The sequence below is a fragment of the Priestia sp. 40 genome (assembly GCF_049368575.1).
Lineage (GTDB): Bacteria > Bacillota > Bacilli > Bacillales > Bacillaceae_H > Priestia > Priestia zanthoxyli.
The window spans coordinates 1,093,066-1,150,736 of record NZ_JBMPZA010000005.1; the positions used below are offsets into that span (position 1 = coordinate 1,093,066).

General features: G+C 39.3%; 58 protein-coding genes and 1 pseudogene (2 of these 59 only partly in view). 6 read left to right on the top strand and 53 right to left on the bottom strand.

Annotated features, from left to right (window positions below):
* From ACO1DI_RS06735 to mce, 9 genes are all read right to left on the bottom strand, one after another.
* Positions 1-1,382 carry the 5' portion of a PucR family transcriptional regulator gene (locus tag ACO1DI_RS06735; RefSeq protein WP_014458275.1) on the bottom strand. Its footprint begins 250 nt before the window's first position, so only the first 1,382 of its 1,632 coding nucleotides appear in the window; its start codon is at positions 1,380-1,382; the stop codon falls past the left edge of the window.
* 139 nt (positions 1,383-1,521) lie between these two features.
* The gene (locus ACO1DI_RS06740) at positions 1,522-1,713 is read right to left on the bottom strand and encodes a hypothetical protein (RefSeq protein WP_013059103.1); all 192 of its coding nucleotides are present in this window, start codon (positions 1,711-1,713) and stop codon (positions 1,522-1,524) included.
* 395 nt (positions 1,714-2,108) lie between these two features.
* A complete protein-coding gene (locus tag ACO1DI_RS06745) occupies positions 2,109-2,321 on the bottom strand; it encodes a hypothetical protein (protein WP_014458274.1) in 213 nt (70 codons plus the stop codon).
* Positions 2,322-2,354: 33 nt separating this feature from the next.
* Positions 2,355-3,773, bottom strand: coding sequence for a dihydropyrimidinase (hydA, locus tag ACO1DI_RS06750; RefSeq protein WP_042991896.1), 1,419 nt, complete (start codon positions 3,771-3,773; stop codon positions 2,355-2,357).
* A gap of 18 nt (positions 3,774-3,791) precedes the next feature.
* Positions 3,792-5,072, bottom strand: coding sequence for an NAD-dependent dihydropyrimidine dehydrogenase subunit PreA (gene preA, locus ACO1DI_RS06755; RefSeq protein ID WP_423145177.1), 1,281 nt, complete (start codon positions 5,070-5,072; stop codon positions 3,792-3,794).
* A gap of 21 nt (positions 5,073-5,093) precedes the next feature.
* The gene (locus ACO1DI_RS06760; protein ID WP_014458273.1) at positions 5,094-6,455 is read right to left on the bottom strand and encodes an NAD(P)-dependent oxidoreductase; all 1,362 of its coding nucleotides are present in this window, start codon (positions 6,453-6,455) and stop codon (positions 5,094-5,096) included.
* Positions 6,456-6,680: 225 nt separating this feature from the next.
* Entirely contained in the window at positions 6,681-7,799 is a 1,119-nt protein-coding gene (locus tag ACO1DI_RS06765) for a tripeptidase T (protein ID WP_013084962.1), read from the bottom strand.
* Positions 7,800-7,824: 25 nt separating this feature from the next.
* A complete protein-coding gene (locus ACO1DI_RS06770; RefSeq protein ID WP_014458271.1) occupies positions 7,825-9,375 on the bottom strand; it encodes an acyl-CoA carboxylase subunit beta in 1,551 nt (516 codons plus the stop codon).
* Positions 9,368-9,793, bottom strand: coding sequence for a methylmalonyl-CoA epimerase (mce, locus tag ACO1DI_RS06775; RefSeq protein WP_209367833.1), 426 nt, complete (start codon positions 9,791-9,793; stop codon positions 9,368-9,370). Before mce ends, ACO1DI_RS06770 begins: the two co-directional genes overlap by 8 nt.
* A gap of 148 nt (positions 9,794-9,941) precedes the next feature.
* Between mce and prli42 the strand changes: the two genes are divergently transcribed.
* Positions 9,942-10,037: a stressosome-associated protein Prli42 gene (gene prli42, locus ACO1DI_RS06780; protein ID WP_149917156.1), complete on the top strand. Its 96-nt coding sequence runs from the start codon at positions 9,942-9,944 to the stop codon at positions 10,035-10,037.
* A gap of 74 nt (positions 10,038-10,111) precedes the next feature.
* Here the strand turns inward: prli42 and ACO1DI_RS06785 are convergent, their stop codons facing one another.
* From ACO1DI_RS06785 to ACO1DI_RS06865, 17 genes are all read right to left on the bottom strand, one after another.
* Positions 10,112-10,636 (bottom strand): L,D-transpeptidase, encoded by a 525-nt coding sequence (locus tag ACO1DI_RS06785; protein ID WP_014458269.1) that lies wholly within the window; start codon positions 10,634-10,636, stop codon positions 10,112-10,114.
* 98 nt (positions 10,637-10,734) lie between these two features.
* Positions 10,735-11,685, bottom strand: a complete 951-nt coding sequence (locus tag ACO1DI_RS06790) for an aromatic acid exporter family protein (RefSeq protein WP_013059112.1) — start codon at positions 11,683-11,685, stop codon at positions 10,735-10,737.
* A 159-nt stretch (positions 11,686-11,844) separates the two neighbouring features.
* Positions 11,845-12,567, bottom strand: coding sequence for an amino acid ABC transporter ATP-binding protein (locus ACO1DI_RS06795; RefSeq protein ID WP_042991894.1), 723 nt, complete (start codon positions 12,565-12,567; stop codon positions 11,845-11,847).
* On the bottom strand, positions 12,560-13,219 hold the full coding sequence (locus tag ACO1DI_RS06800; RefSeq protein WP_013059114.1) for an amino acid ABC transporter permease: 660 nt from the start codon (positions 13,217-13,219) through the stop codon (positions 12,560-12,562). Before ACO1DI_RS06800 ends, ACO1DI_RS06795 begins: the two co-directional genes overlap by 8 nt.
* Before the next feature lie 31 nt (positions 13,220-13,250).
* Positions 13,251-14,054, bottom strand: coding sequence for a transporter substrate-binding domain-containing protein (locus ACO1DI_RS06805; protein WP_371906159.1), 804 nt, complete (start codon positions 14,052-14,054; stop codon positions 13,251-13,253).
* A 282-nt stretch (positions 14,055-14,336) separates the two neighbouring features.
* Positions 14,337-14,774: a BrxA/BrxB family bacilliredoxin gene (locus ACO1DI_RS06810; RefSeq protein WP_013084970.1), complete on the bottom strand. Its 438-nt coding sequence runs from the start codon at positions 14,772-14,774 to the stop codon at positions 14,337-14,339.
* Between the two features lie 192 nt (positions 14,775-14,966).
* On the bottom strand, positions 14,967-15,962 hold the full coding sequence (gene meaB, locus ACO1DI_RS06815; RefSeq protein WP_042991893.1) for a methylmalonyl Co-A mutase-associated GTPase MeaB: 996 nt from the start codon (positions 15,960-15,962) through the stop codon (positions 14,967-14,969).
* 16 nt (positions 15,963-15,978) lie between these two features.
* Positions 15,979-18,129 carry a methylmalonyl-CoA mutase gene (scpA, locus tag ACO1DI_RS06820; protein WP_423145178.1) on the bottom strand — a complete coding sequence of 717 codons (2,151 nt, stop codon included), beginning with the start codon at positions 18,127-18,129 and terminating at the stop codon, positions 15,979-15,981.
* Positions 18,122-20,158, bottom strand: a complete 2,037-nt coding sequence (locus ACO1DI_RS06825; RefSeq protein ID WP_014458264.1) for a methylmalonyl-CoA mutase family protein — start codon at positions 20,156-20,158, stop codon at positions 18,122-18,124. Before ACO1DI_RS06825 ends, scpA begins: the two co-directional genes overlap by 8 nt.
* Before the next feature lie 157 nt (positions 20,159-20,315).
* A complete protein-coding gene (locus ACO1DI_RS06830) occupies positions 20,316-21,587 on the bottom strand; it encodes a dihydrolipoamide acetyltransferase family protein (RefSeq protein WP_226701627.1) in 1,272 nt (423 codons plus the stop codon).
* A 15-nt stretch (positions 21,588-21,602) separates the two neighbouring features.
* Positions 21,603-22,586 carry an alpha-ketoacid dehydrogenase subunit beta gene (locus ACO1DI_RS06835; RefSeq protein WP_013084975.1) on the bottom strand — a complete coding sequence of 328 codons (984 nt, stop codon included), beginning with the start codon at positions 22,584-22,586 and terminating at the stop codon, positions 21,603-21,605.
* A gap of 12 nt (positions 22,587-22,598) precedes the next feature.
* Positions 22,599-23,591 (bottom strand): thiamine pyrophosphate-dependent dehydrogenase E1 component subunit alpha, encoded by a 993-nt coding sequence (locus tag ACO1DI_RS06840; protein ID WP_014458261.1) that lies wholly within the window; start codon positions 23,589-23,591, stop codon positions 22,599-22,601.
* 20 nt (positions 23,592-23,611) lie between these two features.
* Positions 23,612-25,033 (bottom strand): dihydrolipoyl dehydrogenase, encoded by a 1,422-nt coding sequence (gene lpdA, locus ACO1DI_RS06845; RefSeq protein ID WP_423145179.1) that lies wholly within the window; start codon positions 25,031-25,033, stop codon positions 23,612-23,614.
* Positions 25,034-25,061: 28 nt separating this feature from the next.
* A complete protein-coding gene (gene buk / locus ACO1DI_RS06850; RefSeq protein ID WP_014458259.1) occupies positions 25,062-26,141 on the bottom strand; it encodes a butyrate kinase in 1,080 nt (359 codons plus the stop codon).
* 96 nt (positions 26,142-26,237) lie between these two features.
* Positions 26,238-27,341 (bottom strand): branched-chain amino acid dehydrogenase, encoded by a 1,104-nt coding sequence (gene bcd / locus ACO1DI_RS06855; RefSeq protein WP_013059125.1) that lies wholly within the window; start codon positions 27,339-27,341, stop codon positions 26,238-26,240.
* Between the two features lie 12 nt (positions 27,342-27,353).
* Positions 27,354-28,337, bottom strand: a complete 984-nt coding sequence (gene yqiS / locus ACO1DI_RS06860) for a phosphate butyryltransferase (protein WP_226555545.1) — start codon at positions 28,335-28,337, stop codon at positions 27,354-27,356.
* A 166-nt stretch (positions 28,338-28,503) separates the two neighbouring features.
* Positions 28,504-30,573 (bottom strand): sigma-54 interaction domain-containing protein, encoded by a 2,070-nt coding sequence (locus ACO1DI_RS06865; protein ID WP_014458257.1) that lies wholly within the window; start codon positions 30,571-30,573, stop codon positions 28,504-28,506.
* 176 nt (positions 30,574-30,749) lie between these two features.
* Here ACO1DI_RS06865 and ACO1DI_RS06870 point away from each other — a divergent pair, with 176 nt between their 5' ends.
* Positions 30,750-31,001 carry a DUF2627 domain-containing protein gene (locus ACO1DI_RS06870; RefSeq protein ID WP_013059128.1) on the top strand — a complete coding sequence of 84 codons (252 nt, stop codon included), beginning with the start codon at positions 30,750-30,752 and terminating at the stop codon, positions 30,999-31,001.
* A 12-nt stretch (positions 31,002-31,013) separates the two neighbouring features.
* Here the strand turns inward: ACO1DI_RS06870 and ACO1DI_RS06875 are convergent, their stop codons facing one another.
* Positions 31,014-31,742 carry a glycerophosphodiester phosphodiesterase gene (locus ACO1DI_RS06875; RefSeq protein WP_014458256.1) on the bottom strand — a complete coding sequence of 243 codons (729 nt, stop codon included), beginning with the start codon at positions 31,740-31,742 and terminating at the stop codon, positions 31,014-31,016.
* 124 nt (positions 31,743-31,866) lie between these two features.
* Between ACO1DI_RS06875 and ACO1DI_RS06880 the strand changes: the two genes are divergently transcribed.
* Together ACO1DI_RS06880 and ACO1DI_RS06885 are read left to right on the top strand one after the other, a co-directional pair.
* A complete protein-coding gene (locus tag ACO1DI_RS06880; protein WP_080564743.1) occupies positions 31,867-32,019 on the top strand; it encodes a YycC family protein in 153 nt (50 codons plus the stop codon).
* A gap of 313 nt (positions 32,020-32,332) precedes the next feature.
* On the top strand, positions 32,333-33,664 hold the full coding sequence (locus tag ACO1DI_RS06885; protein WP_014458254.1) for a peptide MFS transporter: 1,332 nt from the start codon (positions 32,333-32,335) through the stop codon (positions 33,662-33,664).
* A gap of 391 nt (positions 33,665-34,055) precedes the next feature.
* Here the strand turns inward: ACO1DI_RS06885 and spo0A are convergent, their stop codons facing one another.
* The 26 genes and pseudogenes from spo0A to ACO1DI_RS07015 all read right to left on the bottom strand — a co-directional run bounded on the left by spo0A (position 34,056) and on the right by ACO1DI_RS07015 (position 56,230).
* Positions 34,056-34,844: a sporulation transcription factor Spo0A gene (gene spo0A / locus ACO1DI_RS06890; RefSeq protein ID WP_013084985.1), complete on the bottom strand. Its 789-nt coding sequence runs from the start codon at positions 34,842-34,844 to the stop codon at positions 34,056-34,058.
* Between the two features lie 227 nt (positions 34,845-35,071).
* A complete protein-coding gene (gene spoIVB / locus ACO1DI_RS06895; RefSeq protein ID WP_028411587.1) occupies positions 35,072-36,352 on the bottom strand; it encodes a SpoIVB peptidase in 1,281 nt (426 codons plus the stop codon).
* A gap of 183 nt (positions 36,353-36,535) precedes the next feature.
* Positions 36,536-38,263, bottom strand: a complete 1,728-nt coding sequence (gene recN / locus ACO1DI_RS06900) for a DNA repair protein RecN (RefSeq protein WP_014458250.1) — start codon at positions 38,261-38,263, stop codon at positions 36,536-36,538.
* A 16-nt stretch (positions 38,264-38,279) separates the two neighbouring features.
* Entirely contained in the window at positions 38,280-38,729 is a 450-nt protein-coding gene (ahrC, locus tag ACO1DI_RS06905) for a transcriptional regulator AhrC/ArgR (protein ID WP_013059136.1), read from the bottom strand.
* Positions 38,730-38,890: 161 nt separating this feature from the next.
* Entirely contained in the window at positions 38,891-39,718 is an 828-nt protein-coding gene (locus tag ACO1DI_RS06910) for a TlyA family RNA methyltransferase (protein ID WP_014458249.1), read from the bottom strand.
* Positions 39,715-41,616 (bottom strand): 1-deoxy-D-xylulose-5-phosphate synthase, encoded by a 1,902-nt coding sequence (gene dxs / locus ACO1DI_RS06915; RefSeq protein ID WP_014458248.1) that lies wholly within the window; start codon positions 41,614-41,616, stop codon positions 39,715-39,717. The genes ACO1DI_RS06910 and dxs overlap by 4 nt, the downstream gene beginning before the upstream one ends.
* A 320-nt stretch (positions 41,617-41,936) precedes the next feature.
* Positions 41,937-42,833: a polyprenyl synthetase family protein gene (locus ACO1DI_RS06920; protein WP_014458247.1), complete on the bottom strand. Its 897-nt coding sequence runs from the start codon at positions 42,831-42,833 to the stop codon at positions 41,937-41,939.
* Entirely contained in the window at positions 42,833-43,066 is a 234-nt protein-coding gene (locus ACO1DI_RS06925) for an exodeoxyribonuclease VII small subunit (protein WP_013059140.1), read from the bottom strand. Before ACO1DI_RS06925 ends, ACO1DI_RS06920 begins: the two co-directional genes overlap by 1 nt.
* 3 nt (positions 43,067-43,069) lie before the next feature.
* On the bottom strand, positions 43,070-44,410 hold the full coding sequence (gene xseA, locus ACO1DI_RS06930; protein WP_014458246.1) for an exodeoxyribonuclease VII large subunit: 1,341 nt from the start codon (positions 44,408-44,410) through the stop codon (positions 43,070-43,072).
* 84 nt (positions 44,411-44,494) lie between these two features.
* The gene (nusB, locus tag ACO1DI_RS06935; RefSeq protein ID WP_013059142.1) at positions 44,495-44,887 is read right to left on the bottom strand and encodes a transcription antitermination factor NusB; all 393 of its coding nucleotides are present in this window, start codon (positions 44,885-44,887) and stop codon (positions 44,495-44,497) included.
* A gap of 221 nt (positions 44,888-45,108) precedes the next feature.
* Positions 45,109-45,510, bottom strand: a complete 402-nt coding sequence (locus ACO1DI_RS06940) for an Asp23/Gls24 family envelope stress response protein (RefSeq protein WP_013059143.1) — start codon at positions 45,508-45,510, stop codon at positions 45,109-45,111.
* A gap of 29 nt (positions 45,511-45,539) precedes the next feature.
* Entirely contained in the window at positions 45,540-46,892 is a 1,353-nt protein-coding gene (gene accC / locus ACO1DI_RS06945) for an acetyl-CoA carboxylase biotin carboxylase subunit (protein ID WP_013084993.1), read from the bottom strand.
* A gap of 12 nt (positions 46,893-46,904) precedes the next feature.
* On the bottom strand, positions 46,905-47,411 hold the full coding sequence (gene accB, locus ACO1DI_RS06950; RefSeq protein WP_013059145.1) for an acetyl-CoA carboxylase biotin carboxyl carrier protein: 507 nt from the start codon (positions 47,409-47,411) through the stop codon (positions 46,905-46,907).
* A 352-nt stretch (positions 47,412-47,763) separates the two neighbouring features.
* Positions 47,764-48,414, bottom strand: a complete 651-nt coding sequence (locus ACO1DI_RS06955; protein ID WP_226554902.1) for a SpoIIIAH-like family protein — start codon at positions 48,412-48,414, stop codon at positions 47,764-47,766.
* Between the two features lie 7 nt (positions 48,415-48,421).
* Positions 48,422-49,084: a stage III sporulation protein AG gene (gene spoIIIAG, locus ACO1DI_RS06960; protein WP_013084996.1), complete on the bottom strand. Its 663-nt coding sequence runs from the start codon at positions 49,082-49,084 to the stop codon at positions 48,422-48,424.
* Positions 49,081-49,758: pseudogene (spoIIIAF, locus tag ACO1DI_RS06965) on the bottom strand (stage III sporulation protein AF). Before spoIIIAF ends, spoIIIAG begins: the two are co-directional and overlap by 4 nt.
* Entirely contained in the window at positions 49,707-50,891 is a 1,185-nt protein-coding gene (spoIIIAE, locus tag ACO1DI_RS06970) for a stage III sporulation protein AE (RefSeq protein ID WP_013059149.1), read from the bottom strand. Before spoIIIAE ends, spoIIIAF begins: the two are co-directional and overlap by 52 nt.
* A 24-nt stretch (positions 50,892-50,915) precedes the next feature.
* Positions 50,916-51,299, bottom strand: coding sequence for a stage III sporulation protein AD (gene spoIIIAD, locus ACO1DI_RS06975; protein WP_013059150.1), 384 nt, complete (start codon positions 51,297-51,299; stop codon positions 50,916-50,918).
* Positions 51,300-51,319: 20 nt separating this feature from the next.
* Positions 51,320-51,526, bottom strand: a complete 207-nt coding sequence (spoIIIAC, locus tag ACO1DI_RS06980) for a stage III sporulation protein AC (protein ID WP_013059151.1) — start codon at positions 51,524-51,526, stop codon at positions 51,320-51,322.
* Between the two features lie 19 nt (positions 51,527-51,545).
* Complete coding sequence (gene spoIIIAB / locus ACO1DI_RS06985; protein WP_013059152.1) at positions 51,546-52,058, bottom strand: stage III sporulation protein SpoIIIAB; 513 nt, start codon at positions 52,056-52,058, stop codon at positions 51,546-51,548.
* 6 nt (positions 52,059-52,064) lie between these two features.
* The gene (gene spoIIIAA / locus ACO1DI_RS06990) at positions 52,065-53,012 is read right to left on the bottom strand and encodes a stage III sporulation protein AA (protein ID WP_014458242.1); all 948 of its coding nucleotides are present in this window, start codon (positions 53,010-53,012) and stop codon (positions 52,065-52,067) included.
* Between the two features lie 65 nt (positions 53,013-53,077).
* Positions 53,078-53,359, bottom strand: coding sequence for a YqhV family protein (locus ACO1DI_RS06995; protein ID WP_028411599.1), 282 nt, complete (start codon positions 53,357-53,359; stop codon positions 53,078-53,080).
* Positions 53,360-53,497: 138 nt separating this feature from the next.
* Complete coding sequence (gene efp / locus ACO1DI_RS07000; protein WP_013059155.1) at positions 53,498-54,055, bottom strand: elongation factor P; 558 nt, start codon at positions 54,053-54,055, stop codon at positions 53,498-53,500.
* Positions 54,056-54,074: 19 nt separating this feature from the next.
* On the bottom strand, positions 54,075-55,133 hold the full coding sequence (locus ACO1DI_RS07005) for a M24 family metallopeptidase (RefSeq protein WP_042991891.1): 1,059 nt from the start codon (positions 55,131-55,133) through the stop codon (positions 54,075-54,077).
* Position 55,134: 1 nt separating this feature from the next.
* Entirely contained in the window at positions 55,135-55,572 is a 438-nt protein-coding gene (gene aroQ / locus ACO1DI_RS07010) for a type II 3-dehydroquinate dehydratase (protein WP_013059157.1), read from the bottom strand.
* A 121-nt stretch (positions 55,573-55,693) separates the two neighbouring features.
* The gene (locus ACO1DI_RS07015) at positions 55,694-56,230 is read right to left on the bottom strand and encodes a YqhR family membrane protein (RefSeq protein ID WP_115654913.1); all 537 of its coding nucleotides are present in this window, start codon (positions 56,228-56,230) and stop codon (positions 55,694-55,696) included.
* A gap of 298 nt (positions 56,231-56,528) precedes the next feature.
* Between ACO1DI_RS07015 and ACO1DI_RS07020 the strand changes: the two genes are divergently transcribed.
* The gene (locus ACO1DI_RS07020) at positions 56,529-57,485 is read left to right on the top strand and encodes a DUF1385 domain-containing protein (protein WP_014458240.1); all 957 of its coding nucleotides are present in this window, start codon (positions 56,529-56,531) and stop codon (positions 57,483-57,485) included.
* A 48-nt stretch (positions 57,486-57,533) separates the two neighbouring features.
* On the top strand, positions 57,534-57,671 hold the 5' portion of the coding sequence (locus ACO1DI_RS07025) for an SA1362 family protein (protein WP_013059160.1). It continues 261 nt past the right edge of the window; only the first 138 of its 399 coding nucleotides appear in the window; its start codon is at positions 57,534-57,536; its stop codon lies off the right edge, out of view.

The window sequence follows — 57,671 nt, forward strand, 5'->3', positions numbered from 1 at the left end:
TCATATGTAATAACGGGCTGCAGATATTCAAACACCACTTCCTGTAAGTCTTCATGCTGATGTAAAAGCGAAATAATTCGGTACATATGCAAATCATCATAAAAATGAATAATTGTTTGTTTTTGCAGCATTTCTTGAATCGAAATCGTTTCTTTAGCCGTTTCATAGCTTTTATGCATGCAGTCAAGCTGTTCACAGTATTGGCCAATTCCGATAAAGCTAATGGCGTTCCTCTTTGAATTTTCATCCGATTCATATTGATTCATCCAGCGATGAAGGCTGTTTTCTAATCTCTCTCTCCACGTGCTAACCATTCGTTTGTTCAAAAGAATAAATAATACTTCACGATTTCGCTCGGAGACTAATAAGTGAAAGCCTTCTTGTTCAAAAATGCTTCGCAAGATAAGCTTAAAATACGTTCGATCAAACTTCTCCCGCCTTTGCCACTTACAGCAAACAACGACACCTCCGCGAATAGGCGAATCTGAACACACTTCGTGCATAGAGTCTTTTATTTGTTCAAGAGTTAACTCTCCGTTCATCCATTTTGTCATCCATTCGGTTTCATCTACTCTTTTTTTCTCTTCGACATACAGATCCTTCAAAAAATGCTGAGCAAGTGCAGTCGCCGTTCGGTCAACGGTGAGCACTTCAAGTTCTGTTAAGGCTTCATTTATAGAAGCAACATATAGCTGAGCATAATCTTGTCCTAATAAATGAATAGGCTGCTCAGTAAAATGCGGACTTTCATTTTCCCTACTTATATAATGAAGTAGAAGCTGCTGTTTGAGCAAGTCCATCTCCGGAGCAAAGTTAAGTAATTCATTTGAAACTTTAAGGCCGACAAGAAGCCCCGTAGATTCATATAAACACTGTAAGATGATGGCCGGGTCATTAACTGTTAACAGCAGCTGATTTAGCCTATGAGAATACTGTTCTAAATCGGAAATCATTTGATAGTGCTGATTAATTAAGAGCGAGTGAACATCTTGTGTAATTTCAACGAACGGAACTTCCTCGTGAAATAAAATAATCGGGAAATCACATTCGTTCGCTTTATCAATGACAATTTGCGGAATCTTAGAAGTATAAGTGCCAAGTTCAATACACAGTCCTGATGCCTTACAAGAAATTAATTGCTGAAGAAATGATAAACAAGATTGAGGATCTTCTCCCCAGCCTACCCCTGTTGATAAAATGAGCTCGTTTCCTTTTAGCAGCTCATTAATGCGCGTCACTTCCATCACGTGCACCCACTTCACAGAATTAGTAAGCCCTTTCTCTCCAGCTATTACTTCACAGTTTACAAAATGTTTCCTTGTTAAAATCTCTGTTACTGTTAAATATGATTTCAAGTCAACACCGCCCCTAGCGAATTTCACATCATGTCTCCTGGATCATTAACGCGTATTTCGCATATGTGTAGAACAAAAGCTATATCTTCTTACATTATATTAAATATTTAGAAGAAATAAAATATTTAATGAAAGAAACGAAAAAAGCTGTAACGATAATGGATCGTTACAGCTTCTGAGCTGTTTGCTGTAATTTATTAAAAAAACCGTGGCGTTTAACCGCTTGTTCTTTAATTCGGTGAATTTCTTTTTTATAAAAACGCAAATCTTGTAGTGACACTGCATTTAACATTTCCATTTTTAATTTATCAATAATTTTTGTTTCTTCTTGTGTCATACACTGCGTAGCTTGATCCATCCGTGTCACACCCTTTTCGTATTTAATAGATTTCTTTTGAAAACGTTCTACTATAATATTTACTACAATTTACTAGATAACTAAACCTTTTCTCTTTCGATGTAAACGAAATGTAACAACTGTAATACAGTGAATGGATAATATCTAGTTATTTTGCTTCACATCCAAAACGAAAAAAACACAAAAACGGATCACTTTTGTCAGCCAATATAGTAAAAAACTTATAGGTCTTAGTAAACAAAGAAAGAGATTGAGACATAACTAAATTACTTCAGTCAACATCTAGAAGCATCTACATACATGAAACCTACGTTCACCCTACCAATAAAAAAATCCGAACGATTCATCGTTCGGATCTTCCTTCAGCTAAAATAATTTTGTCCCAGCCTCTGTTTTTATACTTGTTGAATCAGTACGGATGAAAAATATTTTCTAGCATCCGCCGTCAATATATGAAGCGTTTCTTGTTCGATTTGGTTATTTTCGGTGCGTTCAAACGTCACAAACGCCCCGCTTAGATTCTCTGTTACGGCCGTTATTTTGAATCCTTTTTGCAGCAAAAAATCAATCTTTTCTCGCTCTGCCATATATTCATGGTAACTTGACATTTCCCTGCCCCCGATCTATTTCTTCATCTGTTTTTATAACATTAATTTTTCAGCTTCGTTAGCCGTGTTTAACTCATTAAACTTTGCTCTTTTTGTAAATTGCCCGTAGCCTTTTTGACCGACAAACTGCTTATCTTTTACGACAAATTCCCCGCGGCAAAGCACTGAAACCGGCTCACCTGTGACTTTCATTCCCTCGAATGCGCTATAATCGACTGCCATATGATGCGTGTTTGCTGAAATCGTACGTTCAACAGAAGGGTCAAATATAAGCAGATCCGCGTCTGCGCCCACCGCTATTGTTCCTTTTTTCGGGTACAGTCCGAACAGCTTAGCAATTTTTGTTGATGTTATATCAACAAACTGATTTATATTAATTCGGTTCTTCACTACTCCTTCTGAAAATAAAATACTCATGCGATCTTCAATAATAGGGCCTCCGTTTGGAATCTTCGTAAAATCTCCTTTTCCCAGATCTTTTTGACCGTTAAAATCAAACGAACACTGATCTGATCCAATCGTTTGCAAGTCGCCATTACGCAAAGCATTCCACAAAACATCTTGGTTCCATTTTTCACGTAAAGGCGGCGACCATACGTATTTTGCTCCTTCAAAATTCGGTTTCTCTAAATAGGTTTGGTCAAGCGTCAAATACTGCGGACACGTTTCACCCCAGATATTTACGCCTTTTTCCCTTGCTTCAGCAATCTTTTTAACCGCTTCAGCGCACGACACGTGAACAACATAGAGCTGTGAGTCAGCCAACTCCGTTAGCACCGCGGCTCTTCCCGTAGCTTCTCCTTCTATTTCTGGAGGGCGAGTCAGTGCATGATAGATAGGATCGGTTTGTCCTTGTTCTAGTGCTTTTGCCGTTAAATACTCAATAACATCTCCATTTTCAGCATGTACCATCACAAGCGCACCTAGTTTTTTAGCTTGCACTAGCGTTTGATAAAGGGTAGCATCGTCTGCTTGAAAAACATTTTTATAGGCCATGAACACTTTAAATGAAGTAATTCCTTCTTTTTCAATAATCGTAGGAAGCTCATTTAATACATCTTCCGTGATTTCGCCAATCATTAGATGAAAGCTATAATCGATAGCCGCTTTTCCTTTTGATTTTTCGTGCCATGTGCCGATCGCTTTTTGCAGCGGTTCGCCTTTATTGGTTAAGCAAAAATCAATAACAGTTGTCGTACCTCCAAAAGCTGCTGCTCTTGTACCTGTTTCAAAGTCATCTTTTGTAACGGTGCCTCCAAACGGCATATCTAAATGAGTATGAGGATCGATGCCTCCTGGAAATACATAGTTGCCTTTTGCATCAATCACTTCACAGCCCTGCTCTTCAAATCCCGAGCCAATTGCCGAAATAACTCCATTTTCAATTAAAATATCGGCTTTATACGTATCTGTTGCTGTGACTACCACACCATTTTTAACGATTTTCTTCATTTCTTCATCCCCTTTTCTTTATACATCTAATCGCTGTGCAGCCGTCGCTTGTAAAGCAGCTTGGCGTTCATTCCACGTCATTGGAGGCTGTTCATTCGGTAATTCAACCATGGATATAGCTCCGTCCACTGGACATACAATCGAACATAAATTACAGCCTACACAATCTTCTTCTCTTACTTTTAAATAAGATTTCCCTGAAGGGTCTTTCAGCATATCAATACATTGGTGAGAAGTATCTTCACAAGAAATATGACACTTATTGCAGTTAATACACGTATCCGGGTCAATGCGAGCCACTACTTTATAATTGAGATCTAAGTTGCCCCAGTCGGAATATTTTGAAACGGATTTCCCTACAATATCACTTACTTTTTCGATTCCTCTTTCATCCAAATAATAATTGAGACCTTGAATCATATCCTCTACGATGCGGAACCCGTGATGCATAGCAGCTGTACATACTTGCACACCTGTCGCACCCATGAGCATAAATTCGACGGCTTCCTGCCAGTTCGAAACGCCTCCCATACCTGATATTGGAACGTTAATAAACGGACTTCTTGCACATTCAGCAACCATGTTTAATGCAATCGGCTTAACAGCCGGGCCGCAATAACCTCCGTGAGCGCCTTTTCCTGCTACGTGTGGAATCGTATTCCATGAATGAATGTCTACTCCTGCTAAACTATTAATAGTGTTAATCATACTCACAGCGTCAGCACCGCCTCGAACCGCTGCTTCTGCTGTAACGGTGATATCTGTGATATTTGGGGTTAATTTAACAATGACCGGTGTTTGAGCAACTTCTTTAGCCCAATACGTTTGTTTTTCAACCAAATCAGGGACTTGCCCAGAGGCAGCACCCATCCCTCGTTCTGCCATTCCATGCGGACAGCCAAAGTTCAGCTCTAGTCCATCCACTCCTACGTCTTCTACTTTTTTGACAATCTCATGCCATTTTTCTTGCTGAGGCTCTACCATAAGGGAGGCAATAATTGCGTGGTTAGGAAACTTCTTTTTCGTTTCATAGATTTCCTTCAAATTAACTTCAAGCGGACGATCGGTGATTAACTCAATATTATTAAAGCCGGCTACGCGCTGACCGTTGAAGCCAACGGCAGCAAATCGAGAGGAAACATTTAAAATCGGATCACCAAGCGTTTTCCAAACTGCGCCTCCCCATCCTGCTTCAAATGCACGCTGCACTTGATAACCTGAATTGGTTGGCGGTGCGGATGCCAGCCAAAACGGATTTGGTGATTGAATACCTGCTAAATTTGTTGTTAAATCTGCCATAGATTTCTCCTCCTCCTGATTTTAAGCTGTTTCCATTGTTTCTTTTGTTAACTGCATATGAATATTTAACGCCGTTTGTTTTCCTTGCTGAGCAGCGGTCACAACCATTGCTTCTCCTTGCCCTTTACCAAAAATAACGTCTCCACAAGCAAATACTTTTGGATTTGATGTTTGGAACGTCTCTTGATTGATTAAGACAACTCCGTCTTCATGATGCAGCTGGAATTGTTGAATCAAAGACAGGTACCGTTCTTGACCAATTGCTTTAACAACAGCATCGACTGGAATCGTAAATGTTGAACCTTCAACAGGAACAGGCTTTCTGCGGCCGTCTGCATCTGGATCTGTTAACGTCATTTTTACGCATTCAATCCCGCTCACCTTACCATTTTCATCTCCAATAATTCGTATAGGCGCCGTTAACCAGCGGAATTCAACACCATCTTGTTTCGCAAATTCAAATTCAAAATCATAGGCCGTCATTTCTTCTCGTGTACGACGGTATAAAATTTGAACATTTTCAGCTCCCAAGCGCACGGAACACGTAGCACCATCAATCGCAGTATTTCCCGCTCCAATGACGGCTACACGCTTACCCACAAATTCTGTTGATAGCGCTTCTGACTTCGTTTTTTTCACAAAATCAATCGCATCATACACACCGTCTAGCTCTTCACCTTCAACATGTAGAGAAGGCACCTTGCTCATACCAATAGCTAATACAACCGCGTCATATGACTGCAGCAATTCGCTTGGAAGAACATCTTCTCCAATTCTTACGTTTGTTTTAATTTTTACATCCAAGCTTTTTACTTGTTCAACTTCCCAAAATGAAATCGCTTGAGGAAGACGAAACGACACGATTCCATATGTATTTAACCCTCCTGCTTGTTTTTCCGCTTCAAAAATGGTTACATCATACCCAAATCGCGCCAGTTCTCTTGCTGCAGAGAGACCCGCCGGACCTCCACCAACAATTGCTACCTTTTTGCCGTTTGCTCTTCCTTTCTCAAACAGCACCTGTTCATTTTGAATAGCCCAATCCGTTGCGTAGCGCTGCAAATCTCCAATCATAATTGGTTTGGTTGAGTGGTTAAGCACACACGCTCCTTCACATAGTTCATCGGTTGGACAAACTCTCGAACAGCTTGCTCCTACGGGATTAGAAGACATAATCGTTTCGGCAGACCCCTTTAAATTGCCCGATGCAATTTTTTTAATAAACGTCGGGATGTCAATTCCTGTAGGGCATGCCTGAATACAGGGTGCATCATAACAGTACAAACATCGATTAGATTCTTCGACTGCTTCTCTATTTGACAACCCTTTTTCTACTTCATTAAAGTTTTGAATGATGGACTGCAAACTTTCCTGTGATCTCATTGCATCAACCTCCCAAGAATATCTGTTGATAAAACCAAAATTGAAAGCGCTTACATATTTTTTATATACGTTATTTTCAACTTCTACTTTGGTAAAATGTATTACTAACTTTATTGTACAAAACGACCGTCTTTTCTTCATTATACATTATGTTAAAAAATTCAGACTATTTACTATTCACTATGTAAAAAGCCTTGCTTTTATATAAAAGCAAGGCTGCAACTATTATTTTGCTACTTCTTTAATAATCGACACTACTAGTTCAGATGTCTTCACCAGTTCTTCTACCGGAATTTTTTCATTGGTTGTATGAATGTCTTCATAACCAACTGCTAAATTTACTGTTGGGATATCAAAGCCTGCGATTACATTTGCATCGCTTCCGCCTCCGCTTTGAAGCAGGCGTGAAGGACGATCGATATTAGCCACAGCTTTTTTAGCAACTTCGACAACATGATCTCCATCGCCAAATTTAAAGCCTGGATACATCACTTTAATATCAACTTCTGCACGTCCGCCCATCTCTTGTGCAGCTGTTTCAAACGCTTCTTTCATTTTCGCTACTTGTGCTTCCATTTTTTCTGGAATTAATGAACGAGCTTCTGCTAAAATATCGACGCGGTCACACACGATATTGGTTTGCGTTCCACCTTCAAAACGTCCAATATTCGCTGTAGTCTCTTCATCAATACGTCCAAGCGGCATTTTAGAAATGGCTCTCGAAGCAATCGTAATAGCAGAAACGCCTCGTTCAGGAGCTACACCTGCATGAGCTGTTTTTCCATAAATTGTTGCATTTACTTTTGCTTGCGTCGGCGCAGCAACAATAATGTCTCCCACTTTGCCATCGCTATCTAAAGCATAGCCGAATTTTGCCGTTACGAGACTAGAATCAAGAGCTTTAGCGCCCACTAAGCCAGATTCTTCTCCTACTGTAATAATAAATTCAATTTTGCCGTGCGCGATATTTTCTTCTTTTAATACGGTAATGGCTTCTAGCATTGCTGCTAAGCCTGCTTTATCATCCGCTCCAAGAATTGTCGTGCCGTCACTTTTAATATAGCCATCTTCAATAGACGGTTTAATACCGTTTCCAGGTACGACTGTATCCATATGAGAAGTAAAGTAGATTGTGTCTACTCCTTCTTTTGTAGCTGGCAGTGTGCAGATTAAGTTGTTGGCTCCGTGTCCGGTTTTTTCTTTGGCATCATCTTCTACTACTTCGACGCCTAATGCAGTAAATTTTTCTTTTAGTACAACAGCAATTTTTTCTTCATGCTTTGTTTCTGAGTCTACTTGTACTAATTCAATAAATAAATCAACGATTCGTTGTTCATTAATCATAATATGTAATCCCTCCAAAAATAACCTACAATGGTATGTTACCATGTTTTTTTGCTGGACGCTCTTCCTTTTTATTGTGCAACATTTCAAGCGCTTGTATTAATTTTATTCGTGTTTCCCGAGGATCAATAACATCATCCACCATTCCAGCGCTTGCTGCTACGTAAGGATTAGCAAATTTCTCGCGATACTGTTCAATTTTTTCATGTCTTGTTTCATCTGGGTTTTCACTGCCTCGAATGTCGTTTGCAAAGATAATATTTGCAGCACCTTGAGGACCCATAACAGCGATTTCTGCATTCGGCCACGAATACACAAGGTCCGCTCCAATCGATTTACTATTTAAAGCTACGTATGCACCTCCGTACGCCTTTCGCAAAATCACTGTGATTTTCGGAACGGTAGCTTCGGAGTATGCATATAAAATTTTAGCACCATGACGTATAATTCCGCCATGTTCCTGCTTGATACCTGGGAAAAAACCTGTAACATCTTCAAATGTAATAAGTGGGATATTAAATGAATCGCAAAATCGAATAAACCTTGCTGCTTTATCTGAGGAGTTAATATCTAAACTGCCTGCCATTACTTTAGGCTGGTTACACACAAGTCCGACAACTTTTCCATCTATGCGAGCAAAACCAATGACAATATTTCTTGCAAAGTCTTTTTGCACTTCAAAAAATGAGCGCTCGTCCACTACTTGCTGAATAACTTGACGCACATCGTAAGGGCGCACGGCATCAAACGGGACAACGTCTAATAAATCCGGACGATAATCATCAGACTCTGCTTTTGAGGCTAAAGGAGGCTGCTCTTGACTAGACTGAGGAAGATAGCTTAAGAGCGTTCGTACTTGTTCTAGCACCTCTTGTTCTGTTGCACCTCTAAAATGGGCATTACCGCTAATTTCGTTATGAACAGCTGCTCCTCCAAGATTTTCAGAGGAAATGCTTTCTCCCGTTACCGTTTCAATTACTTTTGGTCCTGTAATGAACATTTGACTTGTTTCTTCTACCATAAAAACAAAGTCCGTAATCGCCGGTGAGTACACGGCTCCGCCTGCACAAGGACCCATAATAACAGATATTTGAGGCATGACACCCGAATAAATGGCATTTCGATAAAAAATATGACCGTATCCATCAAGAGACATGACGCCCTCTTGAATACGAGCCCCGCCTGAATCATTTAAGCCAATAAACGGCACGCCTGTTTTAGCCGCTAAGTCCATTACGTGCGCAATTTTTTTAGCATGCATTTCACCTAACGCGCCTCCGAATACTGTAAAATCTTGCGAAAACAAGTAGACTGAGCGACCGTTTATCTTGCCGTAACCTGTTACTACCCCGTCTCCTGGTCCTACTTGATTATTCATACTGAAATCCGCACACCGATGTTCAATAAACGGATTTAATTCCACAAATGTATGTTCGTCCAAAAGAATTTCAATTCGTTCGCGCGCCGTTAGCTTTCCTTTATGGTGCTGTTTTTCAATTTTTTCGTCTCCACCGCCTAACTCGATCTTCCGACGCTTATCGTACAATTCATTTAATTTATCATAAATGTCAACCATGTTTCTTCTCCTCCTCTAGTGTTTTTTCACAGAGCTCATAAAGAACACCGTTTGCTGATTTTGGATGCAAAAAAGCAATGGATGCTTCCCCTGCGCCTTTTCGCGGAACATCGTCAATCATTTGTACACCCTTTTCCTTTAACTCGTTAATCCGTTCTTCAATCGTGCGCACACCTAAAGCAACATGATGAAGGCCTTCACCTCTCTTTTTGATAAACGCGCCGACCGCACTGTCTTCAAAGAGTGGCTCTAATAATTCAACTTTTACGTTGCCGCACTGAATAAAAGCAACTTTTACTCCTTGTTCTTCTACTTCTTCTACTTTTAATAGAGACAGTCCTAATACCTTTTCATAAAATGGGAGGCTGCCTTCAATTGATTTTACAGCTATTCCTATGTGGTCAATTCCTTTTATCACTTTCTCACCTCTTAAAAAAGCGTTTTCATTTACACATATTCTTGAAAACAAAAGAAATCTCCTGCTCGCGTATCTACAGAAAGTTGCTTGTCTAAGCAGCGGAAGACATGTAAAATAAGAAAAAAACGTGTAGGAGGACTTTGGTTGTATGTCTAATAAGAAAATCCAAAAAACCATTGTGTTTTTAATGCTTCTTGTCATGTTAATATCCACGCTTTTAGCGGGACTTGCCATGTGGTTTTAATCGGGACTGATGACGAAAAACATAGCTGCACTGCTGTTTCTGTGTGCAATGCAAACATATAAAAAGACTGGTGACTAGTCACCAGTCTTTTGCTGTATATTCACAATCCCTTTTTGGGCGGCTAACTCTTCAAAAGATTGATCTGTAGATACAATCCATACTTTTGTACCTAACGGGACTTGATCATATAGATGGCTTACTTCACGATTTTCTACGCGAATACAGCCATTCGATACATATTTACCGATGGAATCCGGCTGATTTGTACCATGAATGCCATAAATACGTCCGTCAGTCTCTCTTGCATCAAATCCAATCCACCTTACACCTAGAGGATTTTGAGGAGCGCCTCCTTCAATGTTACTTCTCCGATAATAAGGATTAACAGCTTTTACTGTTACCGTGAACTCTCCTTCGGGCGTCAGATTAACTGTTTTCCCCGTTGCTACTTTAATAATTTGTTTAATTTCTTTATTTTGAATATAAGCAAGCTCATTGCTTTGTTTATTAATAATAATATAAGGATCATTTGGCAACGGATTTTCTCCTAATGGCCAAACCGGAGATAGTAGTAAAAGGATAAAAGCAAACACATGCACGTAATCCACCACCTTACGTTAGTCCTAAGTAAAAGACAAGAGAGATATCTCTTGTCTTATTTAGTGTTCGTAAGCAAGATAAACAACATGCATGCTATTTAACTTATTTTTAAGGTTTGTTTAATAACCAAATATTGTTCAATTTCTTTGACTACGTGCAGTAAATCGGCACGCGCTTCAAACTCTTCCCGCGTTTTAGGAAGCGGCATCTCTGCAAACGCTTCTCGTAGATGCTGAAGTTTGGCTAAAAATAATTTTGCTGTATTACCAGGGTGGATGGATAGACTTAATTCTTCAATGAAATCGGCAATCATGTAGCGCTGTTCTACTACCAGATCAATAGCGGTAATGAGAGGAAGCGTGCGTTCAATAATTTCAAGCTGTTTTTCACGAATTTTAAAATAGCGGTAATAATAATTTTCCCCACGAACAAAATGATTTTCTACATCACGAAACGCAAGGCTTTTTGCTTTTTCTAAAATTTTTACCGTATCTGCAATTTCCTTACCGTCCCAACTGCTGTCATTGGTTCTGAGATACAGGGCGATTTCCTTTAACATCGACCGGAAATTTTCTTCAATTTCTTGCTGATACGTGCGAAGCTCTTGATCTAAACTTGGCATATATAAATTCACAAGCAGGGCAACACCTATCCCAATTACAATTAAGCCAAGTTCATTAAAGACGATTCCCCATGTCATATTGCCTTTGGAGTAAATATGAAGCAAAATAACGGAGCTTGTAACAATGCCTGCATTAACTTTGAATATAACCGTAACCGGGATAAACAAAAGCAGCATCAGTCCTATAACAAGTGGATGATAAGCAATCCCTTCAAAGAATATAAACGAAAACAGAATGGATAAAGAACAAGCAATAAAACGATCGCTTGCACTTCGCAACGATTTTTTCTTTGAATTTTGAATGCACAAAATGGTGATAATTCCAGCTGATACAAAAAACTCGAGGTGAAAGAACTGAGCTATAATAATAGCCAGTGATGTACCGACGGCTGTTTTAATTGTCCGGTACCCAATTTTAAATTTCATTTTCTAGACTCCTACATGTTGGTTTCTTTTTAGTGTGATAAAATACTCTATTCTTTATTAACACGAATAGAAAAATAACACAACCTTAAATCTTGTTGTACCGTATAAATTTCAATAAAAAAAGTGCAGAAAAGATCGTACTCTTCCTGCACTTTTTTATTATAAAATCTTTTCTAAGAAATCTTTAGCACGCTTGCTTTTAGGCGCTGAAAAAAATTCAGCCGGAGGCGCATCTTCAACAAGCACACCGCCGTCTAAAAACAGCACGCGATCTGCTACTTCTCGTGCAAATCCCATTTCATGCGTTACAATGACCATCGTCATTCCTGTTTCTGTTAGCGACTTCATTACATCTAGTACTTCTTTTACCATCTCTGGATCCAATGCTGATGTTGGTTCGTCAAACAGCATCACTTTCGGCTCCATTGCCAATGCTCTTGCAATAGCTACACGCTGCTTTTGACCGCCCGATAAGCGACTTGGAAACTCGTTGGCTTTTTGAGCAAGTCCAACTTTTTGGAGTAATTCTTTGCCTTTAGCAACAGCCGTTTCTCTTGACACGCCTTTTACCGTCATCGGAGCATACGTCAAATTTTCAAGCACGGTCATATGTGGAAACAAATGAAAATGCTGAAATACCATTCCTACATTTTCACGCACACGCATAATGTTTGTTTTTTTATCTGTAATCACTTGACCATTAATGGAAACTAATCCGCTCGTCGGTTCTTCAAGCAGGTTCATACAGCGTAAAAAAGTAGATTTACCAGAACCAGAAGGGCCAATAACAGCCACGACTTCCTTTTCGTTAATCGTAGTTGAAATACCTTTTAAAACTTCATTTTTACCAAATGATTTGTGTAAATTTTCAACGTTAATCACCTTTTCTCATTCTCCTCTCGACTGCTTTACCAAGGAGCGTTAAGCCCATTACCATTACATAATAAATCAACCCTGCAAAAATTAACGGTTCAAGGTAGGCGAATTTTTCTCCACCTACAATGTAAGCACGGCGCATAATATCAAGTGCTCCAATAACTGTAACGATAGCTGATTCTTTTGTTAATGTAATGAACTCATTCATTAAAGCAGGTAAAATATTTTTAAGTGCCTGTGGCAAAATAATTTGTCCCATCATGCGGCGATAAGGAATTCCTAACGCTAATGCCGCTTCACGCTGTCCTTTATCAACAGCTAAAATACCAGCGCGAATAATTTCAGATATATATGCTGCGGAGTTTAGTCCAAACGCAGCCACAGCCGCTGGAAACGGGGCAATATCAAACCCGAGCAGCTGAGGTAATCCAAAGTATATTAATAATAATTGCAGTACAAGCGGTGTTCCGCGAAACACGGACGTATATGCATCCGCAAACCATTGAAGAGGTTTATTGCGGCTGATTTTACATAAAGATAAAATAACTCCCAGCACAAACCCTAAGATTGCTGAAGCTAGGACTATCTGTATCGTTACCCCTATACCTTTTAAAATATAAGGCATAGAAGGCACGATTTGTGAAAAATCCAAATTCATGCCTAGTTCCATTCCTCTCTAACTATCATTCTTATTTTTGATCGTCAAACCACTTAACGATTAATTTATCTAATTCACCGTTTTCTTTCATTTTCTTTAATTCACGGTTAAAGTCATCCGTTAACTTACTGTCTTTAGGAAATGCGATTGCTGATCCTTTACTTGAATCGGGACGTCCTGTATCAGACATTTGCAAGCTTTTGTCTTTGTTCACATATCCTTTAGCTACTGTATCTTCAATAATCGCCGCATCAATACGATTTGATTTCATTTCTTGAATTAGTTCTGGAATACGGTCACGCGTTGTTACATTTACTCCGTCAACTTCTTTTGCAATTTCTTTTGCTTCGTCTGCTTGAATAGAAGAAGTTTGTACACCGACTGTTTTTCCTTTTAGTTCTTCCGCATTTTTAATTGGCGCATCTTTCTTCGATACAATCATGTTTTTTGCTTCATAGTATACGTCTGAGAAGTCCACGTTCTTTTTACGCTTTTCAGTTGGCGTCATACCAGCTAAAACTAAATCGACTTTATTAGATTGTAAAGCTGGAATTAATCCGCCAAATTCCATATCCTTCACCTGTACGTCATAGCCTAACTTTTTGCCGATTGCTTTTGCTAAATCTACGTCAAATCCAATTGCTTCACTATCACCTTTTGCCGTATCAATATATTCAAATGGTGGGTAATCTGCTGATGTTCCCATTACTAGTACTTTTTTATCTTTGTCGTCGCTGCCTGCTCCGCCATTAGACGTTCCTTCTCCTGCTCCGCATGCAGCTAAAACGCCTGCTGTTAAGAGACCAATTGCCGTTACCGATAACCACTTCTTCAATTTCATCTTCGTTCCCCCTAGTTTATTCCTTACATTATTTTTTAAAAATTGATAATATTATGAAATAAGTTTTTTACTATTGCAAGTAAATGTCGAAATTTAAATATATATTCATATAAATGTATTTTAACACAACATTATAAATATGCAATATCTTTTTTAAATATAAGTTTCACTATTTGAAAATACCTTTTCTCAACATTTTCCACTCGTTAGAAAGCCTGCATACAGATAGGTAAAAAAAGGTATAAAAAAAAGAAGCCGTTCAAAACGGCTTCTCTCTTACACTTCTTCACAATGCTGTTCGAATGCTTCTTGCAGCTTCATCACAACTGACATTGGCTCGTGGCCTTCAATTTCGTGACGCTCTACCATTGTGATAATTTTTCCGTCTTTTAATAAAGCGAAAGATGGAGATGAAGGTGGATAACCTTCAAAGTATTCGCGTGCACGCGCAGTTGCTTCTTTATCTTGCCCAGCAAATACTGTAACCAAGTTTGTTGGACGTTTATCATAATGTACAGCGTGCGCTGCAGCAGGTCTTGCAATACCTCCTGCACAACCGCAAACTGAATTCACCATTACAAGCGTTGTACCAGGCTGTTTAAACGTTTCATCTACCGCTTCAGCCGTCGTTAATTCTGTATAACCAGCAGCTGTAATTTCTTTACGGGCTTGACGAACAACGTCGTTCATAAACAAGTTAAAATCGATATTCATTTTCATACCTCCCTTTTGCTATCTATTCTTTATCATAGCAAACGAAAACTAAAAAGGCGATTGCTTTGACTCATTTTTTCTTGGTAATCAAGATTAAATAAGAAAAGAAATGGTGATACTATTTTTACAGCTAGAAAACCTTACTCTTAACTCCCTAGTGTAGAAGGATCCGCATAAAATGCAGGATCCTTTTTACATTTCTTTCATCGCCTGCTGATAGATTTTAATCAAGTGTTCGAGAGCTTCAGCCATTGTGGCATCTCCGGTCATCATTTGTTTTTCAACATCCCCTAATGTTTGCTTAACTAAAGGATGTTCATAAAATGATTCTTGTAAATATTCATTAACACTTGCCTGTAACCATGCCTTCATTTGCTTTTGTCTTACTGCATAAAACAGATCATTTTTATTCATCCATTCCTTATAGTCACAAATTATCTTCCATAAATGTTGAAACGACGCTTCTTCATAAGCAGAAGTTGTGATGACCTGTGGTTTCCATCCTCCGGAATGACCGTGAAGAAAACCAATGACACTTTTGTATTCTTTTGCAGTCACTTCTGCTTTTAACCGGTTATCCCCGTCTGCTTTATTTACACAAATCAAATTAACCCATTCAAGCAGTCCTTTTTTAATTCCTTGCAAATCATCTCCTGCTCCGGTTAAAGCAAGCATAACAAAGAAGTCTACCATCTCTTTTACAATCATTTCGCCTTGGCCAACACCCATCGTTTCGACGAATATGATGTTATATCCAGCCGCTTCACAAAGAAAAATGGCTTCTCTCGTTTTAAGATGAACACCTCCAAGCGTTCCTTGAGAAGGTGAAGGACGGACAAAAGCGTTCTCTTGTTTGGCAAGCAGCTCCATTCTTGTTTTATCTCCTAAAATACTTCCTCCAGACAAGGTACTACTTGGATCGACGGCCAAAACTGCAACGGAATGGCCATTTTTGCATAGGTACGATCCAAATTTGTCAATCAGCGTACTTTTTCCTGCTCCGGGTACGCCTGTAAAACCAATGCGTACTGAATGCCCCGTATGAGGATAGATTTCTTTAATCAGCTGTTGTGCTATTACTTTATGCTTCGGCGCTTTACTTTCAATTAAAGTAATGGCTTGAGCTAACGCTGTTCTTTTCCCTTCAAGCAGCCCTTGTTTATAATCTTGTACCGTTTTTAATTTCACCAATTGTCTTCACCAACTATTCTTCTAACCGTTTCTTTATTTCATGTAAGACGGAAACGGCTGCTTTTGGGATTACTGTTCCAGGTCCAAAGATAGCAGAAGCACCGTGCTCTAAAAGAAATGAGTAGTCTTGTTTAGGAATAACGCCTCCGACAATAACAACGATATCGTCGCGCTCTAATTTCTTTAACTCATCAACAAGCTGCGGCAGTAACGTTTTATGCCCGGCTGCCAAAGAGCTTATGCCAATCACATGTACGTCGTTTTCTACAGCTTGCCTTGCTGTCTCTTCAGGCGTTTGAAATAAAGGACCAATATCCACATCAAATCCAAGGTCAGCAAAGGCTGTTGAAATCACTTTCGATCCTCTGTCATGACCGTCTTGCCCCATTTTCGCGACTAAAATTCTTGGGCGTCTTCCTTCTTCCTCTAAAAATTCAGCCGTGAGCTTTCGAACTTCTTCGATTTGATCTCGATGCGCAAACTCCGCACTGTATACCCCGCTGACTGACTTAGAAGTAGCCTGATGTCTTCCAGCCACTTTCTCAATAGCTTCTGAAATTTCACCTAGTGTAGCTCTTGCTCTGGCAGCTTCAACCGCAAAAGCAAGGAGATTCCCTTCACCTGTTTTGGCACAAGTGGTCAGCCAATTAAGCGCTTCGATTACCGCTTGTTCGTTACGTTCACTGCGTATTTTCTTTAACTTTTCCAGCTGTTTCATTCGAACTGCTGTGTTATCAATATCAAGAATATCAAGCGGTTCTTCTTGCTCTGGCTGGAACTGGTTAACCCCTACAATAATTTCTGCCTCTGAGTCTATTCTTGCTTGTCTACGGGCAGCAGCTTCTTCTATCTTCATTTTAGGTACGCCTGCTTCTATTGCTTTTGTCATTCCGCCTAGCTTCTCTATTTCTTCAAGGTGCTTCCACGCTTTTATCATTAATTCATTCGTTAATGATTCCACATAATAAGAGCCTCCCCAAGGATCAATAACGGAACAAATCTCCGTTTCGTTTTGCAAATAAAGCTGCGTATTTCGAGCAATTCTAGCTGAAAAATCAGTCGGAAGAGCAATCGCTTCATCCAGTGCGTTTGTATGAAGCGACTGCGTATGACCTGATACTGCAGCTAGAGCTTCGACGCATGTTCTAATAACATTATTAAATGGATCCTGCTCTGTTAAGCTCCATCCGGACGTTTGAGAATGCGTTCTAAGAGCGAGTGATTTAGGATTATCCGGCTCAAACTGCTTCATTAGTTTTGCCCACAGCAGCCTCCCCGCTCTCATTTTCGCTACTTCCATAAAGTAGTTCATTCCAATTGCCCAGAAAAAGGATAGTCTCGGAGCAAATGCGTCAATTGTAATTCCCGCTTTCAAGCCGGTTCGTACATATTCAAGTCCGTCTGCAAGCGTATAAGCAAGCTCTAAGTCTGCTGGAGCGCCTGCTTCTTGCATATGATAGCCTGATATACTGATACTGTTAAATTTCGGCATGTACTCCGCTGTATATTTAAAAATATCCGCAATGATTCGCATTGACATTTCAGGAGGATAAATATACGTATTGCGCACCATATATTCTTTTAAAATATCGTTTTGAATCGTTCCAGCCAGCTTTTCTTTTTTTACGCCTTGTTCTTCAGCTGTTACGATGTAGAAAGCTAAAATAGGAAGCACCGCCCCGTTCATCGTCATCGACACGGACATTTGATCAAGCGGAATCCCTTCAAACAGCTGCTTCATATCAATCATTGAATCAATTGCCACGCCTGCTTTCCCTACATCTCCAACAACTCTTGGATGATCAGAGTCATAGCCGCGGTGGGTAGCGAGGTCAAAAGCAACAGACAGCCCTTTCTGTCCAGCAGCTAGGTTTCGGCGGTAAAAGGCATTGCTTTCCTCCGCCGTTGAGTATCCTGCATACTGTCTAATAGTCCAAGGCCGATTCACATACATCGTTGCATACGGTCCTCTCACAAACGGTGGGACACCAGGTGCAAAGTGAATAAAGTCGAGGTCATCTCTGTCTTTTTTTGTATATAATGATTTTAATTCAATTTGTTCATTTGTTTGAAAAGAAGTGAAGGAGCTTTGAATCACGTCATCTTCCCTTTGCTGCTTTGAAAACGATAATGGAATATTAAAAAAAGAAGGCTTTTTATACATGAACTTCTACCTCCAAAGCACATAATAACTTCTTAACGCATTGAATAACATTTGTCTTAGGATGTATGACGCTCATTACACCTTTTTGCTGCCACTGCGTTTTGCGTGATACATGTTCTTCTCCTACTACGTACACATAAACGGAATCTTCCTCAAAATAAGTCATCGCTTTTGTTAAGAGCTTTTCCACGAGTTCATCACTTCCACAGAGCACATATGCTTCGTGCTTTTGTTCATTCATCCAATCTGCTATCTCGACATAGGAATCTATGTTTTTAATTGTTTCACACGTAAAGCCTCCGCTTTCAAATAAAGACCGGGCGATCTCAGCTTTTTTACGGCTGCTAGGATCGGTGAGCTCCATAATGCCAATGCTCATCCCCTTTGTATAAACCCGTATTTTTTCAAACTTCTCTGCTGCTCTCCACTTAGTGAGCGGCACAATGCTGTCAGGCTGTGTCTGCTTCGCCATTTGTTTTAGCATCCACCCTGCTGTTACCCCTTTAGATGCTAGCTTTGTATAGTCCTCTAGCGAAAGATTTGAAAGAAATTCCGAAGCGTTCTGATCACTGTATTTATCCGTTTTTATTTCTTCTTTTTTAAACGGTGTGCTTTTTATCTCTTGAGATACATCCTGTTGCTTAGGAGCATAATGTGTGACTCCAATCAAGCGCTCAATTCGACACTCTATATCTTCTTGTCTTTTTACTTTCATTTGTTCAACTTCATCTTGAATTCGCCCTTGTTTTAAAGCTTCTTCCATTCCTCCGTAGTCTTCAATGTTGCCAAATAACTCCCAAGCTTTTGTCATTAATTCATGTGTGTAAGCTTCAACGTACCAAGAGCCTCCAGCAGGATCCATTACTTTTGATATATGTGTTTCGTGCTGCAAAATTAAGTGAGTGTTACGGGCAAGGCGATGAGCAAACTGAGAAGATGAGGATGTGACGGAATCATACGGTTCAATATGCAGACTATCCGCTCCTCCTACAATAGAAGCAAATGCTTGAACCGTGCTCCTTAATGCATTTGTATACATGTCTTCTTTAGACTGTGTAAGACGTGACGTTTCCGTATGGATAAACGGCACTGAAACGGCCGTGTCATCAAAAGCACGAACCACATTTGCCCAAAGCATGCGAAAAGCACGAAGTTTTGATATTTCCATAAATAAATGTGAGCTAACTGAAAAAGAAAAGGTCATGTGAGGTAAAACTTGATGTAAGGACAAACCGCGTTTCATGCATTCATCAATATACTGCACTCCTGTAGCAAGCATGTAAGCTAGTTCTTGCACAGCGTTTGCACCGCTGTTATGGTAAGGAATGCTCGATACAATGATCGTTTTAAGCTCTGGAACATTGCTGTGAGCCAAACGCGTTGCGTAAGCTAAATGATCGTATAAATCTCGAGTAGAAAGTGGAACTCTTCCATATTCAGCAAGGGTGCCGAGCGGATCCATTCCAACCGTACCTGTTAGCTGTCTAATCTCAAAGTTATGATCAACACAGTATGCTTTTAGAAACGAAAGAAGTGGAACGGATGTACATCCCGTATTTAAAAATAAAGGCACAGCTTCAAGAGCTACATGCTGAAACAACTGAGCAACATCCTCTAAAGTAGAAATTGTAGCGCCTGAGGCTACTTCAGCTTCAGTTGCTTCATCAACGTCTTTTCCTTGCCTCATTGCTTCACTGCACGTAAAAGCGGCCGTATTTTGTCCATTTCTCAAACTGTGTAAAAGAAGTTTATTGCTTTCTTTAATAGAAGGTAAGTCGATTTTTTGGGTGATTTCCCATTCCCCTAGTATGTATGATTCTTTACCGGCTCCTCTTAAACAATCTATTCCCGCCGGACTCTGCTGCAAGTAGTCTAAATGTGCCGTATCACTTTCAAAATAAAGCGGTTTCAAAAAGATGTTTTCTAACGTTTCTTTTGAGCGGAGCGCGGTGTTTTTGCTAACTTCCTGTGCCCAATCTTCTTTAGGTGTACGTGTAAATTCATGAAATGATAATGTATTTGTTTTCATTTCCATGCCCCTTTACAGTTAATAGCTGCCTGCTAGACCTAGATGATTACACTTTGAAGTTTGATGATTCTTCTTTTATTTTAATACATCTTTTACAAATTGTTCAATCATTGCTTCAAAATAAAAAAGCAAATGGAGAAAGCTCCATTTGCTTTTTTTAATAGACGGACGTATTCTCTTTAGACGTTGATTCTAAAATCTCTTTAACTCTTGCCAAGAATCTGCCGCACACCAAGCCGTCTAACACGCGGTGATCAAGTGATAAACATAAGTTAACCATATCTCGAACAGCAATCATGTTATCAATAATAACCGGACGTTTTAGAATAGATTCTACTTGTAAAATAGCCGCTTGCGGGTAATTAATAATCCCCATTGATTGCACGGAACCAAATGAGCCTGTATTGTTAACAGTAAACGTTCCGCCCTGCATGTCTTCAGACTTCAATGAACCCGTACGAACTTTTTGCGCGAGTTCTGTAATTTCACGCGCAATGCCTTTGATTGTCTTTTCATCGGCTTGTTTAATAACCGGCACAAATAAAGCATCGTCTGTTGCAACAGCAATGGATACATTAATATCTTTTTTCTGGACAATACGGTCTCCTGCCCACATTGAATTCATTTGAGGGAATTCTTTTAAAGCCTGAGCCACTGCTTTTACGAAGAACGCAAAATACGTTAAGTTAAAACCTTCTTTTTGTTTAAACTCCGCCTTTAATGAATCACGATAAGAAACTAAGTTCGTTACATCAACTTCAACCATTGTCCATGCATGCGGAATTTCATGCTTGCTGCGAAGCATATTTGCCGCAATAGCTTTACGCACACCTGTAACAGGAATTTCTTGATCTCCTGCTGCAGATACAACAGGCGCAGGCTGCTGCGCTTTTGAAACAGCTTTTGGAGCAGATTCTGCTACAGGTGCCTCTGTTTGAACTGTTGGTGCAGGCGTTTCTTTCGCTTCAGCAGCTCCACCTTTTTCGATAACTGCTAAAATATCTTTTCTTGTAATGCGGCCGCCCGCACCTGTTCCTGCCACGGTATCTAAATTAATATTATGCTCTTGTGACAGACGCATAACAGCTGGAGAGTATCGGCTTTTATTGGATTGACTGTCCGCTGTTTTTGGCGCTGATTCTTCTACAGTCTTATCAGACGTTTTTTGTTCTTTTTGAGGTACAGTTCCTTCTACTTCAATTAAACAAATCACTTCTCCTACAGGCAAAGTATCATCTTCACCTGCAATTAACTCTTTAATTGTTCCGCTAAAAGAAGAAGGCACTTCAGCATTTACTTTATCCGTCATGACTTCAGCTAATGGGTCGTACTTATTTACGTGATCTCCCACAGAAACGAGCCATTTGCTAATTGTACCCTCTGTTACACTTTCACCGAGCTGCGGCATCGTAATTTTTTCAATAGCCAATTGATACAACTCCTTTTAAAATTGAGCTAATTCTCTCATTGCTTTTTCTACTTTATCTGGATTTACCATAAAATATTTTTCCATTGTTGGTGCATACGGCATAGCTGGAACATCAGGGCCAGCAAGGCGCTGAATTGGCGCATCTAAATCGAATAAGCAGTGTTCAGCAATAATAGCTGCTACTTCGCTCATAATGCTGCCTTCTTTGTTGTCTTCCGTTAAAAGCAGGACCTTACCTGTTTTAGATGCTGCTTCAATAATAGCTTCTTTATCAAGCGGATAGACCGTTCTTAAGTCTAAGATGTGTGCTGAAATACCGTCTGCTTCCAGTTTTTCAGCAGCTTGAAGAGCAAAGTGTACACAAAGACCATATGTAATAACCGTGATGTCGTCTCCTTCTCTCTTTACATCTGCTTTGCCAATCGGAAGTACATAATCATCTTCAGGGACTTCTCCTTTAATCAAACGGTACGCACGCTTATGCTCAAAGAAAAGAACTGGATCATCATCACGAATAGCTGCTTTTAATAATCCTTTTACATCATAAGGCGTAGAAGGCATCACAATCTTTAACCCTGGCGTATTGGCAAATAGTGCTTCAACAGATTGAGAATGATAAAGAGCACCGTGAACTCCGCCGCCGTAAGGAGCTCGAATTGTAATTGGACAACTCCAATCATTATTAGAACGATAGCGAATTTTCGCTGCTTCTGACACAATTTGATTGACTGCAGGCATAATAAAATCAGCAAACTGCATTTCAGCAATCGGACGCATGCCGTACATTGCCGCTCCGATTCCTACGCCTGCAATAGCAGACTCTGCAAGAGGTGTGTCAATAACTCTTTCTTCTCCGAACTGTTCGTACAGTCCGTTGGTTGCTTTAAATACGCCGCCTTTTTTCCCTACGTCTTCTCCTAATACAAACACGCGGGAATCTCTTTCCATTTCTTCACGAATGGCCATTGTTACTGCATCAATATATGAAATAACCGGCATATGTTCTCCTCCTTACTCACCGTACACGTATTTTAAAGCCGATTCCGCTTCTGCATAAGGAGCGTTTTCAGCATAATCTGTTGCATCATTAACGATGTTCATAATATCATCAAGCATTTGTTTTTCTCGTTCATCGGTTAACACGTTAACCTCTTTTAAATAAGCCGCAAAGTACGCAAGCGGATCACTCTTTTTAGCTTCAGACAATTCTTCTGCGCCGCGATATGCACGATCATCGTCATCACTTGAATGGGCAGTCAAACGCTCTGAAACAGTTTCAATAAGAGTAGGCCCTTCTCCTCTGGATGCACGATCTCTTGCTTCTTTTACCACTCGGTATACTTCAAGGACGTCGTTTCCATCAATTGTGTAGCCTGGCATACCATATCCAATCGCACGATCAGATACTTTTGCGCATCCTAGCTGCTTTTCAACCGGAACAGAAATCGCATACTTGTTATTTTCACACATAAAGATAACAGGAAGCTTATGAACACCTGCAAAGTTCGCGCCTTCATGGAAATCTCCTTGGTTAGAAGATCCTTCTCCAAACGTGACAAACGTGACTAAGTCTTTTTTCTCCAACCGTCCTGCTAAAGCGATTCCTACTGCATGAGGCACCTGTGTTGTAACTGGAGAAGATCCTGTTACAATTCGCTTTTCTTTATGGCCAAAGTGACCTGGCATTTGACGACCTCCTGAGTTTGGATCTTCTGCTTTAGCAAACCCAGAAAGCATTAAATCGCGCGCGGTCATTCCAAATGCCAGCACAACACCCAGATCGCGGTAATAAGGTAATATGTAATCATTCTCTCTGTTTAAGGCAAAAGCTGCGCCAACTTGAGCGGCTTCTTGACCTTGACATGAAATAACAAAAGGCACCTTCCCTGCACGGTTTAATAGCCACATACGCTCATCAATTTTTCGTGCAAGCAGCATAGTGCGGTACATTTCAAGTACTTGTTCATCAGTTAATCCTAATGATTCATGACGGTTTTTTGTCATGTTTAAACCTCCTTTAATCATCAAAAATGAATCGCTTTTCCATCTACAGCTAATGAAGCTTCTCCCATCGCTTCTGAAAGGCTAGGATGAGGATGAATGGTATGAGCAATTTCCCATGGTGTAGCATCCAATACCTTTGCAAGACCCGCTTCAGAAATCATATCCGTCACGTGAGGTCCAATCATATGCACACCAAGAACATCATTTGTGTCGGCATCGGCAATAATTTTAACAAATCCCTCTGCCTCTCCATATACAAGAGCTTTTCCAACAGCCTTAAACGGAAACTTTCCAACCTTCAGCTGAAATCCTTGCTGTTTTGCTTCTTGTTCTGTTAATCCTACACTTGCTGCCTCCGGGCTGCTGTATACGCATTTAGAGATTGTTGTGTAATCAATCTTCAAAGGCTTTTCACCATGTAAATGCTCAACAGCTACAATTCCTTCGTGAGAAGCTACATGTGCAAGCTGCAGTCCACCAATCACATCTCCAATTGCGTAGATATGAGATTCTTTCGTTTGATAAAAATCATTCGTGGCAATCACACCGTTTTCTACTACAATATCGGTATTCTCGAGACCAATTCCTTCGACATTCGCTTGACGCCCTACAGATACAAGCAGCTTTTCTGCTTTATATTCTTGCATATCGTCTCCTACTTGAGCCGAAATTTTCACCTGACCACCAATAGACAGTGTATCAGCCATTACTTTAGCAGAAGTAACAATGGTCACTCCTTTTGCTTTTAAAAGCTTCGTCATTTCACGGGAGATATCCTGATCTTCTGTTGGTAAAATTTGATCGCTGTATTCAATAACCGTTACATCAACATCAAAATCTGTGAGCATTGACGCCCATTCAATTCCAATGACTCCGCCTCCCACAATAATAATAGAAGCAGGAAGTGTTTCCATCTTTAATGCTTCATCTGAAGTGATTACTTTCTCTCCGTCAATCGTTAAACCAGGTAATGTTCTAGGACGAGACCCTGTTGCAACAATTACATTTTTTGGAATTAACATTTCGTTTTCTTCACCGCTTTTTAATTCGACGGAGATGGTTCCTGGCATAGGAGAAAAAATAGAAGGTCCTAAAATACGGCCGATTCCTTCATATACGTCAATTTTACCTTTTTTCATTAGCTGCTTGACACCATTATGTAACTGTGAAACAATTTCTGACTTTCGTTCTTGGACACGTGCATAGTTCAATAGTACATTGGACGTTTCTACGCCAAATTCACTGCTTTTCTTAGCCGTTTGATAGACTTCTGCACTTCTTAGTAAAGCTTTGCTTGGGATACACCCTGCGTGCAGGCATGTGCCGCCTAACTTATTTTTTTCCACAACCGCTACCGATAGACCTAACTGAGAGGCACGAATAGCTGCTACGTACCCTCCGGTTCCACCACCGAGAATGACCAAATCATATTCTTTTGCCACACTGCTTCACACCTTTCTGCAAACGCTATTAAGCGCCTTTATATTCCTTCACTTCTTCTTCACCTGTAAGCACTCGGAGAGCCCCTTCAGCTAGCGCTTGAAGCTCATTTTCTCCAGGATAAACAATGACATCTGCAATCCACTTTACATGATTAATAATCAGCTCAACAAAGGCTTTTGAATAAGCAATGCCTCCCGTTAAAATAATGGCATCTACTTTTCCATGCAATACCGTACCGGCAGCTCCAATTTCCTTCGAAATTTGATAAGCCATTGCTTCGTAGATAAGCTTCGCTTTTTCGTTTCCATTTTTCACTAGCGCTTCGACTTTCTGCACGTCAGATGTGCCCAAATAACCGACAAGCCCGCCTTTTCCTACAAGCATTTTCATAATCTCCTCGCGGTAATACTGACCTGAAAAGCAAAGACGAACTAATTCACCAACCGGTACACCGCCAGCGCGCTCTGGACTAAAAGGACCGTCGCCGTGCAGGCCATTGTTCACATCAATTACTTTTCCGCATTTGTGAACTCCAACTGTAATGCCTCCACCCATATGGGTAACAATAACGTTCATTTGTTCATATGTGCTATTCATTTCTTTAGCTACTTTTCGAGCAACCGATTTTTGATTCAGCGCGTGAAAGATGCTTTTCCTTTCCATAAAAGGCGTTCCTGAGATACGAGCGATGTCACTTAGCTCATCTACCACCACTGGGTCAACAATGTACGCTGGAATATTTAGTCCAGACGCAATCTCAAACGCTAAAATTCCGCCTAAATTTGAAGCATGATGGCCGGCATAACCGTCTTTTAAATCTTTGAGCATGGCTTGATTTACTTCGTATGTGCCGCCTTCAATCGGGCGTAAAAGCCCTCCTCTTCCACATACTGCACTTAATTTAGATAAATTAATCCCTTCTTCATCAAGTGCCTCTAAAATCGAGTTTTTACGGAACTCATACTGTGCATATATCGTCTCAAACTGATTCATTTGCTGTGAATCGTAGCGGATTGTTCGATCAAAAATTGGTTTATCGTTGTGAAACACGCCAATTTTTGTGGACGTTGAACCCGGATTTATTATCAGCATTCGATATTCGTGCATATCCAACACATGTCCTCCTACCTTATCATTCTCATAAACGAAGGCTAGGTCGAAAGGATTTCATTTATTCCTTTTGCCTAGCCTTCAGCTCAAACATTAGCGCGTATGACGTCTACTTAAAATATGCTGTCCATTTTGTAAAAATTGACTGCGTGAACGACGCAGCTTTTCAATTCTTTCTTCAGCTAAGCGATCTGCTGCTAGATAGGTTGGAATACCATCTCTCTTCGAGATTTCAACTACCTTTTCAATATTATCATAAATACCTTCAACTTTTTTCAGCGCACGCTCACGGTTATATCCAACTAGCTCATCAGCTACGTTAATAACGCCTCCTGCGTTAATAACATAGTCCGGTGCATATACAATGCCTAATTCATGAATTAAATCACCATGACGCGTTTCTTTCAATTGATTATTAGCTGCCCCTGCAATAACTTTTGCTTTTATTTGAGGGATCGTTTCATCGTTAATCGTTGCTCCGAGTGCACAAGGAGCATAGATATCACATTCTACACCATAAATATCATTCGGGTCTACTGCTTGCGCACCAAATTCTTCTACCGCACGCTGAACAGCTTCTTTATTAATATCCGTTACAATAAGTTTCGCTCCTTCTTCGTGAAGGTGGCGGCATAAATTGTATGCTACGTTTCCTACACCTTGGACAGCTACTACTTTTCCTTCAAGCATATCTGTTCCAAACGCTTCTTTTGCTGCTGCTTTAATTCCTCGGTATACACCGTAAGCTGTGACTGGTGATGGATTGCCTGATGAACCAAAAGCAGGAGATACACCCGTTACATAATCCGTTTCCTCATATACAATATCCATATCCTCTACCGTTGTGCCCACATCTTCTGCTGTAATATATCGACCATTTAACCCTTGAATAAAGCGGCCAAATGCACGGAACATCGCTTCATTTTTGTCTTTGCGAGGATCTCCGATAATAACCGTTTTCCCTCCTCCTAAATTCAAGCCTGCTGCTGCATTTTTATAAGTCATTCCGCGTGATAGACGAAGAGCATCTTCAATTGCAGCCTCTTCTGATTCATATGTCCACATTCTCGTACCGCCTAGAGCTGGTCCAATTGTTGTATCGTGAATCGCAATAATGGCTTTTAAGCCTGAATCTTTATCTTGGCAAAATAATAACTGCTCATAATCGTATGTTTCCATATAGTCAAAAATTTTCATTGTTAGTGCCTCCTAAGAATTCTGTTGAGCGACGCTAATAGCAAGCGCCAGTGAGTATAATTTGCTTTCTGCTGAATCTGCTCTTGATGTTAAGACGACCGGAGCTTTAGCCCCCGCTAGAACAGCTCCAACTTTTGCTTTAGCAAAATAAATAAGGGATTTATATAGGACGTTCCCTGTTTCAATTGCAGGAACGAGTAATATATCTGCTTGACCGGCAACTTCACTTTGAATGCCTTTTTGCTTGGCTGCTTCTATGTTAATGGCATTGTCGAGTGCTAAAGGTCCATCAATAACGCAGCCTTTAATTTGTCCTCTGCGGTTCATCTGGGTAAGAAGTGCAGCCTCTACTGTTGCAGGCATCAAAGGGTTCACAACTTCAACCGCCGCAATAGGAGCTACCTTTGGTACCTCTATCCCAATCGAGTGAGCAACGTTCACCGCATTTTGAATGATTTGAACTTTCTCTTCCAGAGATGGCGTAATATTCATAGCTGCATCTGTTACAAGAATCGGACTGTCATAGTGAGGAACGTCGAACACAGCTACATGTGATAAAACATTTCCCGTACGCAAACCATGTTCTTTATTTAACACAGCTTTTAAAATAAGCGATGTGGATAAATTCCCTTTCATTACGATATGAGCTTGACCTTGCTGAACTGAACGCACAGCCAATTGAGCTGCTTCTAAAACAGACTCCGTATGTACGACCGTCACAGCCTTATGATTGAGTAAGGATGGGCGGTACTGCCTGAATAATTCATTAATTGTCGTTTCGTTGCCAAACAAAATAAATTCAGAAACTTCCCTTGACACAGCTTCATACACTGCCTCAATTGTTTCTAAGTCTTCAGCTGCAGCAACAGCAACAGTCAAAGAAGACTGCTTAGCAACCCGAGATAAGATGGTAGCAAGAGTCATGGAATGTTCGACCTCTCCTTTTTCATTCTTTCTTTTGTCCTTTTTTAAAGAGCATACTGCGCATTTATACAGTCACCTAAAATACATGCAAGATTTGTGCCATCCCCTGCATATATTACATAATATAGCTGCTTATATCCGTTCTTACGCACAAAAAATTTTTTTTATTGATTCTAACGACAAACAGAAAAAAAGAATACCTCTCTATTTATATGCAATAAATTGCACACCATGCACTTTATTGCATGCTGTTATTTGCAAGATTGTATTTTTCCAACTTATAATACAGAGAACGCAGGGAAATATTGAGCTGTTTTGCTGTTTTCGTTCGGTTATACTCGTTTGCAAGCAGCACTTTTTGAATAAGTTCCGCTTCATAATTTTCCATCATGTGCGCTAAAGTCTTCCCTTCGAACACTACCTCTTCATTCACCTGATTTTTTTCTTTTTTGCCCTTGCCTTCAAGTGAAGGAAGATGAACAGAATCAATCATTGTTTCCGTATAGTGCATATAAATAATGGCTCGGCCTAATATGTTTTCAAGCTCTCTGACGTTTCCTGGCCAGTCGTATGATCTTAATGATTGTAAAGCCCCCTCTGTTACCCCTTCAACGTTCCGGCCGTAATCTTGATTAATTTTTGTAATTAAGTGTGTAACAAGCGCTCCAATATCCTCTTTTCTCTTCCGAAGAGGAGGTATGTGAATCGGAATTTTGTTTAGCCGATAATACAAGTCCTGTCTGATGCTTCCATCAGCCATTCCTTTTTCTAAATTCACATTCGTAGCTGCAATAACGCGAACATTCACCGGAATAGGAGTCGTTCCTCCAACGCGAATAAGCTCTTTTTCTTGAAGCACCCGAAGCAGCTTAGCCTGCATATGAGCTGAAAGCTCCCCAATTTCATCTAAAAAGATGCTACCGTTATTGGCTTCTTCAAAAACGCCTCGTTTTCCGCCTCGTTTTGCCCCGGAAAAAGCTCCTTCTTCATACCCAAAAAGTTCGCTTTCAAGCAAAGACTCAGAAAGCGCAGCACAGTTAATCCGGACGAATTTATTAAACTTTCGGCTGCTCGCATTATGAATCGCATGTGCAAACAACTCTTTACCCGTACCAGATTCACCTCTAAGCAAAACAGTGGCTGGTGTTTTAGCAGCAAGTCTAGCCTGCTCAATTGCTAACTGAAACTCTTCAGATTGACCAATGATATCAGCAAATGAATATTTAGCTTCAAGCGTTCGGATAATTTGACGCGCTCTTTTGAGTTCATTTGTAAGCTCTTGAATTTCAGACATATCATGGATAACGCCAACGCTGCCTTTTAATTTTCCATCAACAATAACGGGTGCAACATTCACAACTACGTCTCTTTTACTCGGACCGAGCCTCATTCTTACACCTCGAACAGGACGCCTTGTTTGCAGCACCTTCATGTGCATACTGTCTCCTTCAGAGATATCGGCAGTCGCGGGCTGACCAATAATATCCGTCTTTTTTAAACCCGTAATTCTCGTATAAGCAGGATTAATTAAAATCCCTCTTCCTTCTTCATCGACAACCGAAATAGCTTCTTCAGAAGATTGAATAATAGCTTGAAGCATCGTTTGTACTTCTTTTAAGTTCGTAACTTCTTCTGCCAATCCGACAACGTCCGTAATATCTTTAAAAATCGAAAAAGCCCCAAACAGCTCTCCATTCTCGTCGAGTATTGGTATTCTAGTCGTAATTACCTTGTGTCCGCTATCTAACACAAATTCACTATTTTGATCAATCGTTTTTGTATGAAGAACATCGACAAGTTTACTATTTGGAATGACTTCATGAAGATGCTTACCAATTACATCTCTGTATGAAAAGTTCGTCAAACGCTCGGCACTTTGATTAAATAGCGTAATATATCCATTCCTATCAATCACGACCATCGCATCATGAGCCGCGTTAAAAATAAGATCATATTTATACGATTCTTGCTTTAACCGCTGAATTAACTCTTCTTTTTCCTCCATCAGATTGGCCATAATTTCAGCAACCAATCCCGGCACTACCAGTGCATCAGCAGGTTTGCTTCTCTGCAATTGTTGAAAGACACCTTGTTTACCTGTTGTTTCAACAATGACATCGAGCTGCTTTGTCATATAAGGCTCCCAATTCATTCCGGTTGAAATATCTTGTTCTTGCGCATGCAAAACAGCCGGCGCATTAGCTCGAACGTCTACTACACCAATCACTTTCATAAATTCGGTTTCCAACAAGATTTTCAGAATAGCTAATCCGCCTTTTCCTCCTCCAACAATCAACACGTTTTGCATATTTTTTCACCTTTTCTACTTAATATGTACATATTCCGTGCAAAATATTGCATATACCTATCATATAAAAAAAGAAACCCTCTTGACAATTTATTTAGTTCTTTTATGATTCAAGTATAACGGTTTCACAATGTAAACGCATTCATTTTAAAAAAAGAGAAGCGAAAGGAGAAGCTATGGTTCGAATTATTGCCCTGCTAATCTTACTTATTCCTGGTATACTCGCTGGATATGGCATTAAACTTATGAGAGATATGATTTTTGGCATCCTGCAATCCCCGTTCCCTTCTTTATTTTTGCAATTTTCAGTCGGTCTTTTGTTATTTTTAATCGGCCTTGGATTTGTTGCTGGCTTTATTCTGCACAGAGACCGCAAGCGAAACAAAGTTCAAAACAGATTTCAAAAAGATAAAAAAACATCGCATTAATGCGATGTTTTTTTACGAAAAGCGTCCCCCAAATTGCTTCACCATTTTTTCAGGATAATCAGTAATAATGGATTCACATCCATATTTCCGAAGCTGCTCAGCTACTTTTACATCATTTACTGTGTAAGGTCGCACTGGAATTTGACAATCTTTCGAAGCGGCTACATTTACTTCATTCACGGTACGCTGATTAGGGTGAAGAGCTTTTGCGCCAAGATGCTGCGCATATACCCAAGGCTCATACATCGGATAAGAATATAAAATAGCTGTTTCAATCGTAGAATCCAAAGAACCAATTCGGGCTAAGCTGTTATGATTAAAAGATGAAATCATCGTTCGATCCTTCATCTTGTATAAATAAATTAAGTCTAAAACTTTCATTTCTAAGTATGGATAGTCAAATATATTGTTTTTCAACTCAATATTTACACTAATTCCTTCACTTGAAGCCCACTCCATTACTTCATTTAACATGGGGATTTTACATACCCCATACTTTTTTTTGAACTTATAGCTCGCATCTAATTTTTGTAAATCTTGATACGTAAAATCTTTTACATACCCTTTTCCATTCGTCGTTCGATCTACTTTTTCATCATGAATTACAGCAAGTTCCCCATCCTTTGTCATATGCACATCAAGCTCAATTCCGTGTGCGCCAACTCTCGCTGCTTCTTTGAAGGAAATCATCGTATTTTCAGGAAACGTTCCAGCTGCGCCGCGATGACCTATTACAAACATACTTGCTCAACTCCTCTATTATCACTTATTATTAACTTTAGCATTACTTAATAGTGAAAGCACGAATTTACTGTTTATACTTTTTCACTTTCATTACTTTATATGCAAAAGGAGGTCGTTGTGTATGAGACCACTGCAAATTTCACCGGATACAGCAGTAAAATTAGCGGAACAATTAAATATCCCCCTCGAGCAATTAATGCATATGCCTCAGCATATTTTGCTGCAGAAACTTGCTGAATTAAATGCGGACGAAGATAAAAAAGGATCTGAATAACAGATCCTTTTTTATTTCGAATTTTCATTTCCAAAAATAGTATTACCTTCTCGATTCATTCCCTATAACATATATTAGAATATTTAATAATATAAATGTATTTTTAGAAATGCTTTTAAATAAGTAATTTAATACTTTTTTGTGTATATTTAATTATTTTTTGATTTTTCCATATAATTTCATTGACGAAATTATTGTTTTTCTACTAAAATAAAAATACATTATATTTATTCCAGTACTTATATTCTGATTTTTTGATTAATTCAAACAAAAGAATTAAATAGTATGAGAAAAATTTTAGGGGGACTTCATTATGCAAGCAGCTGTACAACACGAAAATCAGCAGCCAAATGAGTCTAGGAAAAAACACCCTCCTGGACTGTACTTATTATTCGCTACTGAGGCATGGGAAAGATTTAGTTATTATGGAATGAGAGCCATTCTGGTTCTTTATTTAACTGCTACCGCTGCTCAAGGTGGTCTTGGTGTAGATAAAGCAACTGCACTGAGCTTATATGGAACATTCACTAGTGCTGTTTACATTACGCCGATGATTGGCGGATATTTAACAGACCGCTTCCTCGGAAGAAGACTAGCCATCACTATCGGTGGTGTGATTATGGCACTTGGGAATTTTTCCATCTTCATTCATCAAAGCGTAGCCGCTTTGTATATCGGACTTGCTTTACTAATTATCGGAAACGGATTTTTCAAACCAAATATCTCCACATTAGTCGGAGATCTGTATGAAGAAAATGATCCTCGTCGTGACGGTGCTTTTACTATTTTTTATATGGGTATTAACTTTGGTGCATTTTTCGCACCGTTAGTTGTTGGATTAATGAGTTACAAATACGGATTCTTAACAGCAGCTATTGGAATGGTTGTTGGACAAATTTTATTTAACCTACTGGCTAATCGCTATTTAGGTGATATTGGGAAAGAGCCTACAGGAAAAGTTCATGCAGCAGCATCTCAAACATCAACTGCTCCGCTGACAGCACGAGAAAAGAAAAGAACGGTTGCTATCGTTATTCTAGCTTTCGTTGTTATTGCTTTCTGGACAGCTTTTGAACAGGCTGGAAGTTCTTTAACGCTATATGCTCAAGATCAAATTGATCGTCAAATCGGTAGTTTTACGGTTCCAACAGAGTGGTTCCAATCATTGAATCCACTGTTTATCATGATTTTAGCACCAATTATGTCACTTGTTTGGTACAAGCTAGGAAATTCAAAACGCGGTGATTTTAAAACACCAACAAAAATGGGTATGGGACTTGTAACAGTCGGATTAGGATTCTTAATTTTAATTCCAGCCGTTATGTATACTGGTAATGACCCAGCTTTAAAAGTAAATATCCTGTTTATGATTTTCACTTACTTCCTGCACACGCTAGCTGAGCTTATGATTTCACCAGTAGGGTTGTCTATGGTAAGTAGACTGGCTCCATTAAAACTTGCTTCTCTGTTAATGGGCGTATGGATGGCAAGCTCTGCTGTTGCTAATAAGCTAGCGGGTGTTCTTGCATCTTATACACAGTCGTTAGGTTATTTTGACATTTTCAGTTTAATCGGAGCTGTGACAATTGTACTTGGAATTATTGTTCTGTTCCTTTCAAAACCGATTGCTAAATTAATGGATTAAAAAAAGCAGCCTTTTCTGAAGGCTGCTTTTTTTATCATTTACTTATCCATATCACATTTAAAATACGCAGATAAATTTTTTAATGCATCTTCTAAATCTTCTTTCAAGTACAAAACCCTCATAACAATTAAATAAATTATTTCAATAAAATATACCACTATGGATATGAAGAAAAACAAGATGCACGTTCCGTTAACCTCAATATTTTCACCTCTTAAAACAAAATAAAAGGACCAATGAATTCTTAAAATTCATCGGCCCTGCAGTAAAAAGTTTATTGGTTTTCAGTTTACTATCTAGTGTAAATTCCAAAAGTTTATCGGCATGTACTCTGTATTACAAAAGGTATCAGCTCACTCAAAACCCCGTAATTCCAGCAGTCCTATCCCTTTCAACTCGCTTTATGTTCAAGGCGTAATTTATCCGCCACCATGGCGATAAATTCACTATTTGTCGGCTTCGCTTTTGACATGCTGACAGTATATCCGAATAATGAAGAAATGGAATCAATGTTTCCTCGGCTCCATGCTACTTCAATAGCATGACGAATGGCGCGCTCAACGCGGCTTGCTGTTGTATTATATTTTTTTGCAATATCAGGATACAGTACTTTTGTAATCGACCCAAGCAGCTCAATATCCTTATATACCATTGAAATGGCTTCTCTCAAATATAAATAGCCTTTAATATGAGCAGGCACACCAATTTCGTGAATGATGCTCGTAATGCTGGCATCTAAATTTGCTGGTTTGCTGTCGCGATGTGAACGCATGGAAGAAGATGAACGTTGCATAAATGAAGATGTTTGTCCGCTAACTTGACGAATATGATTCACTAAGTTTTCCATATCAAACGGCTTTAGAATAAAATAAGCAGCTCCTAAATCGACCGCTTTTTTCGTTACGTCTTCTTGCCCAAATGCTGTTAGCATAATGACATTTGGATAATTTTCTTTTTTCATTTCTTTCAACTGACCTAAAACTGCTAATCCATCTAGATGCGGCATAATAATGTCTAATACAAGAACATCCGGATCTTTATCTTTTAAAATGGATAAACACTCTTGTCCATTGTAAGCTACTCCGATTACTTCCATGTCTTCTTGCTCTGAAATATAATCTTCAAGCAAACCAATTAGTTCCCGATTATCATCAACCAAGCATACTTTAATTTTTTTCAATGCAGCTTCCTCCTCAGTCCTTTATGTTATACGTCGTTTCCTACGTGTCTCTATTCTTTATTCTAAAGGACAAATTCGACAATGCAACATTATTTCCTTTATTTTTTTAGAAAAAAGTCTTTTAAATGGAATTTATTCGATTTTCTCTTATTTTCTTTGTTTTTCGACGTTTTTCTCGTACATTTACGACAATAATTTTTATCAAAAAAAGCGAACTAATGACAACATTAGCTCGCTTTTTTTCGATTATTTTTATAAATATCGATTCCTGCTTCGTTAAGCATCCATTCAATGTGGACACCGTAACCCGAGGTAGGATCATTTACAAAAACATGGGTAACCGCTCCAACGACTTTACCGTTTTGAATAATCGGACTCCCGCTCATTCCTTGAACAATTCCACCTGTTTTCTTTAGCAATTTAGGATCTGTAATTTTAATAACCATTCCTTTAGTAGCTGGAAACTTTTGAGGTATAGTACTCATAATTTCAATATCAAATTCTTCCACTTGATCATCATCTACTACCGTTAGAATTTTAGCCGGTCCTTCTTTTACTTGATGAGATAGAGCAATTGGCATTGCTTTATCCATTATTCCGTTTTCCATTGTTGAAGACAATTTTCCAAAAATACCAAAAGGACTATTTCGTGTAATATTTCCAATGATTTGTCTATCTTCAGAAAACCTTGCTAACTTTTCGCCTGGAACGCCGTTAGAACCTTTCTCGATCGATGTGACGGTCGAACGGACAATTTGGCCATCTTCTACTACGATTGGCTTTTTTGTATCCATATCTGAAATAACATGGCCTAAAGCGCCGTATTTTTTAGATTTCGGATCATAAAAAGTCATTGTACCGATTCCTGCAGCTGAATCACGAATGTATAAACCGATTCTGTAAGCATAATCTTGCTTATCTTTTAACGGATATAGCTTAGTGTCAAACTGCTTTTTTTCTCTTAAAATATGCAGATTTAATGGTTCACCCGTTTTTCCTGCCTGCTGAATAAACGGTGTAATATCACTCATTTTTTCAATGGTTTTACCATTAATCTTCGTAATCATATCTCCAACTTGAATACCGGCAATTTCTCCAGGAGATTTTTTACCTTTTGCTGTATCTACCTGATGATAGCCTACAACAAGAACACCTTTTGAATTTAATTTCACACCGATTGATTGTCCACCTGGAATGACTTTAAAATCAGATAATACCTGCACGTCTACACGCTTTACAGGAATACCGGCCAAATGAAGCATCAACTCTTCTTTGCCTACCTGTTTGCCTGCTACGGTCAGCTTCGCCTTGTTACTTGTTACATCGTAAACAGGTGATGAAGCTTCTACGCTAAGCGGTAGTGTCGTATTAATTTTTTCTTTTTGCTGTTCAAATAAGACGATTTGTTTTGGAATGTGTATATATTGTTGCACAACTGGAATAAATCCTACAAAAATGAACGAAACAAGGAGAATCGCACCAATTATATGTCTGTATCGATTTTGCATGTTTTCACTCTCCTCGCTTCCTCGCCTAAATGGCTACACATTTAATTTAGCCTTCTTAGAGCGCATTTATAACAGAAGTTCAGAGAAAAATGAAAAGAAGTGCAAGGAAACATTTTCAGTTCCTCCATTTTGTATAAAAAAACACCTTTAACACATACTGTTACGTGTTAAAAGGTGTTTTTTTTAAATGGTCTGCTTCATCTTATCCGCTAAATCTAAAAGCTCTTTGGCATGTTCTTTCGTTAAGCTTGTAATTTCAGCTCCTGCAATCATTCGACCAATTTCTTTTACTTTTTCATCAAGAGTTAATGGAAGAACAGACGTGGTTGTACGATCACCTTTTATCTCTTTAGCAATAAAGAGATGAGTATCTGCCATAGCTGCTACTTGCGGCAGATGAGATATACAGAGAACCTGTGAATCAACGGAAATGGCATGTATTTTTTCACCGATCGATTGAGCTACTCTTCCACTTACGCCTGTATCAACTTCATCAAAGATAATGGACGTCACACCTTGATGTTTAGAGAAGATGCTTTTTAACGCCAGCATAATCCTTGAAAGCTCTCCTCCTGATGCTACTTTTGCAAGAGGCTTTAACGGTTCACCAGGGTTGGTAGAAATATAAAACGCTACGTTATCAATACCATCTTTAGTGAATTTGATTCTCTCTCCATTTACTTCAACATCATTTTTCCCTGCATTCACAACAGAAAATTTAATTTGAAATACGGTTTTGGCCATATACAGCTCTTGAAGTTCATGATGGATGCTGTCCGTTAACTCCTGAGCAAGTTTTTTTCGAATAGCTGAAACGTTGTTAGCTTCTACTAATAAATCCTGTGCTACGCTGTTTAACTGTTCTTTGATTTTGCTCACGTGCGTATCTCGATTTTCAATACGATCAATTTCATCTTCAATTTGCGCTGCATATTCTAGAATTTCATCTACACTTTGACCGTATTTACGCTTTAAATGATTAATTTCATTTAAACGCGCTTCAATAAAGTCTAAGCGTTTCGGATCAAATTCTAATAAATCCAGCTGCTGACGAATTTTATAAGATGCGTCTTCTAACTGATAGAAGCTCGATGAAATAATCTCCGAAATTTCGGCATAGTTTTTTTCCAGTGACGAAATATCCTCCGTATGATTCATTGCTACGCCTACCCAATCCAAACCTTGATGTTCACCGTGCAGCGCATTGTACGCATCGTTTAGCGACGTATAGATCTTTTCAAAGTTGGAAATCTTCAAACGCTCTTCATTTAGTTCCTCGTCTTCATTGAGTTGCAAATTTGCCGCTTTGATTTCATCTAATTGAAATTGAATAAGATCGAGGCGATGTGCCATCTGCTGCTCATTTTCAGTTAATTGATCCAACTGCTTTTTTAATGATGTATATCTAGAAAATACCTCTCGATACTCCGTCAAAGCCTCTTCTACTTTTTCTCCTCCATATTGATCAAGAAGAGTTAAGTGACGATCTTGATTCATTAAATCTTGGTGCTCGTGCTGTCCATGTATATCAATTAACGTCTGTCCGACTTCACGTAGGATAGCTAACGTTACGAGCTTCCCATTGATACGGCAAATACTTTTCCCATTTGTAGTGATATCTCGGCGAAGCACAATCATTCCATCTTCCACTTCCAAACCGACTTGTTTGGCTTTTTCGTGACTCGGATGCTGTTCTTCATCAAATAAGAAAAGCCCTTCAATTTCGGCTCTGTCTGTTCCATGGCGAACAAACTCCGAAGAGCCTCTTCCACCTACTAACAATGAAATGGCATCAATAATAATCGATTTTCCCGCTCCTGTTTCGCCTGTTAATACCGTTAAGCCTTTTTCAAATGAAACAGAAAGTTCATCAATAATCGCAAAGTTTTTAATGGATAATTCAGCTAACAACCTGCTTCACTCACCTTTATAACATTTCTAAGAATCGGTCTGATATAATTTGCGTATCTTCAGGAGTACGGCAAATTATCAAACATGTATCGTCTCCACAAATTGTTCCTAATATTTCATCCCAGTCCAAATGATCAATTAATGCACCAATCGCATTTGCGTTTCCCGGCAATGTTTTCATCACCAGCATATGTCCGGCTGAATCAATTTTTACAAATGCGTCCATAAGAGAGCGCTTTAACTTTTGTAAGGGATTAAAACGCTGATCTGCAGGCAAGCTGTATTTGTATCGCCCGTCCATCAAAGGCACTTTGACTAAGTGCAGTTCTTTAATATCACGAGAGATTGTTGCCTGTGTTACATTAAAACCTTGGTTTTTTAAAATATCTACTAATTCATCCTGTGTTTCAATATCATTATTCGTGATAATATCACGAATTTTAATATGTCTTTGCCCTTTATTCATGTTGGCACCTCACATTAATATGTAATCTTCTTTTTGTTTTGTTGTTTATAAGTCTTTCACTAATTAAGTATCATAATGTGTTCAACTTGATTATGCACCTTTTGTATAAAGAGTCATAATCAAATCGCCAATGCTAAGTCTTTACTTAACATTGGCCATTATTACTTTTTCTCTTTTAACGTCTTATGTGCTTCTTCGACTACTTCATGCACAGTAAGCGGAGCTTGATTTTCACCAAGTTCACGCTCGCCTTTCCAGCGCAGGTGGAGAAGAAATTCGATATTTCCATCTCCTCCTGTTATCGGTGAATACGACATGTTATATACATCGTATCCTTGACGAAGCGAGAAATCTACCATGCCTTGGAGGACTTCTTCATGCACTTTTGAATCACGCACGATTCCTTTTTTCCCAACTTGCTCTCTTCCAGCCTCAAATTGTGGCTTAACGAGCGCAACAACATCGCTGTGTGGAACAAGAAGTGTTTTTAACACAGGAAGAATGAGTCTTAAGGAAATAAATGATACATCAATAGAAGCGAATTCAGGCAAGCCTCTTGATAAATCAGCCGGTGTCACATAACGGAAATTTGTTCGTTCCATTACTTCTACTCGCTCATCTTGACGAAGCTTCCAAGCTAGCTGATTATAGCCTACGTCTAGCGCATAGGACATCTTCGCTCCATTTTGAAGCGCACAATCAGTAAAGCCTCCAGTAGAAGAACCAATATCAATCATGATTTTATCCGCTACATGGACATTAAATTCTTTAATCGCTTTTTCAAGCTTAAAGCCGCCTCTGCTGACATAAGGCATCACTGCACCTTTAATTGTCAGCGGCGTATCCCGTTCAATTTTCTCTCCCGGCTTATCCAAACGGACTTCATTCGCATAAACAAGTCCTGCCATCACTGTACGCTTTGCTTTTTCTCTTGTTTCAATCAAACCTCGTTCTACTAATAATACATCTACTCGTTCTTTTTTTGTCACTTAACTTCAAGCCTCTTTTGTGTTGGTGTTACGAGTTTTTTAACTCGATTTATAATCTCTTCTTTGGTTAAGCCAATTTCTTCTAAAAGTTTTGTTACGCTGCCGTGCTCGATAAAGCGATCAGGAATACCCATACGTTCAACGCGCGTATCATAATAGCCATGCTCTGATGCAAACTCTAACACCGCGCTTCCAAAACCGCCTTGAAGTACCGCTTCTTCAACCGTAATCACAGGCTTACTAGTTTGGAAAATCTCATGAAGCATTTTTTCATCCAGCGGTTTAATAAAACGAGCATTGACCACTTTTACGCTGATTCCTTGCTTCTCAAGTTCTGCTGCTGCATCCATCGCCATTGAAATCGTTGTACCAAACGTTAAAATGGTTGTATCTGAACCTTCTTTTAATACGTCCCATGTACCGATCGGAATGTTTTTCAGTTCTGAATCGAGTTCAACACCTAATCCGTTTCCTCTCGCATAGCGCATGGCAATCGGACCTTCTTCATAAGTCAAAGCAGTATGAACCATGTGCTGACCTTCATTCTCGTCTTTTGGCATCATAATAACAAGGTTAGGCAAATGACGTAAGAACGCAATATCAAATACGCCTTGGTGCGTTTCACCATCAGCACCTACTAGTCCAGCGCGATCAATGCCAATAAATACATTTAGCTTCTGACGGCAAATATCATGAACTACTTGATCGTATGCGCGCTGTAAAAACGTAGAATAAATAGCTAAAAAGGGCTTCATATTTTGAGTTGCAAGACCCGCTGCCATTGTTGTTGCATGCTGCTCTGCAATCCCAACATCAAACATGCGATGCGGAAACTCTTTTTGAAACGCTTCAAGTTTTGAGCCTACAGGCATTGCTGGCGTTACGGCTACGATACGCTCATCTTCCCTAGCCATTTTCAATACCGTATCGCTTACTAATTTACTCCAAGCAATCGGAACATTTTTGTCTTTAATAAAGTCACCGGACTCAATTTTGTAAGGGCCTGTACCATGCCACGCTCCGCTTTTATCGCTTTCCGCCGGCAAGTATCCTTTCCCTTTTTTCGTAATCACGTGAATCAGTACCGGTCCTTTTGTTTTCTTTGCATATTGTAACGTTTCCAATAAATCATCATAGCTATGGCCGTCAACCGGCCCTAAATACGTAAAGCCAAGATCTTCAAAGAACATGCCTGACACAACCATGTACTTTAGGCCATCTTTTACCCGTTCTGCCGTTGCCGCAAGCTTACCGCCTACTGCAGGCACTTTTTTCAGCAAGACTTCAAGCTCATCTTTTACCCAGTTGTATTTGCCTGCCGTGCGCAAACGCCCTAGAATGCTGTGTACAGCCCCCACGTTAGGAGCGATAGACATTTCATTGTCATTTAAAATAACGGTCATATCCGTTTGCTCGTGCCCGATGTGGTTAAGCGCTTCAAGAGCCATACCACCTGTTAAAGCTCCGTCACCAATGATAGGAACAATGTGAGCTTTTGTTTTTTGCAAATCTCTTGCTGCAGCCATTCCCATTGCGGCTGAAAGTGATGTAGAACTATGTCCCGTTTCCCATACATCATGCTCACTTTCATCTCGCTTTGGAAAACCGCATAATCCTTTATATTGACGGATTGTATCAAACTCTCCCGCTCGTCCTGTTAAAATTTTATGGACATACGACTGATGCCCGACGTCCCATAAAAATTTATCTTTTGGGCTGTCGAACACTTTATGGAGTGCAAGCGTTAACTCAACAACCCCCAAATTTGGCCCTATATGACCACCAGTTGCAGAAAGCTTTGTAATTAAAAAACGACGAATCTCTTCACTTAGTTCTTCTAATTGTGTTACTGACATTTTCTTTAAAAACTCAGGATTTTTTATCGTTGTAAGATCCAAGGTGGATCACTCACTTTCGTACTTGTTATAAAGTTACCTTAATACATTGTCTATTGTTTTATACGTATAGTCAATTTTTAGTATTTCCTTATTACTTACAATACCTTTGATATTCTATCAGTAAACCAGTGATATTCAAAGGAAAATAGTGAAAAAATAGCCGCTAACACAAATGTGATAACGGCCACCAAGATATTGTATATGTCTTTCAAACCTATGCACTACGCTTTTATACAGTAGTAAAATCATTATAGCATAGCCCCTATTGGGACTCAATCTTATTTTACTGTATCACTCAAAAAACCTGACAGAAATCGTCATTAACTATCACGCTTTGCTATATATAAACAAATTTCTTCTAGTAATCCGTGCTTAATTTGAGCTTGACGTAACGAGAGAAGTGCTTGTTCAACATGATACTGTAACTTTTCTTTGGCCGCTTCCATACCTAACAAAGAAGGATATGTCGTTTTTTCATTTTCTGTATCACTGCCAATTGGCTTTCCTAATTTTTCTTCAGACCCTTCCACATCCAAGATATCATCTTGAATTTGAAATGCTAACCCTACATGCTTACTGAATTCTTCTAATAATTTTTGCTGTAGAGGCGTAGCTTTTGCAAGAATAGCTCCTGCTTTTACACAAAACCCTAGCAGCTTCCCCGTTTTATGAAGGTGAATATATTCAAGCTCGTCTAGCGTGAGCTGCTTTTTTTCGCCTTCCATATCCGCAACCTGTCCGCTGATCATACCTTCTGTTCCGCTTGCTTTTACCAGTTCTGTAATGAGCTGAAGTTTCATATGTGATGTAATTTCAGGATGTGCCGCTTCAGAAATGAGCTGAAAGCTATTTGTTAAAAGAGCATCTCCAGCTAATATAGCCGTTGCTTCGCCGTACACTTTGTGATTCGTCGGTTTTCCTCTTCTTAAGTCGTCATCATCCATGCTAGGTAAATCATCGTGAATGAGCGAATATGTATGAATCATTTCCACTGCACAGGCTGTTTCTAATCCCATGCTCTCGTCTTTTCCAAATGCATGTAGCGTTGCAAACAACAGCACTGGGCGAAGTCGCTTTCCTCCTGCCGTAAGCGAGTAAAGCATGGATTCCTTTAAGTTAACCGGAGCATGTAATGCTTTTACCACTTCAGGCAAGCGTGTTTCTACTCGATCTTTTGTAAAAGAAATATACTCTTTTAAATTCATTTCATTCACCATCACTCTTCCTCCTGTACCGAGAATGGCTCAAGCGTTCCGTCTTCACGTAAAATAGTTTCCATTTGCTTTTCAATATGCTGAAGACGATCGTGACAGAATTTTGAAAGAGTCATTCCTTCTTGGAATTGTTGAATTGCTTCTTCTAAAGGCACGTCGCCTTCTTCTAGCTTGTTTACGATGGTTTCTAACTGCTCCATCGCCTCTTCAAACGTATACTCTTTATTTGTCGCCATTTTTCATCGCTCCTCTATTTTCGAAACTTCACACTGCAATTGTCCATCGGTCAAACGAACGTTTACCACATCGCCTTTGGATACTTGTTTGGTTGATTTAATTAACTCTTTTTCTTTATCGTATACTAAGCTGTAGCCTCTTTCCATTGTTTTTAATGGACTAAGCGTATGTAATTTTGACGTTGCCGTGGCAAATAAAAGCTGTTTTTGCTTTAGCAGCTGCTGCATCTCTTTTGTCAGCATTTTCGTCAGCTGCTGTTGACGCTCTGCTGCTTTCATTAACTGATGCTCAGGATGATTTCGTAACAAAGCGGCTGTTAGCTGCTCGTAGTTCGTCCGTTTATGCTCAATGTATCTTCTACCTTCACGATAAAAACGCTCCATCAGCTGGTCTAACTGCTGCTCTTTTTGCTCGACCAACTTTTGAGGATAACGAAAAGCATATGATTTCTGAGATCGTTCAAGCCTGCGGCTACTAGACTGAAGCATCTCTTTCATCGAACGAAGAAGACGGATATTTCGCTGAGTCAATCTTTCTGTAATTTCACTGATATGAGGCACAGCCAATTCTGCAGCACCCGTTGGAGTAGGGGCGCGCAGATCTGCTACAAAGTCTGCAATCGTAAAATCGGTTTCATGTCCAACCGCTGAAATAACAGGAATAGTAGAAGTGAAAATTGCACGAGCAACGCTTTCTTCGTTAAAAGCCCAAAGCTCTTCAATTGACCCACCACCGCGCCCAACAATTAATACGTCTGCTTCTTTACGACGGTTTGCTTCTTCAATTGCCTTGATGATAGACGGGGCCGCATTGACTCCTTGAACAAGAGCGGGCATAACAATAATGTTGGCGTTATATCTGCGCTTTAATGTTGTAATAATATCACGTACAGCGGCTCCAGTAGGAGACGTAATAACACCTATTGTTGTTGGATACTTCGGCAGTTTTCGTTTTCTAGCAGGATCAAATAAGCCTTCTTTTTCCAGCTTTTTTTTCAGCTGTTCGTAGGCCAAGTATAAGTTTCCAACACCGTCAGGCTGCATTTCTTTTACGTACATTTGATAATTTCCGCTTGGTTCATAAACCGAAATTTCAGCTCGAATCAGTACATTCATTCCTTCTTCAGGCTGAAAATTAAGCTGACGGTTATGCCCAGCAAACATAACGGCTGCGATACGAGCATTTTGATCTTTTAAGGTAAAATACATATGTCCTCGACTATGGCGTTTAAAGTTAGAAATTTCTCCTTTAATCCATACATCTTGCATGTGAGGGTCTACGTCAAACTTGCGCTTGATGTATCGTGTAAGGGCCGTAACGGTTAGATAACGCACTTCACCCATCATTTTGCCTCCTTTGCAGTCACCCTCTCCCCTTTATATAAAGGAGAGAAGCATTTTAGTCACTTAACTTGGCAAGATGAACCTTTATTTAGATAAAGTTGTTAACACTTTAGACAATACGCCATTGATAAACTTGCTTGATTGATCATCGCCAAACGTTTTCGCTAATTCAATCGCTTCATTTAACGTAACGCTCGTAGGAATTTCTTCTTCGTACTTCATTTCGTATACGGCAATACGCAGGATAACGCGGTCTACAGTAGCTACGCGGTCTAACGTCCATTTTTCTAAATGATTGCGTAAAAGTTCATCAATTTCTTGCTGATGTTCAACCACACCTAGCACAAGACTTTCTAAAAATTGATCAGACTTTTCGTTTTGTACAACATTTCCGATTGCCTCCATTGGCTCGGTCTGCCCTAAATCATGCTGAAATAGTGCTTGTAATGCTTTTTGGCGTGCTGTATGTCTTTTCATTATTTTTGCTCCTTTATTTATCTTCTTCAACTAGTATACCTAGATAATAGCATAGTTTATGAAACGATACTTCATTGTTCTTATACGAAGTTTATAGAACACGAAAAAGACCGTCTTTATGACGAGACAGTCTTTTTCACTTTACCATAGCTTGTGTTGAAAAGGAACAAGTAATCATACGTTATTCCATTTTAGCAACAGCCGTTAGGTAAACGTTTGTTTTATTCAACTTCTTCAATATCAGTTTTTTGCGTATCAAACTGAATCCCTACGATATGAATGTTTACTTCATCGAGATCAATAGCTGTCATATTTTTAAGGGCTTGACGAATGTTATCTTGTACTTGTTGCGCTACGTTTGGAATAGACACCCCAAACTTCATCATACAAAACACGTCTACTTTTATCCCGTTTTCTGTTAAGTCCACTTTTACACCTTTACCGTGGTTTTTCTTTCCTAGTTTCTCCACAACGCCAGCTGCAAAATTTCCTCTCATTGCAGAAACGCCTTCTACTTCAGAAGCAGCAATACCCGCAATGACTTCAATAACCTCAGGAGCAATTTCTACTTTGCCAAGAGAATTTGGGTGTTCTTCCATTTCTAATACATGATTTTCATTCATGTACAGCACCTCCTATAGTTTATATTATACTAAGAATTCATTACGTCATATAGCTCAAGAAACTTCGTGTTGAATTCACCACTAACAAATTTTTCATGATTTAATAGTTTTTGGTGAAAAGGAATAGTGGTCGCAACGCCGTCGATAACAAATTCATCTAATGCGCGCTTCATTCGTTCAATAGCTTCCTCACGAGTTGGCGCATGAACAATCAATTTAGCCACCATTGAATCATAGTAAGGTGGGATTGCATAGCCCGGGTATGCAGCAGAGTCTACGCGCACTCCGTAGCCACCTGGCGGCAAGTACATTTGAATCGTACCTGGTGATGGCATAAAGTTTTTCTCTGGGTTTTCTGCGTTGATTCGGCACTCAATTGCCCATCCGTTAAATGTCACTTCTTCTTGCGTAAACGGTAAAGTTTCACCATTTGCAACTTTGATTTGTTCTTTAATTAAGTCAACTCCCGTCACCATCTCTGTAACAGGGTGTTCTACTTGGATACGCGTATTCATTTCCATGAAGTAAAATTTGTTTTCACGGTAATCATAAATGAATTCCACTGTTCCGGCTCCTGTGTAATTAACGGCTTGAGCAGCTTTAACAGCAGCGTCGCCCATTAATTCACGCGTTTTTTCGTCTAACGCTGGAGAAGGCGTTTCTTCAATTAATTTTTGAAGACGGCGTTGAATCGAGCAATCACGCTCTCCTAAATGTACAGTATTCCCATGAGAATCAGCCAACACTTGGATCTCAACGTGACGGAAATCCTCAATGAACTTTTCAATGTACACACCAGGGTTACCGAAAGCTGTAGCAGCTTCTTGCTGTGTAATTGTAATACCTTTGATAAGCTCTTGTTCATTTTTCGCAACGCGGATTCCTTTTCCTCCGCCTCCTGCCGTTGCTTTAATAATAACAGGATAGCCAATATCATTAGCAATTGACATACCGTCTTCCACTGACTCTACAATTCCAGTTGAACCAGGAACAATTGGGACACCCGCTTCACGCATCGTTTCTCTCGCTACGTCTTTTGTTCCCATTTTGTTAATGGCTTCAGGACTTGGTCCTACAAATGTAACGTTACACTCTCTGCATAGCTCTGCAAAATCAGCGTTTTCAGCTAAAAAGCCGTATCCAGGGTGAATGGCGTCACAGCCCGTCAGCATCGCAACGCTCATAATGTTTGTAAAGTTTAAATAGCTGTCTTTAGATGACGTTGGTCCAATACAATACGCTTCGTCTGCTAATTGTACATGCAAAGAATCGCGATCAGCTTGAGAATGAACAGCTACTGATTCTACACCTAACTCTTTACACGCTCGAATAATTCGAACCGCAATTTCTCCTCGATTCGCAATTAATAGCTTTTTAATCATATTTACCGCTCCTTATTCAGGCTTTACTAAGAAAAGAGGTTGACCGTATTCTACAAGTTGTCCATTTTCAACTAATACGTCAACGATTTCACCTTTAACTTCTGCTTCGATTTCATTAAATAACTTCATTGCTTCTACGATACATACAACCGAATCTTTTTGTACTTTATCTCCAGGAGTTACGTATACATCTGATTCTGGCGATGATGACGCATAGAATGTCCCTACCATCGGAGATGTAATTTTATGTAAGCTCTCATCAACCGCTGGGGCCGCTTGTTCTTCTTTTGGTTGAGCAGACTGTGCTGCTGGGGCTGGCGCTGGAGCCGCTGCTGCCTGCGGTGCAGGTGCTGCTGCTTGTTCAGGTGCCGAAACCACTACTTGCTGCGCTTGTTTGGAAACAATTGCGTCTTTTTTCTTCATCTTGATTTTGGAGCCTTCGTGCTCATAGGTGAACTCCTCGATTGATGATTGATCAACTAGTTTAATGATCTCACGGATCTCTTGAATTTTTAACATATTGAACACTCCTACCTCATGAAAATAGAATTCTCTACAATGTTAATAATACAATAAATGGCTACAGCCATTCAATTCGTTTGGCAAACATTAAAAAGAAGTTCCACTTACTCTATAATAACTTTTTAGCGTTATCGTTTTATAAATGGAAACATAGCTTTACAGATGACAATACTTGTGAAAACACTTGTCACCTAGTACTAATATAAGATTATGAAACCTATTATAACCGAAGTAAAAAAAGAAAGCCATGTTAAAATTTTTACCGTCTCGCTTCGATTTTAGTCATTTCATAAAAAAAGAAGTGTAAACAACCCTAATTTCCGGCTGTTTTACACTCCCTTTATTCCCTTTATTTAGTTGGCTGAAACTCTACCGCTACTTCTTTTGGCCCCATTTCTTTTTTAACTAGCTGAATGATTTGATTTGCTTTTGTTTTTGAGTGTTTTTCTGTCTTAACGGTAATTTGAACTTGCTTTCCGTCTGCTCTTACTAGCGCGTCACTGTATCCTTTTGCTTTAATTAATGTTTCCAGCGTGGCTTCTTTTTCCCCAAGCTTTGATAATTCATCAATTTTATCCATCGCCTTGCTTACTTCCGCAGGCGTCACATTTTTTGATGCCGCTACTTCCTGATACTCTTCTTTTAATTGACTTCTTTCATCATTTAATTCCAAACGAAGCGCCGTAAATAGCTCGTCGCTATCTGTGCTTGATACAACCGCTGATTCTTTTGCATTTTTAGCCGTTTCCTTCTTTACATCTTCTGCTGAGCCTTCAGTTTTTGAATCTTCTTTTGTTCCTGATTTCTCATCTGTCTGTTGTTTTGTATCTTCTGCAGGAGTCTTGTCATCAGCCTGCTTTTCGCTTTGTTTTTCATTGTCTACTAGCGCAACATTACTCTGAGGATTTTCTGGCGTTGTCATATAGTACACCGATAACACAACAACTAAACTTAACATCGTTAATAACCAAACTGTTTGCTTTTTTAATAACATACTCATTTCCCCCTCATCCTTTTTTCGCTAATACTGCTACTCTATGACTTGGTATATCGAGCGCTCTTGTCACAGCTTCAATGATAGATTTTTTTACCTCGATATTATCAGCTCCTTTAGCGACAACTAACACACCTCGTACTTTTGGCTTTTCGGTTTTGACTACAACAGGCTTTTCTTGTTCTCCGCTCCTCACAATGACCAGCTGTTCATCTGTTGAGGAATCTTCAACTTTACGAGTTCCTCCTTCACGGTCTGTTTCATTGGTCGTTTGCGATTTTGTGACGCTGTTTTTTTCATATATTTTGGATTCTGTTGCATCTAAGTTCACAATTACTTTTACCTTACTGACGCCTCTAACTTGGTCTAAAATATCTTTCAATTCTTCCTCATACCGCTCTTCATAGCCCGTCATTGTTGTTGTCTTTTTAGAGCTAAAAGCGGGAACATCCTGTGATACCGGTGGTGCGCTGGTTTCTTTGCTTGCACTCTTTAGTAATCCGCCTGAATTCATAGATGTTGTGAGTGAGTTGCTAAATACCATAAAGATAACGCCTGCAGCTAGTAAAATGCCTATATACATTAACTTTGAAGGTTTCTTCGTAGTTGATGACTGTTTAAGTGAAAAGAACCGCTGAAAAAATGATGGGTCACCTTTTTCTGGCTTTTGACTCATTTCGTGTCTCCCTCCTCCATATTCACAACAACTTGGCCTTGTTTTACATCCCATTTTGCTGCTAAATAGTTGGATAATTTCTTGGATTCTGTTGGTTTGTTTGTTTCGATCGGTGTGGAGGTATCAATAGAAATAACTTTCACAGCTGAAACAACCTCGGAATCACCCGATGTTTTTTTACTTACGGCAACTGAAATGGATTTAATATTATCAGCGGTAGGTTCGTCGTTCGGCTTTTTTGTTTCAATGTGAATTCAATCAATTGCTACACCATACTGATCCATCAACTCCTCTTTTACATCTGCCTCCATTTGGACAGCCATTTGTTCTAAAATATATGCACGTTGTGAAGCTTGTATTTCTTTTTTCTGATTTTCTATTGAATTTTCTACCTGCTGATCGGATCGAATAGATGATAAACTAAGTGATTTTAGCATTTGATTAACATCCACTTTAAAAATTTGAAAAACGGGTGTAATAATAATCAGCATCAAAAGAAGTCCAACCACCAGCTTCGTATACTTTTGAAAACTAGAATTGGGCAACAGTAAATTAATAATGGTAGCTAATAAGATAAAAAGAACGATATTAGTAATCCACGTCGTTAAGGCCTGCAATTTCTTCACCTCACCATCATTGTGACGTTGCTCGCTGTGATGATGACCGTTAAACATAAGAAAAACATAAGCGAGACAACCGCAAGCGCCGCAAAAATATAGATGACGCTTTTGCTGATAATGCTCAAGCAGGAAATAACCGGTCCTCCTCCAATGGGTTGAAGAAGAGCTGCTGCTAACTTATAGATAAAAGCGAGCGTTAACACTTTAATAGCCGGAAACGCGACGATTAACAGTAAGACTGCTACTCCAGCAATCCCTACTGAATTCTTTAATAGAAGCGAGGCACTGATGACTGTATCAGCCGCATCTGTGAACACACGCCCTACAACAGGTATAAAGTTCCCTGTGACAAACTTTGCCGTTCGAATCGTAATACCGTCCGCAACAGCTGACGTGGCCCCTTGAACGGATAGCACTCCTAAAAAAACAGTTAGGAATATTCCAAGCACGCCAATGCTTATATTTCTCAACAGCTGAGCAAGCTGTGTAACCTTATGTTCATCTGAAATCGTACTCACAATGCTAAGCAGTGCTGAAAGAAAAAGCAGCGGCATCACTACGTATTGAATAAGCAAGCCGCTTGTGTTCATTAAAAACAAAATCATCGGATGAAAAAAGGCTGCCGATACAACTCCCCCTGATGATGCCATTAAGGCAAGCAGCAGCGGCACCAGAGCTAAAATGAATTTAGTCATAGTCTCAATCGCTCCCGTTGCATAAGAGATAGCAATTTGAAAACTATTAAGAGCAATGATGATCAAAACCATATATACAAGCGCATACGCTACTTTACTTACGGTTTGCTGATTAAACGCACTTTGGAGCGTTTGCAAAAACACGCTAAAAACCGTTAGCATAATGAGCGTACCGAGGAGCTTTCCATTCGCTAATACTTCGTGAAATAAAAACTTTACAAGACCTCCTAGCCATTCTTTAAGAGAGAACTCTTTTTCTCCTTTTAAAAAATCGACTAAACTTCCCTTCTGACTCTCGGGTAAAAAGCCGCCGTATTGGGTAATAATATCGTCCCAAAACTGTTTGACTTCATCAATACCGAGCTTATCAATTTGTTCATTGACAAGTTCTTGCTGCTTCGGGGGTTCGGAAGCTTGTACATTTTCTGGAAAGAAAAAAAAGAGGAACAAAAGAAGAGCGAGTATATTCACTTTAAACGTCCACCGCTTCATTTCGTCACCTCATATTAAGTAAAATTAATTGGGCAGCATTGAAATAATCGTTTCAATAATGACCGTCAAAATAGGAATTGCCATGGAGAGAATCAGCACTTTTCCACCTAATTCAATTTTAGAAGCAATCGCACCTTGTCCTGCATCTTTCGTAATTTGAGCACCAAATTCGGCAATATAGGCAATACCAATGATTTTCAAAATGGTTTCCACATAAATCATGTTAACGTGGGCATTGATCGACAGCCGCTCGACCATCTTAATAATCTCGTAGATTTGATCAATTAAAAAAAGAAAGATCACGGATCCCACGAATACAACAAGTAAAAAAGCAATAGGTGATTTATGTTCTTTTAAAATAAGAGCCAAAAACGTAGCTACTAATCCTAAGCCCACAATTTGAAGCATTTCAATGGCAACTCACCCCTCTACCCTTGAAATAAAAAAACCGATTTGATTTTCTGAAATAAGTCCTCTACAATCGAAGCAACCATAAATAAAATATAAATAAAACCGATGAGCGTAACCCAGTTCGCGTAATCTTTTTTTCCCATCTGTTCGAGTACGGTGACTAAAAAAGCTACGACGATACCAATCCCAGCAATCTGAAAAATGGTGTTCATATCAATTCCCACATTCAATCCTCCTCCATCGCTACATCAATAGAATGACCAGTAGCAATCCAGATAGAAAGCCTAAACTTTTAACCATTTTTTCATAGCGATTCTGCTTATCAACTGCATCTTGTTCTTCGCGTTCAAGATGATTCAGCGTCAGTAAGATATGCTTTTGCTGCGAATAACGATCATGCTGACCAAGCGTTTCACCAAATTGTTTTAAGATTTCTAGTTCTCCCGTTTTAAGTGCGGTTTGTTTCCAAAATTGGTCCAACGTCTTTTCCCAAGCTTCCTTGACACTTTCAGTACCTTCTTTTAATTTCATTGAAAACTCATTAAATAAAGAAGCCAAAGGATTAGGAAGCTGTAGAGATAACAAATGAGCAACTTCTTGAAGAGGCCGATTGCTGTACATAATTTCTGCTTCTAACGACCTCAGAGCCGTTTTTAATTGCCTGAGCTGCCTAGGTCTTGCACTAAGCTGCTTTGCAAACTCAAATCCTGTGTAAGTGGAAGCAAATAAGATAAAGATGGCACCAAACAGTTTCATACACCATCACCCTTTACTATTTTCAATAAGCGACTTTTCAGCGGACGTTTTCATGGAATTATAGTGCTCATCGTAGATAGCCTGAAGTGTTCCAGGACCTCGGCTGTTCGATAGCACAACATACCTTTTGAATACATGAAGTTTCATTAAAGCTTGCAAAGTGGGACGCTTCATTAAATCGTCAATGTCATACCCATGAACGGTCATAATGACACGAACGCCAGCATTAACGGCTTCAAGTACGGCTTTACAATCTTCTTCACTTCCAACTTCATCCACAATCAGCACATCGGGGCTCATAGAGCGAATCATCATCATCATGCCTTCAGCTTTCGGACAGCTATCTAATAAATCCATTCTAGATCCGAATGTATGCTGAGGAACCCCTTTAACAGCCCCAGCAATTTCTGATCGTTCATCTACAATTCCCACTTTAAACGGAGGAATTTTAGAGCGCTCTATGCCAGTACTTATTACTCTGGCTAAATCGCGAATCATGGTTGTTTTTCCTGTTTGAGGAGGTCCTATAATGACCGTACTTTGCCAATAGCGATTGTATAAAAAAGGAATAAGTCGATTCGAAATACCTATCTTTTGTTTAGCAATCCGGATATTAAAGGATGATACATCTCGAATCACACGAACCTGTCCATTTTCCGTTACGACTTTTCCCGCTAGTCCAACCCGGTGCCCGCCTTCAATGGTGACATATCCTTTTTTCAATTCTTCTTCAATCATATAAATCGAAAACTGGCTTAATTTATTTAAGATAAACAAAGCATCTTCTGCACTTGGAAGATACGATTCGAAATATGGCTGATTGTTGATTGTAAATTCGACAGGTCTTCCTATGCGCACTCGAATTTCCTCTAGTACATGAGAATGGTTTGTGACATAAAATTCAACAGTCTTTTTTAAATTAGGCGGAAAGATTGCAAGTATTTCGTTTAACATATTCATCCCCTCATATTTGAACTCACTTCAATGTATTATGAGCTTGACCATTTTATGCCTACCTTTTATTTAAAAACACCGATTAAAATGAAGAGCACTCCTATTACAATCATGATTAATTTCCCAAAAGATAATTGATCGGCTACGGACACTAAACCTATGGTAAAAGAACTCACCATTACAATCGGTCCAACAAGCGCTAACATCCCATTAATCATTAATGCTTTTTTCACATCATTATTTGTGACAATTAAAATAGCGGCAATAAACTCAATAAATGAAGAAATAAATCGAAGGCACGCCATCGTTAATACCGTACCGTTTAAATGATCCAACCACTGCTTCATAAGCCCCTCCTATATCTCTGCGTTGTTTAGTACAACCTATGCAAAATAAGGAAGAGTTAGCACAAAAAAACACACAAAAAAGGCAGAGAACCATTCTCTGCCTTTTTTGTGTGTTTGCAGCTTGCTTACGCGACCGAATTACGCGCGTGATACGTAGCTGCTGTCTGTTGTGTTGATAATTAATACGTCGCCTTCGTTTACGAAGAACGGAACGTTTACTGTTAAGCCAGTTTCAACAGTTGCCGGTTTTGTACCGCCAGAAGCTGTGTCACCTTTAATACCAGGTTCAGTTTCTGTTACTTTAAGCTCAACTGTGTTTGGAAGTTCAACACCTAATGTCTCACCTTGGTACATCATAATTGCTACTTCCATATTCTCTTTTAAGAATTTTAGCTCATATTCAATTGCACTTGCCGGAAGCTCTAATTGCTCATAAGACTGGTTGTCCATGAATACGTGCTGATCGCCGCTTGCATATAGATATTGCATTTTACGGTTATCAATTTGTGCTTTTCCTACTTTTTCACCTGCACGGAACGTTTTTTCTTGCACAGCTCCTGTACGAAGGTTACGTAGTTTTGAGCGAACGAATGCAGCGCCTTTACCAGGCTTTACGTGTTGGAAATCCATTACACGCCAAATACCTCCGTCTACTTCTACTGTCAAACCTGTACGAAAATCATTTACTGAAATCATGAAGAAATCCTCCTACATTTTATAAAATAATGAACTCTTTTGATGAGTGCGATAATGCCTCATTACCTTCTGCTGTGACGATCGTATCATCTTCAATACGAACGCCCCCTAAGTCTGGTATGTAAATACCTGGTTCAACGGTTACAATCATACCTGGCTGCAGTACATCTGTAGATTTCACAGAAAGTGATGGGCCTTCATGTACTTCTAACCCTACGCCGTGACCGGTCGAATGTCCAAAATACTGGCCGTATCCGTGTTCTGTAATATAATCACGCGTTAGCGCATCTGCTTCTTTACCTGTCATACCTGCTTTGATGCCGTTCATTCCGTTAAGCTGCGCTTGCAGTACGACATTATAAATTTCTTTTAGCTTATCACTTACTTCACCGACGGCAAATGTTCGTGTGATATCTGAACAGTAACCATTATAGTATGCGCCAAAATCAAGCGTTACAAGTTCACCTTTTTCAATTACTTTGTCAGAAGCAACACCATGCGGTAAAGCCCCGCGATGCCCTGAAGCAACAATTGTATCAAAGGATGAAGATGTTGCGCCTTGTTTTCTCATAAAGAACTCCAGTTCATTAGATACTTGAAGCTCTGTTAAACCAGGACGAACAAAGGTTAAAATATGTTCATATGCTGCATCTGCTATTTTTGCAGCTTCCTTTAATATCTTAATCTCTGAGTCACTCTTTATCAAGCGTAAGTTTTCGATTGCGTGCGAGATTGGAACAAGTTCCGCTCCGATATGCTTATCAAATAATTGATGCTGTCCATATGTAACATAATTCTGTTCAAAACCAAGCTTTTTAATTCCAAATTGTTTCACTACATTCGCTACTTCTTCTACAATAGGCCCCTTGTGCTGAACGATATCAAAACCTTCTGTTTGACTAGTTGCTTGTTCAACATAACGAAAATCTGTTACAAATGCCGCTTTGTCTTCAGAAATGATAACGACACCTGCAGATCCTGTAAAATTGGTCATGTAGCGTCTGTTATATTCACTTGTAATTACAACACCGTCCACATTCAACTTTGAAAACTGTTCGCGTAGTTTTTCGATTTTCATTTTATTTCCCCCTTAATTGTAAAAGTGCCTGCAGGGCAAGCTCGTATCCATATAAACCTAACCCAACAATTTGACCATGCGTAACAGGTGCCGTCACCGAATGATGGCGAAACTCTTCACGCTTATGTACGTTCGAAATATGCACTTCAATAACAGGAACAGATATACTGGCAATCGCATCTCGAATGGCATAACTGTAGTGAGTAAAAGCACCAGGATTGATCATAATACCATCAAATTTCTCATCCGCTTCGTGAATCCAGTCGATAATTACACCTTCGTGATTAGACTGTACGCACTCAACTTCTACTCCGTGGTCTCTGCCTGCTCGCTGAAGCTTCTCTTCAAGATTTTGAAGATTATCTGTCCCATATACCGCTGGTTCGCGTACGCCTAAACGATTTAAATTAGGACCGTTTATTACTAAAATCTTATTCATCTTACTTCAACACTCTCCCCTACTACGAACCCTTTATGCAGCTCACTTGTGTGAATTTGCACTTTATTTTTCTTTTTAAATCATTATATAGAATATATTAGCATACGTTGGAACATTCACACTACTTATTCGCCGTTTGAAAATCTGTAGATTCATCTTTTGTTTGAAGCTCTGCAGCTTCAAAAGAAATGGAATATCCGATGAATACACCATATAAAATATAAATACAGAGGGATGAAATAATCGTGTTAGCTGGAAGCTCTCCAATTGTTTTTAAGTTGGGAAAGAGCGGATTCAAAACAACGAATACAATTGCCCACCATAATAAGCCGTAAGCAAAACCTATCCAAATTGTTTTAAACTTCTTTAATAGGACGTAGTATAACAACCCGACAACAATAGATAATACCCCTATAAGAAAAATACTGACGATAACACCTATTCCTTTATCTTTCCAATCACCTAATGCCCACGGATCTAAAAGCATGTTTGGATTGATAATACTAAAGCTGAACAGATAATTTAAATAGCCAATAAAGCTCCAGAAAACCCCTCCAAAAAAGGAAATAAAGACGGCTTTAAATAAAAAAGACATTTCCTGCTTATGCGTAGGGTGGTTATCCTGTTTTTTTTCATGCTGTTCTTTAGGTTCTGACATATTAATCACCTCTTGATGTAGTATGAACTTTTTTCTCATTTCTAAGTTTTTACGTTTATTACTCTTCCTATACGCAAGAAGGAAGCCTGATATCGCAGAGACATTTTAAAACTACTTGGCACAGAGTTTCATAAACAAATTTTATAAGTGAGAGGAAAAAAATTCATAACAAGGGTGTGGAGATGAAAAATATTGGCTAAACTAGATAACATGCATCCGCCTAGAGGTTTATTTGATTTTGCTGTAGAATATAAAATACTAAGAAGTCTAGTCTAGTTAAGTTAGGTTGGTGCCTGAAATGTCTAAATTACAAAAACCTGCGTATGGTGGTCAAGCCGTTATAGAAGGCGTCATGTTCGGTGGCAAACGTATGATGGTGACGGCTATTCGCCGCAAAGATCAATCTATTGATTATTTTCATTCAAAAAGAAAATCAAATTCCGTACTCACTGCTTTAAAAAAAATTCCTTTTTTACGAGGAATTGCTGCTATTGTTGAAGCTAGTGCAAACGGTACGCAGCACTTGAACTTTTCCTCTGAACGCTATGACGTGAATCCAGAAGATGATGCTCAAGTAGCAGCAGAACAACAAAAAGAGAAAAAAGAATCAAAACTATCTTTAATATTTGGCGTTGCAACTATTGGTGTAATATCCTTTCTTTTCGGGAAAGTACTATTTACATTGATTCCTGTGTTTTTAGCACAATTGACACGTCCTGTTTTCACTTCGAGTGTAGCTCAAGTTTTTATTGAAGGAGTATTTAAACTATTATTGCTCCTTGGCTATATTTATGTGATTTCACAAACGCCACTTATTAAACGGGTGTTTCAATATCATGGAGCAGAACACAAGGTCATTAATGCATATGAAAACAATGCTGAACTTACGGTAGAAGCCGTTCAAGCACAATCTCGACTTCATTATCGCTGCGGAAGTAGCTTTATCCTCTTTACCGTAGTTGTAGGAATGTTTGTCTACCTACTAGTTCCAACAGATCCTCTTTGGTTACGAATTGTGGATCGCCTTGCATTAATTCCAGTTGTCCTTGGTTTATCATTTGAAGTGTTACAGTTAACCAATAAAGTTCGTCATGTCCCTCTTCTTCGCTTTTTAGGTTATCCCGGTTTATGGCTTCAGCTTTTAACAACCAAAGAACCAAAAGATGATCAAGTTGAAGTTGCGATTGCTTCATTTAAAGAACTTTTACGCGTTGAAAATGAACTCTCTTCTACCACTGACGAACAAGTTGTCTAATCCACACCGTTTTGCTTTCTTTTTTTACTATTTTAGGAGGTGAACAAAATGAGACGTCCATTCGTGAAACCACTTGTATATGGTCTAATCGGGTTAGGAGTCATTGGCTTTGCATTTACGTTGATTACAGATCCAGCTGTTTTATTACGTCAAGCAGGTTATATTTTTCTGTTTATCATTTTGTTT

Coding starts and splice junctions, on each gene's coding strand:
- ACO1DI_RS06740 (WP_013059103.1), bottom strand. CDS start 1,713: ATGGATCAAGCTACGCAGTGTATGACACAAGAAGAAACAAAAATTATT.
- ACO1DI_RS06745 (WP_014458274.1), bottom strand. CDS start 2,321: ATGTCAAGTTACCATGAATATATGGCAGAGCGAGAAAAGATTGATTTT.
- hydA (WP_042991896.1), bottom strand. CDS start 3,773: ATGAAGAAAATCGTTAAAAATGGTGTGGTAGTCACAGCAACAGATACG.
- preA (WP_423145177.1), bottom strand. CDS start 5,072: ATGGCAGATTTAACAACAAATTTAGCAGGTATTCAATCACCAAATCCG.
- ACO1DI_RS06760 (WP_014458273.1), bottom strand. CDS start 6,455: ATGAGATCACAGGAAAGTTTGCAGTCCATCATTCAAAACTTTAATGAA.
- ACO1DI_RS06765 (WP_013084962.1), bottom strand. CDS start 7,799: ATGATTAATGAACAACGAATCGTTGATTTATTTATTGAATTAGTACAA.
- ACO1DI_RS06770 (WP_014458271.1), bottom strand. CDS start 9,375: ATGGTTGACATTTATGATAAATTAAATGAATTGTACGATAAGCGTCGG.
- prli42 (WP_149917156.1), top strand. CDS start 9,942: ATGTCTAATAAGAAAATCCAAAAAACCATTGTGTTTTTAATGCTTCTT.
- ACO1DI_RS06790 (WP_013059112.1), bottom strand. CDS start 11,685: ATGAAATTTAAAATTGGGTACCGGACAATTAAAACAGCCGTCGGTACA.
- ACO1DI_RS06800 (WP_013059114.1), bottom strand. CDS start 13,219: ATGAATTTGGATTTTTCACAAATCGTGCCTTCTATGCCTTATATTTTA.
- ACO1DI_RS06810 (WP_013084970.1), bottom strand. CDS start 14,774: ATGAATATCGATTTTAACTTGTTTATGAACGACGTTGTTCGTCAAGCC.
- scpA (WP_423145178.1), bottom strand. CDS start 18,129: ATGTATAAAAAGCCTTCTTTTTTTAATATTCCATTATCGTTTTCAAAG.
- ACO1DI_RS06825 (WP_014458264.1), bottom strand. CDS start 20,158: ATGAAAACAAATACATTATCATTTCATGAATTTACACGTACACCTAAA.
- ACO1DI_RS06835 (WP_013084975.1), bottom strand. CDS start 22,586: ATGCCGGTTATTTCATATATTGATGCAGTAACAATGGCCATTCGTGAA.
- ACO1DI_RS06840 (WP_014458261.1), bottom strand. CDS start 23,591: ATGACAAAAAACCGTCATGAATCATTAGGATTAACTGATGAACAAGTA.
- buk (WP_014458259.1), bottom strand. CDS start 26,141: ATGCACGAATATCGAATGCTGATAATAAATCCGGGTTCAACGTCCACA.
- bcd (WP_013059125.1), bottom strand. CDS start 27,341: ATGAAAATTTTTGACTATATGGAAACATACGATTATGAGCAGTTATTA.
- ACO1DI_RS06865 (WP_014458257.1), bottom strand. CDS start 30,573: ATGCAAAACGTGTTGATTGTTGGAGGAGGAAAAGGCGGATTAGCTATT.
- ACO1DI_RS06870 (WP_013059128.1), top strand. CDS start 30,750: ATGGTTCGAATTATTGCCCTGCTAATCTTACTTATTCCTGGTATACTC.
- ACO1DI_RS06875 (WP_014458256.1), bottom strand. CDS start 31,742: ATGTTTGTAATAGGTCATCGCGGCGCAGCTGGAACGTTTCCTGAAAAT.
- ACO1DI_RS06880 (WP_080564743.1), top strand. CDS start 31,867: ATGAGACCACTGCAAATTTCACCGGATACAGCAGTAAAATTAGCGGAA.
- ACO1DI_RS06885 (WP_014458254.1), top strand. CDS start 32,333: ATGCAAGCAGCTGTACAACACGAAAATCAGCAGCCAAATGAGTCTAGG.
- spoIVB (WP_028411587.1), bottom strand. CDS start 36,352: ATGCAAAATCGATACAGACATATAATTGGTGCGATTCTCCTTGTTTCG.
- ahrC (WP_013059136.1), bottom strand. CDS start 38,729: ATGAATAAAGGGCAAAGACATATTAAAATTCGTGATATTATCACGAAT.
- ACO1DI_RS06920 (WP_014458247.1), bottom strand. CDS start 42,833: ATGGTGAATGAAATGAATTTAAAAGAGTATATTTCTTTTACAAAAGAT.
- ACO1DI_RS06925 (WP_013059140.1), bottom strand. CDS start 43,066: ATGGCGACAAATAAAGAGTATACGTTTGAAGAGGCGATGGAGCAGTTA.
- xseA (WP_014458246.1), bottom strand. CDS start 44,410: ATGGGTGAAGTGCGTTATCTAACCGTTACGGCCCTTACACGATACATC.
- nusB (WP_013059142.1), bottom strand. CDS start 44,887: ATGAAAAGACATACAGCACGCCAAAAAGCATTACAAGCACTATTTCAG.
- ACO1DI_RS06940 (WP_013059143.1), bottom strand. CDS start 45,510: ATGAATGAAAATCATGTATTAGAAATGGAAGAACACCCAAATTCTCTT.
- accC (WP_013084993.1), bottom strand. CDS start 46,892: ATGATTAAAAAGCTATTAATTGCGAATCGAGGAGAAATTGCGGTTCGA.
- accB (WP_013059145.1), bottom strand. CDS start 47,411: ATGTTAAAAATTCAAGAGATCCGTGAGATCATTAAACTAGTTGATCAA.
- ACO1DI_RS06955 (WP_226554902.1), bottom strand. CDS start 48,414: ATGAGTATGTTATTAAAAAAGCAAACAGTTTGGTTATTAACGATGTTA.
- spoIIIAG (WP_013084996.1), bottom strand. CDS start 49,084: ATGAGTCAAAAGCCAGAAAAAGGTGACCCATCATTTTTTCAGCGGTTC.
- spoIIIAE (WP_013059149.1), bottom strand. CDS start 50,891: ATGAAGCGGTGGACGTTTAAAGTGAATATACTCGCTCTTCTTTTGTTC.
- spoIIIAD (WP_013059150.1), bottom strand. CDS start 51,299: ATGCTTCAAATTGTGGGCTTAGGATTAGTAGCTACGTTTTTGGCTCTT.
- spoIIIAB (WP_013059152.1), bottom strand. CDS start 52,058: ATGAAACTGTTTGGTGCCATCTTTATCTTATTTGCTTCCACTTACACA.
- spoIIIAA (WP_014458242.1), bottom strand. CDS start 53,012: ATGTTAAACGAAATACTTGCAATCTTTCCGCCTAATTTAAAAAAGACT.
- ACO1DI_RS06995 (WP_028411599.1), bottom strand. CDS start 53,359: ATGAAGCAGTGGTTGGATCATTTAAACGGTACGGTATTAACGATGGCG.
- efp (WP_013059155.1), bottom strand. CDS start 54,055: ATGATTTCAGTAAATGATTTTCGTACAGGTTTGACAGTAGAAGTAGAC.
- ACO1DI_RS07005 (WP_042991891.1), bottom strand. CDS start 55,133: ATGAAAATCGAAAAACTACGCGAACAGTTTTCAAAGTTGAATGTGGAC.
- aroQ (WP_013059157.1), bottom strand. CDS start 55,572: ATGAATAAGATTTTAGTAATAAACGGTCCTAATTTAAATCGTTTAGGC.
- ACO1DI_RS07015 (WP_115654913.1), bottom strand. CDS start 56,230: ATGTCAGAACCTAAAGAACAGCATGAAAAAAAACAGGATAACCACCCT.
- ACO1DI_RS07020 (WP_014458240.1), top strand. CDS start 56,529: ATGTCTAAATTACAAAAACCTGCGTATGGTGGTCAAGCCGTTATAGAA.